The organism is Sulfitobacter sp. G5_S2_6_S6 (genome assembly GCF_054968505.1).
Window position 1 is genome coordinate 1 of sequence record NZ_JBQKUI010000013.1, and the last position, 56798, is coordinate 56798.

Genomic DNA, 56798 nt, shown 5'->3' on the forward strand with positions numbered 1-56798 from the left:
TCGTGATTGGCGGGCCTTCACCGCGGCCCAGTTTGTTGACGAGGTTGACGCCTACATCCGCTGGTATAACGAAACACGCATCAAGATGTCCCTTGGTGGCAGAAGCCCCATCGAATATCGTAAAAGCCTCGGCCTTATGCCGTGAAAACAGTCCAAGTTTTTGTCCGCACCCCCGCCGGGTCAGTTCTCGGTGACAATCAACATACAAATCGTTACTCAGTGGCGCACGGCAAGTATTGAGATTGAACCAAATTCTCTCGTACTGAAGTACGACGCCGTGATGCACGAAGTGCGAAATCACCGTGCGACAGTGCGATTTCTCATGCAGAATAGAGACGCGCGCCAAATTGCGGAGTTTGGTTTTTTCGATGCCGAGAAAAGTATTCCCCTAGACCTGCGCGCAACTGGGCTCGAGTGATCCAGCCTTCCTTGCGCCGTTCACAAACGCCCAATCTGGCCCGCTAATGTAAATGTATCCCACACCAGCAACGTTCTGGGAGGTCAGCTCTCTACGCACAGCGGACCTCGGCTAAATACGCAGCGAACGTCTGGAACGCGCCTTCGTGTCGGATTTGTTGAACGGCTCAAAGCTGCTGCTGGCGCAGTGCTGCGATGTAGTATCGCCAAACCAGCCGTTCCACAGATCGCGCCAAAATGTTTTTCTTGAAGAGTTAATATCCAGTCATTGGGTGCCGCCCCCTTGCGGCGAATGCTCACAAGGGGGCGCTTTGACCTACAAAAGCCAGTTTGCTTCCGCTTTAGGTATACTTTCCGAAAAGGACATTTCGTGGATGATGTTGCCGGTTGCAACCTCGGTTCCGCCCGCTAGCGGCACCGTCACCCATATGTCGCCACCAAGACGGATATAGCCTGGCCATCCGGTTTCTGCTCGGAATTGAGCGCGTCGCTCAACAGGTGATTGCCTGAAATCTCGATACGGATCATGTCGCCATTGTAAGGCGCTTCGATCAGGAAGCCGTCAGGCCAGCCGTTGCCGGACTGCGGGCCGACATGGATTTCACCAACGAAACTGTCCTCGAATTCACCCGTGCTGAGCAGGATTTCACTATCCTTTGCCAACATGAACTTGCAGACGACCTTGTTGCCGTAATCCGCGTTGTGAAGGATATAGGAGAAGTTCAGCGTGAAATCGCCGCATTCCGCTCGGCCCCAGTGCCACGCCTTCAGAACACCTTCGATACCGGCATTGCCCCAATTGTGGTCGTGACAGCCGTGACCATCCTCGATAGCGATGGTTTCGCCCGCGATCTGAATGGTGCCGTTCACAACTGCGCGTGGTGCGGGCACGACATGCGCGTTAAACACCGTCAGCGCCACGTCGAAATACATCGCACCGGATCCGGCACGCCAGGATTCAACGGTCGCGACAAGTTCAAGGTCGACGACAAAAGGGATCTTCGGGAGATTTCCATGGTCTTTCCTTTTGGAAATTGGGTTCAGCCGCGTTCTGATCAGCTTTCAGGCCGGTTCAGCAACTTTGCGTATTTCTTGAGAAACAGGTCCGCCCCCTTCATCTTGCGGGTCAGGAAGTCTCCAGCGGTGAAGAAAACAAGGAAGGAATTCCCCTGTTTGGGACCAAGCGGAACGAGGATCGGCGCCTTGCTGCCCCATGGCTTATAGGGCTTCATGTCTTCGATCGCCTTGCCCGCTGCCAATCCGGATAGCGTCGCCTTGAGCCAAGGCAGTTGGCGGCTTGTGGCCACGATTGTCATGGCGTCGCCGACATCCGCAACATCGCCCGCCGCAAACACGTTCGGCAGTGATGATGGGCGCATCCATGGGTCGACCTTAATCCGGTTTGCCGTCGTTTTCTGAACACCGGCAAGCGTTTCAAGCACCTCGGAATTCGCGCGCGATCCGATAACCGGAAAGATCAGGTCGAAGTCGTGCTGTGACCCATCGGCAAGTTGCAGGGTGCCCACATTCGGCTCGGTCAAGCTTTTCAGGTTCTCCGCCCGCTGACCGAGAATGAGCGTGACACCGGCCTTTCGCAATTTTGCCGTGAGAGAGGTGCCCAGCTTTGACGGCATCGTCGGGAATAATGCCTCGTCGCCTGAGATCAACGTCACCTTCTTGTCCGGCATGGCATAGGCGATTTCGCCCGCAAGCTCGGTGCCAACGGCACCAGCCCCGACAACGCCGATGCGCCGCGCCGCTTTGAGTTGCTGATGAATGCGCTGGTTGTCGCACCTAAGGCTCGCAATATCGGCACCTTGAGGCTTGAAGGGCATCGCATTGCTGGACCCGGTGGCAACAACGATTTGATCCGCCTCTACCCGAGTGCCGTCCTCCAACGTGACACCTTCCGCGTCGATAACCGTCGCCTTGGACGCGATGACCCTGCCGTTCGCGAGCAGCCGATCATAGGGGATGAGAGCGCGATCCAGCAGCGAAGGGTCGACAACCGCGCGGATCATGGCCGGCGCGTGAACGAAGTGACTGCGCGGCTCGATCAATGTGACGTCCGCTGTGTCGTCGAGAGACTTCGCGAGTTCGGCGCCTATGTAGCCGCCGCCGACAATGGCAATTTTCTGTGACATGATTTCTAACCTTCTTGGTCGCCTTACGGCGTTATTCTATGATTTGTGGGCAGCGTGATCGGCGGGATAGGTGATCTGTCCGAATTTCCCGGCGCGATACGCGCGGAACGCCGCGGTCAGCTCGCCGTCGCTGTTCATGACAAACGGGCCGCGCATGGCGATGGGGTCGGTGATCGCTTCACCGCCAAACAGCAGCAGATCAAGCGGTTCAACAGCCGGGTTGGTGATCTCCAACGTCCCATCCGGGGCGTCCAATCCGATGATGGTATGAGCGTCGATCTTGGCATCACCGACCACGGCCCCATGCGTCGGCAGGAATCCCGCGACTGGCAGATCGGCGTGCAAGGCGATATCGACCGTCCCAAGCGGCTCGATCCTGACGTGCCAGATGAATTCGCCCGCATAGGTGGGGATGGGCGAGGATTGTCCATCATACTGGCCAAGCAGAACTTTGACCTCCCCACGCCCACCCGCGAGCATTGCTACGGGCAGGTCCGGGGATGAGACGGGCATGTATTGAGCAGGCTCGCGCTTGTTTGCCGCGGGCAGGTTGATCCAGAATTGAAAGGAATGCAGCACCCCGCCATCCCGGCGCAGGGGCGTCGCGAGCATTTCGTCGTGGACAATGCCATTGCCCGCGTTCATCCATTGCACGCCTTCCGCCGTGACGGAGCTGTTGTTTCCCAGGCTGTCAAAATGGGTCATGGCACCTTCCATGACATAGGTGAAGGTCACGATACCCGCATGGGGATGGGCAAAGCTGCCGTCCGGCTCAGGTAACTCACCGGCAGAAATTTCGCGCTTGGGAAGATGATCAAGAATCAGGAAAGGGCCGACCGCATTCACAGCCCGGTTCGGAAGGGCACGTCCGATGGTAAATGTACCGACCTGATCGGGCTGCGCTGGCTCTTGAAAAGAAACTTGTTTCATTGAGTTGCTCCGGTTGTTGATCCGACGATAAGAGAAACGAAACTTGATTGATATTTATACTTATTTCGCATCTATATAATCTAATCTTAACTTCTGGTGCCTGATGAAACTCGATCAACTGAATGTTTTGCGTGCTGTTGTTGAAACGGGCTCGGTCAAAACGGCTGCCGAACGTCTCAACCGGACACAGCCGGCGATCAGCCAGGCATTGAAGGCTCTGGAATTCCAGACTGGGACCGAATTGTTTGACCGGTCAGGGTATCGGCTTGAACTCACACCCGTCGGCAAACGGGTCTATCTTCAATCCTTGCGCGTTTTGACGGAGGCAGAGGATCTGGGTCAACTGATCCATCATTTCGAAAAAGGGCAGGAAGAGACGATCACGATCGCGGTGGATGCCATCACTAACCTCAACGCACTGACCCCCGTCTTATGCAAACTGCAAACAGGTTTTCCCGAGACCCGTGTGGTCTTGCGCCCCGAGGTACTGTCCGGTGCCATCGAGGCCGTAAAAACAGGAACCGCGGCAATCGCTGTTTCGCCAATGTCCTCGGTCATGCTCGAGGAAGAGGGTTTCGACTATATCCCCCTCGGTACATCGACGCTGCGCAACGTTACGTCACCCTCCCTTTGGGCCGAGATGGACAATCCCAAGCGCCTCGCGGACTTGCGGCGCTTCCATCAGGTCATCGCAAGCGACAGCGGGCAAGCCGGAGGACTGTTCGACCGCGAAATCGGCGTCCAGAAAGGCCAACGCCGTTGGTACGTCAGCGACCTTCAGACAAAAAAGCACCTTTTGATCGCAGGCCTTGGTTGGGGCCGCCTGCCAGAGCACATGATTGCGGAAGAGTTGAAACAAGGGCGGCTGTGCGAGATAGATTTGCCACACACGCATCTTGCGTTCGACGTCACCATCTATGCGTTTCGCCAGTCCAAGCCAATCGTCCGCGCGGTAGCGGCATTGCTGTGGAAAGAATTTGAAGCCCATGCGATGTAAGACATGTGTATCGTAAAGGCCGGCTTTGATGGCCGATTTTCCGACGCATTTCTGCGGCTAATCTTTTATGAAAGTAATGCTCCGGTTATCCCCGTGATACTGACAAGGGTATCATTGAAATCCCTGCCAGTCTAATCGCAGCTTCGGCGACAGCGTCCGAAATGCCCGCCATAGCTATGCCGCCCTGCCCTTTGCCCTAGTCTTTGATGCGGACACGACCCTGCGGCGGATCACGGGCAGTATCCTTGCGGCGCTCGGCGTTGCCGCCGCACTTTGGGTAGCATTCAACAGCGACGTGCTCGGGGACCAATATGGCTTCATTGAAAGCGACTTTCAGCTCGCGGTCGCGGTGACGCTGCTCTTGGTGGTGCTCGAAACGGCCCGGCGCGGGGTCGGCTGGCCGCTGCCGCTGGTGGCGGGACTTGCGCTGCTCTACGGGTTGTTTGGACAGTATATTCCGGGTGAGTTCGGACATTCCGGCACGCCGGTTGAAAGTTTCTTCGGGACGCTGACCATTGCCGAGGGCGGCATCTGGGGCACGCTGACCGGGGCTTCGGTGTCGGTCGTGGCGATCTTTGTAATCTTTGGCGCGGTCCTGAACCTTGGTGAAGCGGGTCAGGGTTTCATGAACGTTGCGGCAGCAGCAGCGGGTCGGCTGAAGGGCGGTGCCGCCAAGGTTTTGGTGTTGTCGTCAGCCCTGTTCGGCTCCATCTCGGGCTCTGCCTCGGCGAATGTCGCCTCCACCGGCGCGATCACCCTGCCCGCGATGACGAAGCTTGGCTATCCCGCGCCTTGCCGCCGCGGTCGAGGCCGTAGCCTCCTCCGGCGGGCAGATCATGCCACCCCTGATGGGTGCCGGTGTCTTTGTCGTGGTCGAGCTTACCAGCGTTCTCTATACCGACACTATGCCCGCCGCAGCCCTGCCAGCGCTGCTGTATTTCGTCGCGGTCTGGATGGGCATCAACACCTATGATCGGCGAGAACTGGTTGAAGGTCGCGCTGACAGCAATGGCACTTGGCATTGGGCTTTATATCATTCCGTTGGGCATGGTCGCCAACCCCGACATGCTGCGGCTCTCGGACGCTCCACTGGCCGCTCTCTTGGCGGCGGCGCGCGTGGACTTGGGGCTGAGGTTACTCTCGTCCGGTCTGATCGGAGCGCGCCGACCCATACCGACGATCGCGCTCTGTGCGGCCGGGCTGATAGTTGTATTCTCAGGACTATGGTTTTGACCAATTTAGTGTAGTTGCTGCTGGCTTTGACAGATACAGGCATTGCCAATTTGTTCAGCTTGCATGATCCGGCTATTTCAACGTCATGAAACCCCAATCAGTGTCCTGCGCCTGAGGGGCTTCAAGTTCCCTCGCGCAATCATCGCATACGTTGTTTGGTCTTACCATCGCGTCGCAATGAGCACGGCTGACGTTGAAGACCTGGTGGCCGAACGCGGTGTGATTGTAAGCCGGGAAGCAGTCCGGTTGTGGGTTACTCGCTTTGGTCCACAATTCGCATATTGCGGCCGGCGCGTTCGTCCTCGACATTCTCGTGCAAACACGACGAAACACGAAAGCAGCCAAGCGGTTTCTCCAAATGTTGATCAATCAGTTCGGCGAGCAGAGGGCCATGATCACCGACAAGCTGTGCAGCTGTGTCAAGCCGATCAAAACATTGGCACCGGAGGCTGACCACCGCGCCCACGAGGGATTGGACAACACCATCGACGGATCACACAGGCCGACCCGCAAGCGAGAGAAGATATTCGGCCGGTTTAAGTCACATCAGCAGACTCAGAGGTTGCTATCCGCTTACGATCAGACCAACCTGATTTTCCGTCCCGCCGATTTCAACGCGCCGCAAACTCATATCGCCATGCCCGAGATGACGCGTTCAGCCTCTGGGCAGAATACACCATCGAGATGGTGGCGTAATTTACAGACCAGCAACACCCTACGACACGCGGCCAACAACTTGGCACTGCCGAAACAGCAAACGGGTATGATCATGTCTCTTTACACGAAATCTTTCACCATATGGCTTCTCGCCACTCATTCTGCCTTGGCGCATGAATTTTGGATTGAACCTCGGGCCTACACTTTCCCGTCGCAGGCGACGATTGAGGCGGATCTATTGGTCGGATCCGAGTTTGTCGGGCAGGATTATATTTTCATTCCGAAGGGATACAGCTCGGCCCTGTTTTCCAGAGGTGACGTTGAAACAGAGCTGGCGTTTACCGGACAAGATAACCCGTCGTTGAGCCTCCAGTCGGGCGAAAACGGGCTGCACGCTATTGTACTTGTTTCAAATGCAAGCAGCCTAAAGCATGACACGCTGGCCGACTTTCGTGAATTTGCTGAAACCGTAGGGCGTGGTACCGAAGTATTTAGCACTCGGCCGGGTCAGCCTATCAGAGAAGCCTATTTCCGTTACGCGAAAACCTTGGTGGGGGTGGGCGACAAGCGCGGGCAGGATCGTGCATATGGCGCAATTTACGAGTGGGTAGCGCTGGATAATCCTTATGTTACTTTGGACGGGCCGGTCCGCTTTCAGCTGCTCTTGAATGGCGAAGCAAACGCCAATCAACCGGTTCAGGTATTTGCGCGGCCTGTTGGGTCCGAAGCCGAGACAGGACCGCAGCATATGATGACGGATGCGAATGGCATATTGACGCTTTCGGATGACATTCGTGGAGAGATCATGATCAACAGCGTAAAATTGCTGCCGGTAAAGCATAATGACTTTGATTGGGTGAGCTATTGGGCGTCGCTGACTTTTGAACGGTAGCAGCGTCTTGGGGGCAAGTGCCACTGGCTTGGGTCAATACAAACCCTGAATTTCCAAAGGCAACTGCTGTACTTCTTGTTTTTTAAGGATCGTTCTAGGCTGCTGTGTGGCGTCGGCTGCTTTCAGGCGGTTGAACCGGCGCGAAGAAGCCTCGGTGATATCTTCACGGCTGCGCAGGATCGTGGGTCTTAGAAAGACAAAAAGTGTACGCTGGGTATTGCGGGCATTACGCGATTTGAAAAGCTCTCCGACCACCGGTAGATCGCCAAGACCGGGCACCTTGCTGCTGCCGTTGATGCGGTCGTCGGTTATCAGCCCACCAAGCACAACTGTTCCGCGGTTGTCGGCCATTACGGTTGTATTAATCACCCGCCGGTTGGTCACTAGATCCGCGGCACCTTCAACATTGGCATTTGTTAGGCTCGATATTTCCTGTTCGATGACCAGCTGCACCACACCTCCGGCCGTGATCCGGGGCACGACATTCATCGTGATGCCGACATCGCGTCGTTCAATCGTGGTAAAGGGGGTCGCCGTATTCCCATCGGTGGCGAAGCTACCCGTCCGGAAGGGAACGTTCTGGCCGACGACGATGGTCGCGGGTTCATTGTCCAGCGTCGTGACCGATGGCGTCGACAAAAGCCGTGCGCTCGTAGACTGCGACAGGGCCTGCACCAAAATACCAAAGTCATTGCCACCGGCACCAAGCGTCAGTCCCGTAGACAAGGCCGAGCCGGCGGGGACACCAACAGCAGCAAGCACGGACCCCAGCGATACCCCTCCCCCATTAGAGAAGTTCGAGGCGGCGATTGCTCCGTTCGGCACATTCGGGCCAAGCCCCAGTTGGACCCCAAGCCGCTCTGCGACCTCGCCGGACACTTCGACAATAGCTGCCTCGATCATCACCTGCGGGCGACGCACATCAAGGGCATGAACGAGTTGCCCGACTTCTTGAACCTGCGCCGCAGTGCCGCGAACAACGATAGAATTCGTTTCGACAGAGGCGGTGATATTGACAGCATCCGGGGCGACGACGCGGTTTAGCGGCACAAATTGTCCGTCCGACGTGGCTTCGGCTGACTGTGCGCCCACATCGGCGGCAACTGCGTTGGTAATGTCAGTGGCATCCCCCACCGTACCTTTGATGATGTCTGCAATGATCTGTGCGTCGCCATACTGGAGGTTGAAAACTGTGGTAGCGACGGCCTCGCGGGGGTCTTTACGTGGCGCAACGTCCATGGCGATCGCAAGGCTGCGAATTTCTGCAATGTCTTCGGGCGTGCCGCGGACGAGCAGTAAATTGGACCCTGCATCAACGGACAGGCGCGCGCCTGTGCCCGCTTGACCAAGTACCTCTAGGATAGCACTGCCGACGGTGACCGCATCGGCACTGCGAAAGCGCAGCACCTCAGAGCGGACAAGGGCATCTCCGTCAAAGCTGCGCGCGATGGCCATGATCCGGTCCACATTGGCGCGGGTATCGGTAATGACAACGCCATTAGGATCTTCGACGGCTTCGATATATCCCGATTCCGCGACAAGCGGGCGCAGGACGCGCACGGCTTCGGCAGAGGGCAGCCGGTTCAGGCGCAACATCTCGGTTACGAAGTCTTGACTGCCAGCGATGACTTCTTCGCCAACATTAGGTCCGCTCGCAGTGCGCGCTTCGGCCTCGGGGATCACTTGCCAGATTGATCCGGCCTGAACGGCAACAAATCCGCGTACCCGCAGAATGGATTGGAACAACGACCAGACGCCTTCTTTGTCCAGCGCCTCGGCAGAGACGACAGTCACCTCTCCCACCAACCCCGGATCAAGCACCAAGGTGCGGCCGGTTATTTCGGAAATCTGTTCAACGAGCAAAGAGATGTCTGCGTCTCGCAGATTGATGACAAAGGTTTCCTGAGCGCGCACAGGGGCGGGCAGCATCAGTAAAACTGCGAGGGCAAAGGCTGCTATATGGCGAAGCGAAAGGGTCACTGCAGCGGAAATGACATAACGATCGTTCGGCCATTCCTTTCGACTTCGATACGGGCCAAGCCAGACGCCGCGATCACGTCATACAGTTCCCGATCCTGATCGACATTGCCGACGCTTTCACCATTTACACTTGTCACGATGTCACCTGCTCTCAGACCGGCGCGGTTTACGCCTACGTCGTGCTTTTCAGCGATGGTATATCCTTTTTCCCCTGGCACCAAGCCAATCGTATCCAGAACCTCAGCGGGGTTGGCGATGATGCGGTCGCGCCACATGTCGATGTAATCCTGTGTTGTCACGGGCTGAGCGCGTGCAGCTGCATCCACCTGTTCACTGATGGAACTGCCCTGCCCAGAGGTCATAAGCGCCAGCAGCCGTTCCGCGCCTGTCGGGACTTGCGGACCATCGGCGACCAGATCCGCACCGGCAAAATAAAGACGGCTCTCGGTGTCTTTTGTCAGCACGGTGACATGGTTTTGTGAAATAGAGGTGAGCGTCGTACCGGGGACGACCTCATCGCCGATGCGATAGTTGCCTTCAGTCGTGTCCGATCGCAGCAATGCCAGCGAGCGGTTCGGATCATCGCGGACGATGACCCCGAGCAAAATCAGGGTCTGCGGAATTGCGGCCGTCTGAGCATCTGCCACCGCGACTTCCGCAGCGCCGAACGGCGCAAGAGCCAACGCAGGCGCAAGGTCGGGCAGTGCCTCGGGCTCTTGTGCGGGGGGGCGAAGCTTCGCAATAGGGGGGATAACGCGATCATGGCCCAGCACACGCCAAGTCGCTTCGGCACCCGCCGCGGCCACGCTGGAAACGGCCGTCAGGATCACGCCCAATCGAAGCCATTTCGCCGCATGATCAAAGCGCGTCATGATGGGTCTCCTGATGCGACATATCCATCCAGAATATACAAAACCCGATCCGTCCCTGAAAGGGCGCTGCCGACAGAGACGGCCTGCACGTCGGGGTCGCTGGTCGGCCGGCGCGTCACGTCGAGATCGAATTCAATGCCGTATACCTCAAGCGGCTCTGCGCCGATTGCCACCCCTGCCCGGACTTCTGAAAGGCGGTATTCGGCGGCCCACCGTGCCGCGACCCGATCCGAGAGATCGGCGATGCGTTTACTGTGCCCCTGCGTGGCCGACAGCAGCGATACGGCGCCCAAGGCAAGGACGGCCATCGCCACCAGCGCTTCGATCAACGTGAACCCTGCATCGTCGTGACGTGTCATTCTACCTCCTGAAGATGCGCCGCGCTGACGCCGTCGAACCGAACATACTCCGCCGCGCCGTCACCCGCACGCAGTTCAAGCGACAAGGGGCTGTCCCCCGTCGGGCGCGACTCCGTGGAAACGACGATCGCGCCAGCGCTGCCAACGATCCGCGTGCGACCGCCCAGCAGATGGGGTTCTTTCAGGACCGGTAAAGGATGCGGCACCCAGATTTCCCCATTATAGACATCGAACCTATAGCCCTCCGCGCCCCAGACGAAGCCCATTGGCACCCCCGTCAGGATCACATCGTCCGCTGCCCGATTTAGCCTGGCGACAAGAAGGTCGGCCTCTTGCTTGGCAATATCACCACGTGACCCGCTGCCGATGCTAAGCCCGACGATCCCGGCCATTATTCCCACCAACACCAGTACCACAAGCACCTCAACAAGCGTCACGCCCGCGTCTTGGTGTCGGTCAGGGGCGGCCGTGGTTTTCACTTGCTGGCCTGCAGCTGCCCATGTGCCAGATCTGCCGCGACCCCTTCGCCGCCGGGCGCCCCATCTGCCCCAAGCGACATCAGATCGAACCCGCCATTCGCACCCGGAGAGACGTAGATGTAATCATTCCCCCAAGGATCGATCGGCACAGCCGTCAGATACCCACCCGCGACCCAGTTGCGGGGTTCGGGCGGCGCGGTGGGACGCACGGCCAAGGCCTGCAATCCCTGTGCGGTCGTGGGATAGGTGCGGTTATCCAAGCGGTAAAGTTCGAGCGCCGAGCCGACTGCGCGGATGTCGGACTGCGCAACGGTCACCCGTGCTTCGTCTGGGCGCCCGATAACGTTGGGCACGATGATCGCCGCCACCAGCGCGATAATGACCAGCACCACCATCATCTCGATCAGAGTTACGCCCGCTTCACCGTCGCGGCGGCTGCGGTCGGACGCGGTGCGGCCCCCCAGCATTTTCCAGTGACGCATGAAACTGTTTCCCTATCTGTTACGTGGCTTTCCGTATACTATGGCAACAACGGGACGATTGAAAAGGTAATTTTTCGTGATAAGTCAAGGCATTACGCCAGATTTAAACGCCTCGGAGCGCCCTGTACGGCTGCCCGCGTCTGACGCTTTAAAAGTGCCTTTGACCACGAGAAATTCGGCCATGGTTGCACGGGCCGAACTTTATTGCCCGCAGGTTGATGGGCTGGCCGCCCGTCCGGTCAGTGCAGAACACGTCAGTAGTTTTATCGTTCATGTACCCAGATCCAATGCGCGGCAACGGCAGGCGTTGATCACCTTTGCTGTCGAAGAGCGGATTGCCGCACCGCTGCAGTCCGTCCAGATCATCCAAGGCCCGCTTGCCGATGCGTCGCCCGGGGATCACCTGGCGTTTGTCCTGTCCAATGACGTGATGACGCAGGTGACACAGAAAGATGCGCCGCACCTCCCCGAATATCTATTAATCCCCCGTCCACCGTCCGACAATGGTCCCGCGTGGGCCGTCTGGAAAGAAGGCAATCGTGCGGTTGTGCGCTGTTCTGACGGGACGGGTTTTGCCGCCAATGTGAATATGCTGCCGCTTTTATGGCAGCGCGCTGGCCGGCCGTCGCTGCGCGCGCTTGGCGAACCGTTGGGAGCGGATCTTCCGGCCGAAAATCTGTCAGCCACACCACCCCCTCCGGACCCGATAGACGTGGCCTTCAGCTTTGCTCAGCCGCGCAAGGCTGCAGCACGGGGGTTGGCTGCGTGGAAGTGGGCTGCCGTCGCTGTGGGGGCTGCGTTAGCACTGCATATGGTCATCGCGGCTTTGAACCTGCGCGCCCTCTCTCAGATCGCTCAGACAGAGCGCCGCGCTGCAGAGCTGGCCATTTCGGACATCCTGCCCGGCATGACCCTAACCCAAGAGGTTGGCCCCGTTCTCGCACGCCTGACCCCCGCGCAGGTGGTTGGAACGGAAAGCAGCTTTTTGCCCCTGCTCAGCGATGTCTCACGCGTGCTGACGGACGCGCCGGTTGGTTTCAGGCGCATGGCATGGGGCGCGTCAGAGAATACATTGGTGGTGCTCATGCAGAGCCCTGGCCTGGACGACCTGCAAGGCATCGAGCAGACGCTAGAGGCATCGGGCTTTGCCGTGCGCAGCGGTGCAGCCACAGCGGGCGATGGCGGTGCAGAGGTCGAAATGCGGATCGCGCGGGGTGATGGCGGATGAAAGCTTTTGCCGCGCTTAACCCGCGTGAAAAGCGTCTGGTGAGCATTGTGCTACCGCTCGCCATCGTGGTTGTGGGCTATCAATTCCTATGGGCTCCTCTGCATCGGGCGCAGGCCGAAGCGCGCGCAGACATTCGAGCATTTCGCCTTGTTCAGGACACAGCTGCGCTGGCGTCCGTCGACACGATCGTGTCATTGCAACCGCTCAACGAGACGCCTCTTGCCACGCGGATCACCACCTCGGCATCCGCGGCAAACCTGACCCTGCGGCGCATTGAGCCTGAAAACGACAGCATCCGGGTCACTTTGGACGATACGCCCTTTGCGACCATATTGCTGTGGCTCTCTGATCTGGAAGAGCAGCACGACGTGAGGGTAGAGGCGCTCGAGGTGGATCGGCGCCCGGCACCGGGCCGTGTTTCGGCGCGTTTGCTTTTAGGATCGTTGCAATGACCCATGCCAGCACCCAGACCCGCCTTTCCTATGGTTTCGCGCAAAGCCAAGGGGTCATTCTATTACCTGCCTCTGAAGACCGTGCGGAGCCACGCTGCCAATACCGCCATGATGCCTCTTTCGAAGCCCTGATCGAAGCACAGCGCGTGTCTGGCGCCGCTGTGACATTCGAGGAAATATCGGCTGCCGATTTTGAAGCGGCTCTTGGCACGATCTACCGCGATTCCGCTTCCGAGGCCGCGCAGGTGGCCGCAGATGCAGACGATGATCTGGCCTCATTGGCTGACACCGCCGCTTCGATCGACGATCTGCTGGCCCAAAATGACGATGCGCCCGTGGTGCGGCTGATCAATGCCCTGCTGCTGGAGGCGGTCAAGGAAGGCGCGTCTGACGTGCATATCGAGACGGAGGAGCGGCGACTTTTGGTGCGCTTTCGGGTCGACGGCATTCTACGCGAGGTAATCAGCCCGAAACGCGCACTCGCGCCGCTGCTTGTCAGCCGGATCAAGGTGATGGGCAAACTCGACATCGCTGAAAAACGCCTTCCGCAGGACGGCCGTGTTTCGTTGCGGGTCGGAGGCTATGACCTTGACGTGCGCATCTCGACGATCCCCTCTCAATTTGGCGAGCGTGTGGTGCTGCGACTTTTGGACCGGGGGCAGACATTGCGCGGGATTGACCATCTTGGCCTGTCGGATCGCGATAATACGGTGCTGAAACGGATCCTGTCCTTGCCCGATGGGATGGTGCTGGTGACTGGCCCGACCGGTTCGGGCAAGACCACGACGCTTTATGCTGGTCTGGATATGCTGAACGACCGGCAACGCAACATCATGACCGTCGAGGACCCGATCGAATATACGATGGACGGTGTTGGCCAGATGCAGGTCAACGCCAAGACCGATCTCAGCTTTGCCAGAGGGTTGCGCGCCATTCTACGGCAAGATCCGGATGTGATTATGGTCGGCGAGATCCGGGACCGCGAGACGGCACAGATCGCCGTGGAATCCGCCATGACCGGGCATCTGGTCATCTCGACCTTGCACACCAACACGGCCATCGGTGCTGTGTCTCGACTGGTCGAAATGGGTGTCGAACGATTTTTGCTGGCCCCTATGCTGCGCGGGCTGATCGCACAGCGGCTGGTGCGGCGCAATTGCACCCAATGTCTGGGCGACCACGAGGTCACGCAGGCGGAAAGCGATCTTTTGGGGCAAAAGATAAAGCCCGGAGAGATTGTGAAGAAGGGGCTTGGCTGCGATACCTGTCAAGCCAGCGGCTTTCGCGGACGTCTGCCGCTGTATGAAATTATCGAGGTCGACGGCGCGCTTGAACGCAAAATGCACGAAGGGCAATCCGAAGCCGAGCTGATCGCCGCGGCGCGGGATCGCGGCCCGAGCATTCTGGACGACGGCATCGCCAAGATGCGTTTGGGGCTCACCACTGCACAGGAAGTCGCGCGCGCCATCCACGACGGTGCCCCACCGCAACCCAGCATATCGCTTGCCGCATCACAAGAGGATGAATAATGCCAGCCTATGCCTATGAAGCGATGACGCCCGCAGGCAAGTCGACCAAGGGGATCATAGAGGCCGCAAGTGCCGCCGCCGCGCGCAGCAGTCTGCGCCAGCGCAACCTCGCGCCGCTGTCGGTTGAACCAACCGTCGCAAAAAAGGGGAAAGCGACGAAGGGGGCGGGATTTGGCAGGGCCAAGATTTCGCGCCGCGCGCTGACCCTACTGACCCGACAGCTTGCCACGCTGATCGGTTCGGGGATCGGTGTGGAGCAAGCGCTCAAGACAGTGGCAGACCAGCAGAACAAGCCTGCTGTTACATCACTGTTGTTGAACCTGCGCGCCTCAGTGCTCGACGGGCGTAGCTTTGCGCAGGCGCTTGGCGAGTATCCTCAGGTGTTCGGCGACTTTTACCGTGCGTCGGTCGCTGCGGGGGAAACCTCGGGGCAGCTTGGCCAAGTGATGGAACATCTGTCCGGCTTCGTGGAAACCCGCGCAAAGAACCGGCAGACGGTGCAGCTTGCGTTGCTGTATCCCGCGATCCTTGCCGTCGTTTCGCTTGCGGTAATCGTAGCACTGTTGACCTTTGTGGTGCCTGACATCGTGCGCGTTTTCACCTCTCGCGGGGCGGAGCTGCCGTTCCTGACCCGTTCGTTGATTACGGTAAGTGATTTTATCAATGCGTGGGGTATTGCAATGCTCGGCGTGCTCGCGGCCATTATCCTTGGCGGGGCCAGCCTGCTGCGACAACCGGCGATGCGGCTGCGCTGGCATCGATTTCTATCGCGTTCGGTGCTGACGCGGGGGTTCTCTCTCAAGACGAACTCGGTGCAGTTTGCGGGTACCTTGGCAACCTTGACCGTCAGCCGCGTGCCGCTTGTAGATGCCTTGACCGCTGCTACGCAGACCGTGCCAAATTTGCACGTCCGCGAAAAAGTCGCCCAAGCCACGGCACGCGTACGCGAAGGGACGGCGCTTTCACGGGCGCTGGACGATGCCAAAGTCTTCCCCCCGATGCTGATCGCGATGATCGCAAGTGGCGAAGCGGGGGGCGTGCTGGGGACAACGCTGACCCGCGCGGCCGACGATCAAGAGCGCGATCTGAATGCATTGGTAGCCGCATTGGTGGCACTGGTCGAACCTGCCGTACTGCTGATCATGGGTGGGATCGTGATGCTTTTGGTGCTCTCGATCCTGCTGCCGATCGTTAACCTCAACAATCTGGTGAATTAGAATGGCATTTCTATGATCATCGGTCCGCTCGTCGGCATGCCCGGCACAAGCACGGCGCCTTCGGGCTCGATACGCGCGATCAGCCGCCGTTCCCCTGCAACCGTGACCTTGGCCAGCGTGCTGTCACGATCCGTCAATATTGCTATGGCGTCGCGGCCTTGGGTTGTCAGGTCCAACGTCATCTGCGGCACTGTTGTGTCGCGCCCCAATAGATCTTTGCACCGCCCTTCGCTGATCAGAACCGCGCCCGCAGCAGCAGCGGCCCCCTTGCGCCAGCTCAGCCGTTGCACATCAACGACGGCCTGCGACGTGCAGTTTTTCAATGCGGCCCCGGGGATCAGGTCGACCAAACCGGGCCCGATACGCCCCACAATGTCCGTCGCGCTCATGGATGCCGGGGTAAAGGTCGCAACGCCTGTCAATTGGGTGTCGGGCCCTTGCAAGGTCCAGTCCGCGACCCCGCGAGCAGCGAACAAAGGCCAGCCGCGCAAGTCCCAATCCAGCGAATATCCACCGTCCAACACAGCACGCCCTTCCCACAGGCCGCCATACAGGTCAGTAATCGGAGCAGGGATGACGGCAATACGGCGCAAGGCCGATGCCGGGAGGGTGACAATCAATGTCGTCACGTAAACGAGGAATGCAAAAGATGCCAAAAGCACAGCCGATAGAATCCATCGAAACCGTGGCTTCCGGTGCCTTTTCCCCTCTGTCGCGGCGGCGGGTATTGTTGGGTCTTGGTGGGTCATCGGCGCTCATTGGTTTATCGGGCTGCGGCGGGTTGTCTTTGACAGGTGACACTGAACTGCCGCCTGAAAATGCGGTAGGACAGGCCGTTTTGCTGGCCCCGCTTACCGGCCCGCGTGCGTCATTAGGACAGATCATGCTGGCAGCCGCAAGCCTTGGCGGCAACGCGACGGGGCCATGGGCCGAGGTCGAGGTGGTCGATGCTGGCGATAGCCCCGAAACAGCCGTTGCTGCCGCGCAAAAAGCGATGGACGGCGGGGCGAAGATGTTACTTGGTCCGCTTTTCTCAGGCCAGAGCCGCGCAGTCGCCGAAGCTGTCGGGCGCGGTACGCCCGTTGTTTCACTGTCGAACGACAGCTCTATCGCCGGAGATAACCTGTTTGTATTCGGCATCACACCGCAGCAATCAGCGAAATCGATCCTCGGCTTCGCGGCAACCCGCGGCAAGCGCAACGTTGTTACTGTTGTTCCTCCGGGGCCATTTGGTGCCTTGTCCGCGCAGGCAGCGCAATCCGTCGTCGCGGCGACAGGGGGTACCGCTCCGCCAGCGATTGTTGCCGCATCCGCCGCTGGCCTGATCGACAAGATCCGGGCCGCGAACGGCGGTGCGCTGCCAGATGCGGTTTATCTGCCCGTTGTGGGTGGTCCCTTTGAAGAACAGGCCGCGGCGATCAAGAGCGCTGGCGTGCAGCTGCTTGGCTCGGAACAATGGGCCTCGATCACGCCTTACCGGATCGACGCATTGCAGGATGGTTGGTTTGCCGCACCCGACCCTGTTCGTTTCGAGGCCTTTGCTACGGCCTTTACCGCGTTCAGTGAAACCGAGGCGGGTGTGCTTGGCGGGTTGGCCTTTGATGCCGTCGAAATGGCGCGAATTCTTGGTCGCATCGGCCAGCAGAACCGTAAAGGGCTGCTGCGCGACGCCGGTTTCGACGGTGTCGTCGGCCCCTACCGTTTCCAAAAGGACGGACAATGCGCACGCGGGCTGGCTATCCTGAGCGTGACAACCGGTGCGAATAACCTGATTGGCTCTACCGGCGCATGACCCTTATCCGCGACCAAGAGGCTGGCGTGACCCTGATCGAGATGCTGGTCGCTCTTAGTCTTTTCGCTTTGGTGGGTATTGCCTCGTTTACCACGCTGGACACGATCTTGCGCGTCCGCGAACGCACCGATGGCCGGCTCGAGCATCTGGCACAATTGGACCGGGCGTTGCTGGTCTTCGGGCGCGATATCGTGCAGGCGGACCCCGGTACGGTGATGCTTCGGGATGGGGTCCTGTCCACTCTCGGACATGATGGCCAGACCAGACGCCAGTATCTGCACGATGCAAATACGCTTAGCCGCGAGATAGGCCCCCGAAATGCGGATGACCTGTTGCGGCAAACCCTGATACTGGATGTCAGCGCGCTGACGTTTCGCGTGCTTGATAGGGATCGTAACTGGCATTCAACGTGGCCCCTCCCCGACAGCGAGAGCGAAGCGCTGGCCGTGGATATGCGCGTGGACATTGATGGAATTGGCAGTCTGAGGCGGCTTTCGTCTTTGACCCGCCCTGCGCCCCCATGAGCCGCGCCGGTATACGATATCCGGACGGCGGCGTCGTGTTGATCAACGTGTTGGTGGCGCTCGCGTTGGGGTCTGCGATCGTTGTCTTGATGTTCACCTCGCAAGAATCCCTGATGGAACGCACCCAGCGAGCAGCCGCAGCGACCCAGGCCGAGGCGCTGGCCTTGGGCGCGGAGACCTCGATTATCATGGCGTTGCGCCGGGATATGGACGTCGCACCCGAGACGGACCATATGGCCGAACCATGGGCGTTGGCAGCACAAGAAGAAGTGCAACTAGAGACGGGTAGCTTTGCGATCAGCGTATCAGATGCCCAAGCGCGGTTTGATTTGAACGGGCTTGCAGCGGGGCGTCTCTCGCAACAGCAGATCCTTGCGCGGCTGGTCAAATCTCTGGACCTGCCCGACAGCGTGGCCTTGGACATCAACGACCGAATTTCCCGCCGCGGCCCCATACGCGCGTTGTCCGAGGTCGAGCTTTTGGACGCGCCGACGCGTGCGATACTGGCCCCCCACGTCAGCCTGCTACCGCAACCCGGCGATGTGAACATCAACACCGCAAGTGAAGCGGTCATCGCGGCAGTGCTGGGATCGCCAACCGCCGCAAGACAACTGGTCAAGCGGCGCGAACAAAACGGTTTCCTCACGCGCGGGGACGTGACCGACGCCGGCATTGTCGCGCTGAACGGCATTGGTTTCACGTCAGACGTATATGACGTGGAAAGCCGCGCAGAAGTGGATGGCACGACGGTTATCCTGACGTCCCGGCTGCTGCGCGAAGACAAGCTGGGGCGAAAAGACACCTATGCGATCGAGCGCAGCTTTTCAAAGCATCTGGGATCGAAGGGGAGCTTGCCTACCCCAAAGCCCTTCCGTCCCTAAGGGTAAAATGCGAAACGCGGCCACTCTTTGGAGCGGCCGCGCCTCTTTCTTGTTCTCACACCCCCGAAAAGGAGCCAATCAACCTAGGGGTTGAAAGGTTCGCTCGTCGGGAACCGTGGCACTGTGACCCCCGCGAGGGAGATCGGCTGGGCATTGCGATCCTGGTTGAAGGCGCGCACAAAATCGGCCCCCAATTTGGAAATGCCGTTTAGTCCGCCGCTGCTACCACAAGCGACTAGAACGCCGGCCACAACCACAAGAACTGAGATACTCTTCAACATCGGAATTCTCCTATTCTATGGGTTTAGTTGTTCGGCGAGCCAGCAATCGGTGTGTTCAAGTAGGGGAACACGGTTTGCAACTCGGTGGCGCGCAAAGGTGCCCCATCGGTCAACGGCACTAGGCCCGCAGGCGCGGTGTCGTTGGGATCGCCTTTGCCACAAAGACCCAGATTTACATTGTCTTCGGCACTTGGGTCTCCGCTAAGCTCTTGCCCGAGAGGCACGTCATGGCACAACCGGCCCATCATCACGCGCAGCGCAAGATCGACAGTGTCATCCGCCGGACGGCGACCGTTGGGAAAGCCCGCGAGGTCTTCAGCCAAAAGGCCAAAGGTATGCTGCTCGGACGCGGGTGTCGCCGGGAACGCTGTATTCAAACGCAGCATTTCAGACAGGTCTGTCTTCGTATCGAAGCCAGCAGGCTGGTTTACGCCCTGAAAACCGCTGAGGAACGCGGTAACTAGGTCGTTCCGGGGGAAGTTCGACGGAGCGATATTGTCCGATGCACCCAACGCATCGCGGAACAGGATATCCAGTAGCGCTGGCAGGGTCGGATTGGTCACATAGACAGCCAGTGCCTCGTCAATTGTAGGCTCTGCTGCGTTAAACAGATCCTTGTCGGAAAGGCCGATGACCACCTCGTTGACCAGCGGGTTGGACAAGCGCGACTGCTGTACCCAAGCGCCACCATAAATCGAGGTCTTCTCGTAGGTGGGCGACGGGTCTTCCAACTCGCCTTGTGGCAGGCTGGCAGTCGTCCATGCCCCGATGACCGGCTCATCCCCTTGGGTCAGACAGGAGATTGGAACTTCCAAAGCCAGGGTTGTGACATTGGCTTTACCAATCAGGTCGTCATTGGCGCGGTCCTGCACGATCCCGTTCGCATTGAAATTGGGATCGTTATACTGGGACCACATCGGGTTATCTGGTCCCTGCACTGGAACGAGGTTCACCAGATCAAAGATTTCGCCAAGGTTCACCGCGAAGGCCTCTGCGCGCTGGCCAGCAAAAACCCGGCCCGTTCCGCAGCCCGGAATTTTTACATCGTCATAGATATAGGCGTTCGCGTATTCGGCATAGTCAGGCAGGGTCTTGTTGCCAACGTTGTCGAGCGGCTTGGTAAAGGTCGTGCCGCCGCCATGTGAAAGAGACGTTCTTTTGCCGCTGCGACGGTCCCCCGTGATCATGGTCACGCTATAGCTTTCGGTTTCACCCAGAGCGGCAGTCGGGCTGCTGGCTGTGATCTGGCCTGCAGCGCGCAGCGGAATGCCCACTTTCTCGCCGCCGATGTCCAGCTGGATACCAGTGCCGTCTTTCAGATTATTGTCGAATTGGAACTGAAAGGTGATCTCTTCTTCGGCATCGGCGTCATTGCTGACATGGATCTCATAGATCGCATCAGGGTCCATGGTGAAATAGTTGGGTCCACCATAGGGGGCCTGCAAAGGCTGGTAATTTGCAATGAGGGTCACGTAGTCGCCGCGGTTTGCCTCGTAGCTTTTGAACATGTAGAAATCTGTCGCGTCGATCTTTGGCTGCTCGGTAATGCCCGGCGCCTCACGGTGCGATGATGCAGTTGCAATGCTTGCTGTCAGGCAAAGCGCTGTAGCGCAGCTTCCCTGCAACAAGGTACGAATGGTAAATGTCATTTTTCACTCCCAAGTTGGCTTATTTTATGTGCCGAGACCAATGGCCATCGGATCGCCCTGCGAGTGCTGAAAAATTTCTATTCACTACCCGCATTGAATGAGACACGTGCTGCCGCCGAGAAAGTTTCACAGTTTATGATAGAATATCTCATTTAGATGGAACCTAGGCACACTGGCGTTTTTGATGCTTGCCGTGTTTTATACGTGAATGCCTCTGTTCATCTTATCCTCGATCATTCTGATTCCGATTTTGGGTCAGCTTGTTCGTATTGATCTGCGCCAACACCGCCTGCCGGATCGCTATACGCTTCCGCTGATCTGCGTCGGACTGGCAACGAATGCCCTCGCGCAGCGTGCCCTCCCGACAGAGGCGATCTGGGGCGCTATCATTGGATATGTGGTATTCTGGCTGATCGGAGCGGTCTATTTCCGCAGCCGCGGGCAAGAAGGGTTGGGCTTGGGCGATGCAAAGCTGCTGTCGGCAGCGGGTGCATGGGTTGGGGTTTTCGCCTTGCCTTGGGTCGTGCTCCTGTCGGCTCTGGGTGCTCTTGGGTACGCAGTGCTCTCGGGCCACGGGCGCCAAGAGCGCCTCGCGTTTGGTCCATGGATTGCCGGGGCCCTTCTTCTTATTTGGTTGGGAAAAGGGCTTTTTTCAGAGATATAGAAATGCGTATTACCCCTGTGTACGGCATTTTACGCCGCCATCTCGCGGAGTTTATAATCGAAGGACGTCAACCATATGTCCGGTCAGCGTTGAGGGTCTGCACGTTTACGTCTGAATAAGCTCGACAACCATGCTCTCCTCGGTCGTTCCGCTGGCGTCGCCTCGTCCCCTTGCAGGCTTCGCTTTTGTCCAAACATCAGCATGGCAGGTGTCAGGATGAGGGTCAGAAGGGTCGCGACAACCAGCCCCCCTACAATCGCGCTCGACAGTTCGGTCCAATATTGGGTCGATGGCGCGCCAAAGACGATTTCGCGCGTGAAAAAATTCAGGTTGGCCCCCAGCACCATCGGCATCAGGCCAAGCGCCGTGGTAATCGATGTCAGAAGAACAGGCCGCAAGCGTTGAGCGCCTGTGCGCAAGGCGGCCTCGCGCGGGTGCATGCCAGAGGATCGTAGATCATTGTAGGTATCAATCAGAACAATGTTGTTGTTCACCACGATGCCCGCCAACGCGATAATCCCGATGCCCCCCATCACAACGCCAAAGGGGCGCCCCGTGACGATCAAGCCAAGCAGAACACCCGCGACCGAGAAGATGATCGCGCTCATCACGACGAAGGCTTGGTAGAAGCTGTTGAACTGAAGAACGAGGATCACCAGCATCAAAACAATCGCGGACACGAAGGCACCAACAAGGAACACCATCGCTTCGGTCTGGTCCTGCGCCTCGCCGGCGAAGCTATAGCTGACCCCGTCGGGCAAATCTGCAGCGTCCAGGGCTTGTTGCAAAGCCGTCACCTGATCGTTGACCAACAAACCGGGTGCGACATTTGCCTCTATCGTCACGACGCGCTTTTCATCGACCCGTGTGATCGTGCCCGTCCGTTCAACCGGCTCGAAGGTGACAAAGTTGGAGATCGGCACCAATCCGGCAGAGGTGGGAACGCGCAGGTTTCCAAGCTCTGACAATGACCGTTCCTCGGCCGGGAAACGGACACGTATATCCAGCTCTCCGTCCGCGTCCTCGGGCCGGTAATCCGCGACGGCGATCCCTTGGGTCAGCAGCTGAACGGCCTGCCCCAAAAGACTGACATCAGCGCCATATCGCGCGGCTTCCGCCCGGTTCACGCGGATGGACACCTCTACCCCCGGCAGCGGCAGCGTGTCGGTCACATCCGTGAAGCCGCCGATCTGCTCCATGATGGACAAGACCTGCGCGACAGCATCACCCTGCACGGCCGGATTGCGCGCCGCGATCTGAAGGTTGATCGGCTTGCCAGCAGTGGGTCCGCCGCTTTCGGTCTGGACCTGAACATCAATGCCCGCAATGTCTGCGACATCCCGCCGGATATCGGTGCCGATGGCTTCTGCCGCGCGCCGCCTGTCCCATTCGGTGAGCTCAAGCTGTATCGTACCGATGGTTTCTTCGCTGCCCTGCCCTGCGCTCATCGTGGATCGGGCATAGACGGTGGCCACTTCATCATAGCCCATCAAACGCTGCTCGACTCTGCGCACCAACGCGTCACGCTCGTAGATAGAGAAGTTGTCACGGGCAAGCACCTGCACCTGCATGAACTCTGGCTCTACCGAGGGGAAGAACGACAGGCCGGTGCCGAACTGCCCGTATAGACCAAAGCTGCCAAGCAGCATGGCAAGCGCCAGCAACGCCGTCGCACCGGGTCTGAGGATTGCCCATTCCAACAGACGCACATAGGCCCCCGTCAGTCCGCCAATGCGCCGTGGGTCACCTTTTTCAGCTTCGCTGAGCGCACGTTTGGCCGCCGCATTTTGCGGCTGGCGTTTCCCGATGAGGCCACCCAGTACCGGGATGAAGATGAGCGCCATGAAAAGGGACGCGAAAAGGGTCAGGATCACGGTAATGGGCAGGAACTTCATGAACTCGCCGACCATGCCGGTCCAGAACAGCAGCGGAAAGAACACGCTTAAGGTCGTGGCGGTTGAGGCGATGATCGGCCAAGCCATGCGCTTGGCGGCATAGGCATAGGCTGTTTGCGCATCATCCCCCTCTTGCAGACGACGGTCCGCCAGCTCGACCGTTACGATGGCCCCATCGACCAGCATCCCGACAACCAAAATCAGCGAAAAGAGTACCACGATATTCATCGTGAACCCCATCGCCCAAAGCGCCGTTACCCCCACCAGAAACGCCCCCGGAATGGCAAGACCGACAAGGATAGCCGATCGAAGGCCAAGGGCAGCCACGATGACGATCATAACAAGCAAAACCGCTGCAATGACGTTTGCCTCCAGGTCGCTCAGCAAAGTCTCTACCTGCTCGGACTGATCTTGCAGGTAGGTTACCTCGATGCTTTCGGGCCAATCCTTGCGCAGCTCTTCCAGCGCAGCACGCGTGGCCGCGACTGTTTCGATGATATTCGCTCCGGACCGCTTTTTCACCTCAAGCGCAAGCGCCGGTTGCCCGTCGATGCGTGCGTAGCCCGTCGGATCTTGGAAGGTGCGGCGGACGGTTGCGACGTCTTCGAAAGTCACCACCGTATTTCCGCGCACCTTTACCGGAATTTCCATGACGTCTTGCAGGTCCTCGATCAGGCCCGGCACCTTGAGCACGATGCGCCCGCCCCCCGTCTCGATGGCCCCCGCCGCAATCAAACGGTTGTTCCGCTGAAGCTGGCCGATCAGCTCATCAAAGCTCAGGTTGTAGGTTTGGAAAACGGTCGGGTCGATCAGTACCTCAAGGAATTCGTCCCGCGCGCCGCCAATCTCGACCTCCAGAACGCCGGAGAGCCCTTCGATGGCTTCTTGCGCGTCATCGGCAATTGCGTTCAGCGTTCGCTCTGGCACCGGCCCCGAAATGAGCGCGGTGATAATCGGGAAGAGCGCCGTGTTGATCTCTGTCACCGTGAGGTCATAGGCGTCTTCGGGCAAATCTCCCTCGACCCTGTCTGCGGCTTCCCGGACTTTGCGCAGCGCTTCGTCGATGTCTCCGCCGGGGGTGAATTCAAGCTGGACGTTTGCATAGCCTTCGGATGCGTTGCTTTGGATCTTCTCAAGCCCGGCAATCGCGGCGAATTCGGATTCCATCGGCTCGATCAGCAGGCGTTCGGCATCAGACGGGCTGATCCCTTCAAGGCCCGTGGAGACGTAAACAAGCGGTAAAGGTACCTCGGGGTTGGCTTCTTTGGGGATGGCGACATAGGCGACCGCGCCTACGCCCAAGAGCATAAGAAGCACCATCAGAACGACCCGGCTACGCGAGAATGCGGCGTCAATAATCGTATTCATTCCCGCTGCCCTTTGTCGCTTGCCGCGTCACTATCGGGAATGGGAAGCGCGGGCTGCCCATCTTGAGGGGGGCTGTTTTCCTCACCGTCATCCGCGTTGGTCTGCAACGACGGTGCCACCTTTTCGCCCTCGTTCACGAAACCCTGACCGACAGTGATGATGCGCACCGCGTCCGACAGGCCGCTGACATACAGGCCATCGATCTCTGCCCGCACGATGCGAATGGGGGTGAACACAACCATATCATTGTCATCAACGGTTTTGACGCCCAAGCGCCCCTCTGGGCTCAGCGATATCGTCGAGGGCTGCACGAAATGCGCGCTTGTCGAACCGGTCGGGATCCGAATTTCGGCGGAAATACCGGCGGGAATGGCACCGTCTTCGTTCGGCACGGTGATCTTGGTGAGGAACGTGCGGGTTTCGGCATTTGCAGCCGTGCTGACAAAGCTCACCGTGCCTTCACGCTCTTCCCCAGTGATGAAATTCACCGTCGCCGTCTGGCCGCTTTTGATCTTACCAAGCGCCTGTTGTGGTACCTGCAACGCAACTGTCAGCGGCCGATTATCAACGATGCGCCCGACTTCGGCACCCGCCTGAATAAACTCACCCGCATCAAGTGACAGCTCTTCGACACGTCCGGTAAACGGGGCCGTGATAACAAGTGCCTCTATCGCCTCTTGCGCTGCGGTCACGGATGCTTCGGCGGCGGCAAGCGTGGCGCGTGCTTGGCTGACCCGATCGGCAGTCGCCACCCCTCTGTTCAATAGCTCAGTCGCGTTGTTGAACTCTCGGTCCGCACGGGCGAATTCTTCGCGGGCCCGCGCAAGATCTGCCTGAGCTCCCGTCGCAGAGAGCCGAGCAATCACCGCGCCGCCCTCGACCTCTTCCCCCTCCATCACCAAGACATCCACGACGTCGCCTGACGCCTCGGCGCGGATCGACGTATCGCGGTCAGGTTGAGCCTGTCCTTCCGCCTGAAAGGATATCGTGACCTGTTGAGGCGTCGACTTTTCAACCGCCACGGCAACCGGCTTGGCGGGGGCAGTTTCAGCTTGCCCTGCGTCTTCGTCACCCGAGGGCAGGATATACCCGCTGCCCATCCAGCCGACGATGGCGACAACCAAAGCTGCAGCAATCCACGCCGACCGCGACGCGCCTTTATCGTCCTCGAAAGACAATTGCTCTTTGTTTTCGCTGTCGCTCATTTCCAGTTGGCCTTCACTCTCACACACAGGGTTCCTTTTCAGACATGCATACCATGTAGGCCGCCGTTCAAAGAGGTCGCATCATATGACGCTTTTTAGAAACAGACCAGCAGTCTGTAAGCGGGAAATAGACGGTGCGCATGAAACGTCAATGTGACGTCGAGGCATCCAGCGATCCTACCGCTGAAACGAAGCGCAATCGCGATGGATCAAACGCGCTTTGCTGACCACGTACGACCTCATTCGGCATTTAGCTGCTCATGGGTCTTGAACAGTGAATGACACGGGCCTAGGTGTTTACCGACCAACGATCTGTATGGCTATGGAGACGTCGCATTGTCAGAGACCGGTACAAAAAGAGACAGCCGTGTGCGTATGGCGCCAGCGGTAAGGCGAGACCTTATCCTTGATGCGGCCCAAGCGCTGTTTATGGTGCGGGGCTGGGATGCCGTGACAATCGCGGATGTTCAGGAAGCGGCAGGCATTTCACGCGGCGGTTTCTACCACCACTTTGCTGCAAAAGAAGACCTGTTGAGCGGGCTTATCGCGCGCATGACTGAACAAGCGATGCAGACCACTGAAGCCGCGATGAGCCAGAACAACGGCGATGCATTGGTCCAGTTGAACGGTTTGCTGGATGGCGCGGCGCAATGGACGGCCGACAACGTCAACGAACTGCGCGGTTTGGTGCAAATCTTCTCACGGCCCGGCAACGAGATCCCCTACCGCCGGATCTGTGACGCCGAGGCGGCGGTCGTGATGCCGGTCCTTAAAGCCATCATTGAATCCGGTATTGCTGAGGGAACATTCAACCCCGTTGACGCAGGGCTGACCGCCGAGCTGATGCTAAGCCTTTCGCAGGGCCGTCGGGAGGTTCTCATCGAGGTGTTTGACCTGGCGAGCGCGAACGATCTGGACGCGGCAGTTGACGCACTTGACAGGCGTCTTCGATCTGAAGGTGAAATCTGCGACCGATTGCTCGGACTACCCGTAGGTAGCGTCGCCCTGTCAAACCGCACCGAATACCGCCGAATGCTGGCCGGCTTGGTCCAGTAGCGGCGGATGATATGCGCGAGTTTGCAACGCGACGCTCCGACTACATCCCAGGCAGCCACAGCGCCAGTTGCGGGAACAGGATCAACAAGAACACCAGCAGCACCGAGCATCCCATGTAGGGGAAGGCAGATCCGTAGATCTCGCGCATGGTTGTGCCCTTGGGGGCGACGCCCTTCATCACGAAAAGCAGCAGCCCGAAGGGCGGTGTGGTAAAGCTGATCTCGAGCGCCAGCAGGATTACCAGACCGAACCACACCGGATCAAATCCCAGCGTTGTGGCGAGCGGGAAAAAGATCGGTACGGTCAGCAACATCATTGATATCTGCTCCATGAACATACCCAGCAGCAGCAGTACCCCGAACATCACCAGCAGCATCGCCACAGGGGCCAGATCAAACGACGTCGCCCACCGGATCAACCCGCTGGAAGCACCGGAAAACGCCAGCAACTGGCTGAAGGTGGCCGACCCGAAGACGATGAGATAGGCCATCAGGGTCACCCGCATCGCGCCGATCACCGATTTCTTCATCGCTTCCCATGTGAGACAACGGAAGGCCACAGCCAAGATCAACACGCCAAGCGCCCCGAATGCCGCGGCCTCGGACGGGGTGATCAGCCCGCCCACCATGCCAATCACGATCACGACCATGACTGACAACATGGGCACCACATCGCCGAAAAACAGGCGCATCTTTTGGCCAAAGCGCAGGTCTTCAACCTCGTAAGCGGGGGCGGCGTCGGGATCGATACGGGTCTGAATATAGATTGTCGCGATATAGAGGCTGGCAAGGATGAGCCCCGGAATGATCCCCGCGATCAACAATGCGCCCACATCGATCCGCGCTAAGGTTGCCAACAACACGGCCAGCGCTGAGGGCGGGATGATAATCGCCAGACCACCCGTGCCAAGGATCGGACCGATGGACATATGCTTTTTATACCCGCGTTCCGTCATCTCGGGCACCATCAGGCTGCCCAGCAACGCGGTGGAGCCCATGGACGACCCAGACAGCGTTGAAAATGCCGTGCCGCCCAGAACCGTGACATAGGACAGCCGCCCCGGCAGCTTGCCCAGCAAACGGTCAATGGCATTGAACATGCGCTTGCCCAAACCGGTGTAGAAAAAGATTTCGCCCATCAGCAAGAACAACGGGATCGGCACCAGCGCATAGTTGGTCAGCCCGCCGAAACCATTGTTCAACAGCAGCGTGACCCCTTTGGCTCCGCCCATAAAGAACCACGCCCCAACGATATTGGCTGCGAGAAAAGCCAAGGCAACCGGCATCCCGATGGCCATCAGCACCAGAATAGAGCCCAGCAAAAGGGCCAGCGATTCAAACCATTCCATTATTCATGTACCCCTGCTTCGCCGGAGTGCATCAGGTCATCGCCAAAAACAAATCGGGAAAATTCAATCGCCATCAGGCCAAAGCTGACCGGAAAGGCCAGCGTCAGTATCCATTTCGGAAAGTAATACGCCCGCACATCCAGATCATTGCGCGCGATGTTGTTCAGGCACAGCTCTGCCCCTTTCCACGCCAGTATCAAGGACACGACAACACAAAGCACCGCGACCAGCCGGCTGACAAAGCGCCGTGCCGCTTCGGGCAGCGCCGCGGTCACCAGTTCGATATGCACATGCCCTTTCTCGCGTACCAGCCAAGGTGCGCCGAGCATGGTCATATACAGGATCGCATATTCAGACGAGGTAAAAAGCCACGCAAAGGGCTGCATCCCGCTGTTGCGCATCACCACTGACAGAATGACCGAAATCATCAGCCACACCAGCATGGCCCCGGCAATCCCCGCCATCGCGTAAAGGAAACCTCTGTAAATTTGTCCGACACGCGCCATGGCTGCCCCTTTTGAACGAAAGCAGGCGCGCCCCATCAGAGCGCGCCAGATTTGGCTTACTGATTTTTCTGCGCGTCGTAGAACAGCTCGATCAGTTTGTCGTAGTTCCCGTCGCCTTGGGGGCTTTCGGCCATCAGGCCCTTCATCCGGTTCCACGTATTCTCTGTCGCCGCTCCCAGATATTTTTGCGCCGCTTCGCCTTCCAGCGTCACAACGGTCATGCCTGCCTCTTCGAGCTTGGCGAAGTCTTCATCACGCACCGCGCCCAGCTTCTCGGCCGAGGCTTTCTCGTGCTCGATCGCCACGTCTTGCAGGATTTTGCGTGCCTCGTCCGAGAGGGAGTTCCACTTGTCGAGGTTCACAATCGTGCCAAGATCGGTCGAGAAGAAGCACGGTTCGATCCGGTAGTTCAGGAACTCGTTCCACTTCAGGTCAATCAGGCCGATCTGTGTCCAGCCTGTTGCATCGACCACGCCACGTTCCAGCGCAGAATAAACCTCGGTTGTGGGCAGATCGATCACCTGCGCGCCCAGATAGTCGGTGAAGAAGGCGTTATAAACCGCGTTGCCGCGCAGCTTGAGGCCCGACACATCCAGGTTCCCCTCTGCGTCAAGGCTGGGCTCATTACGGGTCCACAGGTTGTAGCATACACCGGAATCGAACCAGCCAAGGTATTTGACGCCCATCTTCTCTTGGTGGATCTGGTCGATCAGGTCCAACCCGCCATTGGCGCGGGTTTCGACCGCGGTCAGGTTGGATGTGACCAGCGCGTCTTTTTCTGGCAAAGCCCCTGCGTAAAAGCTGCCCGGCGTATAGACCATATCGACCACACCCGACCGGACGGCGTCGGGCTGCTGGAACATGCCGATGGCTTCGGGGCCACCGCGCACTTCGATTTGCACAACGCCTTCACCGGCGGTGTTCACCTTGTCGACGAATTCAAGGAACGACTTGGTATAGATCAGGGATTCAGGAAAGGCGTGCACTGCGGTCAGCGTCTCTTGCGCAAAAGCCGCCGTGGTCAGCGCCGTCGAGGCGAGGATACCGCCAAGGATTGTCTGTTTCATCGTATATACTCCCGGTTGGTGGGGCTGTTGGACCCCGTTATGTTGCCGTCCTGTCCCTCTTGCGGGGATCAGCACGTCTTAGGATGCGGGCACTGCCCACGGATGCGCGGCAAACCGTGCCGTGCGAAAATCTTTGATGCGGTCGTTATGCTGGGCGGTCAGGTCGATATCATCCCAACCGTTCACCAGTTTCTCTTGCCAGACGGGATCCAGTTCGAAGGTCAGGGTATGCCCCGCGATCACCGCTGCACATTTTTCCAAATCCACTGTCGCGCTGACAGCATCGGTGCCGATCGCGTCCAGCAGGGCGTCAATCTCTGCATCGCTCACACGGGCGGGCAGCAGTCCATTGTTGACGGCATTGCTTTGAAAGATGTCGCCAAAGCTCGGGGCAAAGACGGCCCTGATCCCGAAATCAACCAGCGCATAGACCGCCGCCTCGCGGCTTGAGCCGCTGCCGAAGTTGCGCCGCGTGATCAACACATCTGCCCCCGCATGGCGATCAAGCACATGATCCGCCGCATCCTGACGCAAGTCATGCAACAGGAACTTGCCATAGCCGTCAGCCCGCGGTGCCGACATAAAGCGCGCCGGTATAAGCTGATCGGTATCGACGTTTTCCTGCGGCAGCGCGACGGCGGTGCCATTGATCTGTGTCCAGCCGGTCATGCGCGTCCCTCCAGCAGCGGGCGCACATCGGCGAGGTGCCCGGTCACTGCGGCGGCGGCGACCATGGCGGGGCTCATCAGATGGGTCCGCGCCCCGCGTCCCTGACGGCCCTTGAAGTTACGATTGGTCGAGGACGCGCAGCGTTTCCCCGCCTCGACCCGATCGCCATTCATGCCGACACACATCGAGCAGCCCGATGCGGCCCATTCAAGCCCCGCTTGGGCAAACACGTCGGCCAGCCCTTCGGCTTCGGCCTGCTTCTTGACCTGCGCCGATCCGGGCGACACCAACCCCGGCACGACGGCCTTGCGCCCTGCCAATACTTTGGCGGCAAGACGAAGGTCTTCGATCCGGCCATTGGTGCACGATCCGATAAACACCTGATCCACTGTAATCTGGTCCAGCGCCATTCCCGGTTCCAGCGCCATATACTCCAGCGCCGCGCGCGCCTGCGCCTGTTTGCTGCCCGACAGCCGTGCCGGATCAGGTACATGTCCGGTGATGGGCAGCGCCTCTTCGGGGGAGGTGCCCCAGGTCACGGTTGGCGCGATATCGCTGGCGTTGATTTCAACCTCTCGGTCGAAACGGGCATCTTTGTCAGTCGCAAGCTGAGACCAGTCCCGCAGGGCCGTGTCCCAATCCGCGCCTTTCGGGGCAAAGTTGCGCCCTTTGATGTAATCGAATGTCACCTGATCCGGCGCCACCAGCCCCAACCGCGCACCCCCTTCGATGCTAAGATTGCACAGCGTCAGGCGCCCCTCCATGCTTAACGCGCGGACAGCGGGGCCGGCATATTCAATCGCGTGGCCGCGTGCCCCATCGGCCCCCAGCTCTGCGATCCAGTGCAGCGCCAGATCTTTGGCCGTGACACCGGCGCCCAACGCGCCGTCCACGGTGATCCGCATCGTTTTGGGGCGTTGTTGCCAGATTGTCTGCGTCGCCAGAATATGCGCCACCTCTGTCGCACCGACGCCAAAGGCCAGCGCACCAAAGGCCCCATGAGTAGAGGTATGGCTATCGCCGCAATTGATCAGCAGCCCCGGCAAGGTCAGCCCCTGTTCGGGACCGATCACATGCACAATGCCCTGCCCCGGATCGCGCAGATCGAAGAGCCGGATGCCCTGCGCCTTGGCGTTGCGCCCCAATGTGTCGATCATCCGCCGGATATCCGCCGCCATCTCGCCGGCGCGGGTGGGGGCATAGTGATCGACGACTCCGAAGGTCAGATCAGGGGCGGCGACCTTCATGCCGCGGCTCTCCAGTTTCACAAATGCGTGGTGCGATCCTTCGTGCACCAGATGTCGATCGACCCATAGCAGTGACGTGCCATCATCGCGTCGCATCACCTCATGTGCGGCCCAAAGCTTGCCAAAGAGGGTCTGCGGCGCGGTCATTCTGCAGCCCCCTTCCGGCCCGGTTTCACCACCGGTTCCCAATGGCGCGCCTCGCCTGCGCCGACACGGCTCAGCGCCATTTCAAGGCGGAACATATCGGGGCGGTAGAGCGCAGACAGGTATTCAACCCCGCGTCCATCCTCATCCTTCACCACACGGTCCAACGACAGCAGCGGCGCGCCGACACTGACCCCCAAAGCATCCGCCACATCGGGCGATGCGAGGGTCGCGCTTACCGTTTGATGGGCTGAAGCAACCTTGACGCCAGACCGCTCCAGCAAGCGGAAAAGCGGCGTCGTCGCCAGCTCTGCCTCTGTATAGTTATGTGCGATATCTTCGGGCACCCAAGTGGTCAGGTGGGAAAACGGCTCCCCTTCCACCAACCTCAGACGCACCGCAACCTGTACACGCGCTTGCGCATCCAGCCCCATCGCGGTGGCCACACTGCCCGGCGCGGCACCATAGCTAAAGGATAAAAGCCGCGCGGTGGTGTTCTGCCCCATCTCGACCAACTGCGGCATCAACGTATTGAAATCCGCGGCAAGTGCCGGCTGCACCTTGGGCGCGCAAACAGTCGTCCCCGATCCGGCACGGCGCGAGATCAGCCCGTCCCCTTCGAGCGCGTCCAGCGCACGGCGCACGGTCACCCGCGATACATCAAGCGTCACCGCCAGCTTTTGCTCACCCGGCAAAACCGCACCGGCAGCGTAGACGCCGCGCATGATCTCTTCGTGCAGATGCAGGTAAACGCGCCGCGCCTTCCCCCCTTCGGGAAGCCCCCTGCCCTTCGAAGATGTGCTTTGAAGTGTCATTTGAATCCTTCCAATCCCTTCCAACCCTACAAAGAGTTTTTTCAAAAGCAAGAAATCTATCTGACAAAAATCAAATTATTTGATCTATGCACATTTAATTATCTGTATTACAAAAAATACAGATCTGACGCAGGAGGCTTTATGCCGATCATCGAGATTCATGTGCTGCAAGGGTATGACGCAGCCCAGAAAACAAGGCTGTGCAAGGCGCTGACCAATGCCGCCCGCACGGTGATTCCCGCGACACCGGATGCGGTGACAGTGATGATCAAGGAAATGCCCGCCACCGATTATATGCGCGGCGGCCAGCACCGGTCGCCCGCCCCCGCCCTGCCGGATGCCCCGTCGATGGTGGCGCGGTACCTGCGCGCGATGGAGCAGCGCGACATCGTTACCGCCCGCACACTTTTAGGCGACGGGTTCACCATGCACTTCCCCGGTGCCGCGCCTATGACAGAGCTTGATGATCTGCTGGAGTGGGCCGCGCCGCGCTATCGCTTCGTCAAGAAAACCATTCGCTCGATCGACCTTGCGCCCGGCGACGGGCCGGCCACGGTCGTCTATTGCCACGGCACGCTGTCAGGCGAATGGCCCGACGGGACCGCCTTTTCCGATATTCGCTTTATCGACCGCTTCGAAGTCACCGACGGCTTCATCACCCGCCAAGACGTCTGGAATGACATCGCAGAAACAAAGGCCCAACCATGACCCAAGACATCGACCCGATTACATTGGCCGTTCTGGCCGGACGGATGGAACAGATTGCCGACGAAATGGACGCAACCCTGTTCCGCGCCGCCTTTAACCCGATCATCGCCGAAGCACATGATGCCTCGCACGGGCTGTATCATGCGGTGTCGGGCGACACGCTGGTGCAAGGCAAGTCCGGGCTGCCGATCTTTGTCGGGGTGATGTCATTTGCCGTGAAGGCGGTGATCGACAAAGCGGCCGAGAATGGGGATCTGGAAGACGGCGACATCTATATCTTCAACGATGCCCATCTGGGCGGCACGCACCTGTCCGACATGCGGTTGGTGCGCCCCTATTTTCACGACGGCAAACTGTTTTGCTATCTCGCCTCGGTCGGGCATTGGCATGATGTGGGCGGCGCGGTGCCGGGCAACTACAACCCCGCCGCCACCGACGCCTTCCAGGAAGCCTTCGTCCTGCCCCCTGTGCGTCTTGCCAAAGCGGGCCAGGTCCAGACCGACATTATCGACATCCTGATGCGCAACACCCGCCTGCCGCAATCGGCCCAAGGCGATCTGAACGGCCAGCTCGGCGCGCTTGATCTGGGCAAGAAACGTCTGGACGAACTGCTGGCGGAATACGGTGCCGACACTGTGCGCGCGGCATTGGATGCGCTGCAGGACCGCGCCGAAACCCTGATGCGGACAGAACTGACAGACCTGCCAGATGGACGCTGGGAGGCAGAGGATTTTCTGGATAACGACGGCATCACCGATACGCCGCTGCCGATCAAGGTCGCGCTCGAGATCAAGGGCGATCAGATGCTGCTGGATTTCACCGGCACGGCAGACCGCTGTGCAGGGCCGGTCAATATCGCGCTCCCCACGGCGGTGGCCACGGCCTATGTCGCGATCAAACATATCTTTCCCAGCCTGCCCGCCAACGCCGGTGTGATGCGCCCGATCGAGGTGAAGATCCCCGAAGGGTCGCTGCTGTCCGCCCCCTTCCCGGCACCGGTCGGCGGCTATACCGAAACGATCCTGCGGATGGTCGATGTGATCTTTTCCGCCGCGTCGCAGGCGGCACCGGACCGCGTGGTTGCCAACGCGTATGGCACGATCAACGCGCTGTCGATTTCGGGCAAACGCGCGAATGGTCAACCTTGGGTGATGTTCAGCTTTTACGGCGGCGGGCATGGGGGCTCTCCCGAAGGGGACGGGCTGAACCACGGCAATGCGCCGATCTCCACCGCGACCATCCCCCCGATGGAGATCCTCGAATCCGCCTATCCGGTGATGTTCAAACAATGGGCGCTGCGCCCCGACAGTGCCGGTGCGGGTCAGCATCGCGGCGGCATGGGGGCCACCTACGAGATCGAAGTGCTTGAGGAATCCGCCACCGCCTTTCTGTTCGGCGAACGCGGGCGCTTTGCGCCGAAAGGGGTCGCAGGCGGGGGCGACGCGGCGCTGAACCGGTTTGAGTACGAACAAGACGACGGCTGGCACGCCCCGCCGATGGCCTCGAAAATGGTGGGCATCAAGCTGCAACGCGGCCAGTCCGTACGGCTCGATACCCCCGGCGGTGGCGGCTATGGCGCGCCCGCAAACCGTGCTGCGGCCGATGTGGCCCGCGACGTGGCGGGTGGCCTGCTGACACCCGACTACGCGACACAGACCTATGGCCCAGACTGGAAAGAGGTGACCCAATGACCAGCGCAAACCGCATGATCGGCGTCGATGTCGGCGGCACCTTCACCGATATTTTCGTTCTGGACGAGGCAACAGGCAGCGCGCAGGTTGCCAAGGTTCCCACCTCGCGCCCCGACCAATCGGCGGGCTTTTTGTCGGGCATCGGATCGCGGGTCGATGATCTGTCGACTGTCTCTGTCGTCGTGCATGGCACCACTGCCGGCACCAATGCGCTGCTGGAACGCAAAGGTGCCAAGATCGGCGTGATCACCACGATGGGCCTGCGCGACGTGCTGGAAATGCGCCGCCGTGACCGGCCGCGCACTTGGGGCCTGCGAGGGGATTTCACGCCCGTTGTCGATCGCGCCTTGCGCCTTGAAGTACCGGAACGCACGCTTGCCGATGGCACGATCCGTCAGGCGGTGGACCTCGAGGCGGTGCAAGCCGCCGCGCAAGAGCTGCTGGATCAGGGCTGTCTTGCCTGTGCGATCCTCTTTGCCAACAGCTATGCCAATGCCGAAAACGAAAGACTGGCGGTCGAAGCCGTGCGCGCCATGTGGCCGAATGCCCATGTCTCGGCCTCAAGCGAAATCCTGCCCGAGATCCGCGAGTTCGAACGGTTCTCTACCACCGCGTTGAACGCCTATCTGCAACCCGAAGTCTCTGGCTACCTCGCGCGGCTTGAAACCGCGCTGAAACAGGACGGGTTTGCGGGCGAGTTCATGATCGTGCAGTCCAATGGCGGGGTGATGGACGCGGCGACCGCGGCGCGTCTCCCCGTGCGCACGGCGCTGTCGGGTCCGGCAGCGGGGGTCATCGCCGCGGGGTACATCGCCGAAGCCGCCGGTTTTCCCGATATCATCACCGGCGACATGGGCGGCACCTCTTTCGATGTGAGCCTGATCGCCAAGGGCCAGTCGATGCTGTCGCAACAGACGTCGATCGACTTCGGGATGGTGGTCCGGTCCCCCATGATCGAGATTACGACAATCGGCGCGGGCGGTGGCTCTATCGCTTGGGTCGATAAGGGCGGCTTGCTGAACATCGGGCCGGAAAGCGCCGGATCCACGCCCGGCCCTGTCGCCTATGGTCAGGGAAACACGCGCCCCACCGTGACCGACGCAAATGTCGTTCTGGGCCGTATTGATCCAGACAACCCCATCGGCGGCAAGCTGGAGAGACTGGATGTGGAGGCGGCAAAAGCCGCGATCCTTGAACATGTGGGCACGCCCCTTGGGCTGGACGCCCTGCAAGCCGCCGAGGCGATCTTGCGCGTGGCCAACAGCCGCATGGCCGGCGCGCTGCGTCTTGTCTCTATCGAGCGCGGGTTTGATCCAAAACGCTTTGCGTTCATGCCCTTTGGTGGAGGTGGTGCCTTGCATTCCGGTGCCATGATGGCAGAGGTCGGGCTAGCGCGGTCCATCGTGCCGCGTTACCCGGGGGTAACATCTGCCATGGGCTGCGTCATCGCGGATATGCGGCAGGATTTCGTGCAAACCATCAACGCCACCCTGTCGGGCATCGACCTTGGGGCGCTGACCGGTTTCATGCAAACCCACGTTGATGACGGGCTTGCCACGCTTGAAGCCGCGCGCACCCATTTTGAACGGCGCGATACGGAGTTCACGCTTGATATGGCCTATCTCGGCCAGACGCATACGGTATCGGTGACGCTGCCGGTGACCGTGACCGATGGCACAGTGACACCCCCGACAGAGGACGATATCTCGGCGGCATTCGACAGCGCCTACCGCGCCACCTATGGGCGGCTGCTTGAGAATGGCACGCGACGGGTGATCAACCTGCGCTCTGCCATCACCGGACGGCGCCCGCGCTTTGATCTGTCCACGCTCGCCCCCGTCGGTGGCAGCGTTGAAGACGCGCTGAAAGGCACGCGGCAGGTCCACTTTGACGGTCAATGGCACGAGACGAAGCTCTATCACCGTCTTTCCTTGCCGGTCGGTGCCGAAGTCCCCGGCCCCGCAATCCTTGAACAACCTGACACAACCGTGTTGATCGAACCCGGACTGGTCGGCAAAGTCGACGCCTACGGCAACACTCTGATCGAAAGGGCCACCGCATGACCCCTGCCACGACCGCTTTGCTGACCATCGACCTGCAAAATGATTTCCTGCATCCGGAAGGCGCCTATGGCCGTGCGGGTCAGGCGGCCGAGAGCATCCTCGCCCTGCCCGACCGGATCGCGCCGCTCAAGTCCGCGCTGACCAAGGCGGGCGGCACCTATATCTCGGCGCAGTTCACGCTGGTACCGGGACGCGATGACGAACCGCTGATCGCCGCGCATCTCAAGAAACTGCGCCCCTTCCTGACCAAGGGCGACTTTACCCCGGGCGGCTTCGGCCACGCGCTGGTAGATACGCTCGCCCCGGCGGATTTCACGATCGAGAAAGTCGCCTACTCCGCCTTTTACCAGACACGGCTTGAATATGTGCTGCGCGCGATGAAGATCGACACGCTGATCATCGGCGGCATCGTCACCAACGGCGGTGTCGCCAGTACCGTGCGGGATGCCCATCTGCGCGACATCCATACGGTGCTGCTGTCGGACGGTTGCGCCGCGTTCAAACAGGACGTGCACGAGGCGACGCTGACCTCGCTGGGGTCGGTGACGCAGGTGATGACCTGCGCCGAAGCCACCGCCGCTGTCGGAGGTGCCCAATGACCCTGCGCCAACGCCTGACCGCCCCCGATATTCTGATCGCCCCCGGTGTCTATGACGGGCTGACCGCCGCCCTTGCCACCGACGCGGGGTTCGAGGCGCTGTATCTTTCCGGTGCAGCGGTTGCCTATACCCGTTTGGGCCGCCCCGACATCGGGCTCAGCACCGCGTCCGAGATGACCGATACGATGGCGTTGATTGCCGATCGCACCGACCTGCCGGTGATCATGGATGCCGACACCGGTTTCGGCAATGCGCTGAACGCGCGACGTACGATGCAAAGCTATGAACGCGCGGGGGCCTCTGCTTTGCAGGTGGAGGACCAGACCTACCCCAAAAAATGTGGTCATCTGTCTGATAAGTCGCTGATTCCGAAAGAGGAAATGGCCGGCAAGATCGCCGCCATGGCCGATGCGCGCCGCCACGATACGCTGATCATCGCCCGCACCGACGCCATCGCGGTAGAAGGCTTTGACGCGGCGATTGATCGCGCGGGCAGCTATATCGACGCCGGTGCCGATGTATTGTTCATCGAGGCCCCTCGCGACAGCGGAGAGCTTTCGCGCATCGCCGATACCTTCAAGGGGCGTGTCCCGCTGCTGGCCAATATGGTGGAAGGCGGCGCGACCCCGATCTCATCGGCGACCACGCTAGAGGATATGGGCTTCGATATCGTGATTTTCCCCGGCGGCATCGTGCGCGCTTTGGCGAAATCGGCGCAGGACTATTACGCGAGCCTGAAAGCAACCGGCTCTAACAAAGCGTTTTCCGACCGAATGCATGATTTCGACGGGTTGAATGCAGCGATTGGCACCCCCGAGATGCTGGCCCTTGGAAAGCGGTTCGATGGCAAATCCTGATGTCGCCGCCCCGCCGTCGGCTTTCGATCTAGAGGTCGAAACCCTGATCATCGGCGCGGGGGCCTGCGGCATGGTCGCGGCGCTGGCGGCGCATGAGGCGGGTCAGGATGTGCTGCTGCTAGAGGCCGACCCGATGCCCACAGGCTCTACCGCGCTGAGCGCCGGGTTGATCCCCGCGGCAGGGACGCGCCTGCAAAAGGACGCGGGGATCTGCGACAGCCCCGACGTTTTTGCCACCGACATTCAGGCCAAGGCGCACCACGAAAACGACGATGCGCTGGTCACCGCGATGGCCCGCACCGCCCCTCAGGTCATCGACTGGCTTGTCGAAACCCACGGGCTGCCGTTTTCCCTCGTGCGTGACTTTGATTACCCCGGTCACAGCCAGCGGCGGATGCACGGGCTGCCCTCACGGTCGGGGCGCGAGCTGATCGACGCCCTGCGCGCGCGGATCGAGGCGCTTGATATCCCGCTGATCTGCAACCGCCGCGCCACCCGGCTTTATGCGGCAGGCGCAACGATCGCAGGGGCGCGGGTGTCGCTGCCTGACCAAAGCGGCGAGGATATCGGCTGCGACCGGCTGATCCTTGCGTGCAACGGGTTCGGCGGCAACCGCGCCATGGTCGCCCACCACATGCCGGATATCGCGGACGCGATCTGGTTCGGCCATGACGGCAACCGAGGAGAGGCGATCAGCTGGGGCGAGGCGCTTGGCGCCCGCCGCCGTCATCTGGGTGCCTATCAGGGGCACGGCAATGTCGCCCACCCTCATGGCATCCTGATCACATGGGCCACAATCACCGAAGGCGGCGTTCAGGTAAATACCAGCGGCACGCGGTTCTGGAACGAGGCGCAAGGCTACTCCGAAGCGGCGCGGGCAGTGCTGGCGCAGCCTGACGGCGTGGCATGGACCATATTCGACGCCCGCATCACCGAGATTGCCCGCCAGTTCGAGGATTTCAAGAACGCCGAGGCCCAAGGGGCGGTGACCTCAGCGAGCACAGTCGAAACACTGGCTGAAAAGGCCGGATTGCCCGCAGATGTTTTGGCGAAAACGATTACTGATATTCCGGCGGGCGGGCGGGATGCCTTTGGCCGCACATGGGGTGCGGCGTCCCTTTCTCCCCCGTTCTGCGCGGTGAAGGTGACCGGCGCGCTGTTTCATACGCAAGGCGGGCTTGAGGTTGACCCGACGACGGCCAAGGTGCGCAGGGCAGAGGGTGGCACATTCGACAATCTATATGCCGCTGGCGGCGCCGCTTGCGGCGTATCGGGCAAGGGCGACAGCGGCTATCTGTCGGGCAACGGCTTGCTCGCAGCTGTCACGCTTGGGTACATCGCGGGGCGCGGATAGGGTTTTGCCGCCATCCTGCGTCTCCCGTGTTCGTTGACCGCTTTGTCCCTTACTCGGCTGTCCAACCGCCATCGACCATCAAGGCTGTGCCCGTCACCATGGCAGACGCATCGCTCGCGAGGTAGACGATCGGGCCCATGATATCCTCGATCTCACCGACGCGGCCCAGTTTGATCTTTTCTTCAATCCAAGCCAGACGCGCGGGATCGGATAAGGTTTGCTCTCCCAAAGGCGTGCGGATAAAGGTCGGGCATAGCGTGTTGATGCGCACCGCCTTTGGGCCCCATTCGATTGCCATCGCTTTTACCATCCCTTCCAAAGCGTGCTTCGATGCGCAGTAGACCCCCCGATCGATGCCCCCGACATGTCCCATCTGACTGCTTACATGGATGATGGAGCCGGGACGGCCTGCTGCGATCATTTGGTCGGCGGCGGCTGTGGAAAGGAAATAGGCTGCCCGAAGGTTAACATTCATGACGGCGTCGAAATCCTCGGGCGTGGTGTCGAGCGCAGGCCCGTGGCGGGCCATGCCGGCGGAATTGACCACGATGTCAACCGCCCCAAGACCGGAGAATGCCGCGCGGGTCGCATCCAAATCGGTGATGTCGAGCTCTTGCGTCTCGCAGCTCAGACCCTCGGCCTTCATCGCCGCGTGCAACTCTCCCAACGGCCCGGCCCTGCGCGCGGCGCAGACGACATGCGCCCCCGCCCTGGCCAAGGCCGTCGCGGCCCCCAGACCGATGCCAGAGGTGGCACCGGTCACAAACGCGCGTTTCCCCGAAAGGTCAAACCCGGCAAAGGACGGAAGTTGCATCGCGATCTCCTAAGTTAACAGCGGTCTATTCGGCCGCTTCGCGGTAGCTTGCGGCTTCGCCATAGGGCACGTTCTCACCGCCATAGCGCCGCACGCGGACATTGCATTGTTCGGCGTGCCCAACAAAGCCTTCCAACATGCATAGACGCGAACCATAGGCCCCGACCATTGCTGCAGCCTCATCCGTCATAATCTTCTGATAGGAATGGGTCTTGAGGAATTTACCAACCCAAAGGCCCCCTGTATAGCGCCCCGCCTTATGCGTGGGCAGCGTGTGGTTGGTCCCGATCACCTTATCGCCATTGGCGACATTCGTACGCGGGCCCAAAAACAGCGCGCCATAGCAGGTCATGTTTTCCAAGAACCAGTCATCACGGTCCGTCATGACCTGCACATGCTCCGACGCGATATCATCGGCCACCTGCAACATCTCGTCGTAGGTATCACAGACGATCACCTCGCCGTATTCCTCCCAGCTTGTCCGGGCTGTGGCCGCAGTCGGGAGAATTTGGAGCAGCCGGTCAATCTCGGCCAAAGTATCCTCGGCCAACTGGTGCGAATTGGTCAGCAGAACGGCAGGAGAGTTATAGCCGTGTTCCGCCTGCCCCAAGAGATCGGTCGCGCAGAGCTCGGCATCCGCTGCTGTCTCATCCGCGATAACCATCGTTTCGGTCGGGCCGGCGAAGAGATCAATACCCACCCGTCCGTAAAGCTGGCGCTTGGCCTCGGCGACGAAGGCATTGCCGGGGCCAACCAGCATGTGTACCGGATCGATCGTCTCTGTGCCAAGCGCCATAGCCCCGACCGCCTGGATCCCGCCCATGACATAGATCTCATCCGCACCGCCCAAATGCATGGCCGCAATAACAGCCGGGTTTGGCTTTCCGTTAAAGGGCGGCGTGCAGGCCACGATGCGCGGTACTTCGGCAACCTTGGCCGTGGCGACGGACATATGCGCGCTGGCGACCATGGGGAATTTCCCACCCGGGATGTAGCAGCCGACGGATTGAACCGGGATATTCTTGTGCCCCAGAATAACCCCCGGAAGCGTCTCTACTTCGATGTCGGTCATGGAAGCGCGTTGCGCGCGGGCAAAATTCACGACCTGCTCTTGCGCAAACTGAATGTCCTGCAATTCCCGTGCGCTGAGTTGACCGATCAGGTCATCAATCTCTTGCTGGCTTAGCCGGAACGTTTCCGGGCTGTAGCTGTCGAACTTTTCGCTCAATTCGCGTACCGCTGTGTCGCCGCGCGTTTCGATGTCCTGCAAGGTCTGCTCGACGACCGCACGGGTCTTGGCGTCGTCATCGGCACGGGCAGCATCGGATTTGCCCTTCTTGAGGTAGGTAATTGTCATGGTTCGGTCCTTTGGTCAGGCGCTGGCAGTGATAGGTCATTTCTAGGTTGACCAATCCGAGTTGCAATATTTTCTGAATATGCTGCAATTATTTCATAGTCATGTCAGCGCGCGTCTCTCTTTTTGAAATCTTCCACAAGCGCTGCACCGCCCAATTGCATGAGCGTGTGTTCGGACCCCACGACAAAGAAGCTCCCGCCGGCGTCGCGGTGCGCGTCTAGGGGCTCTGTCGGGGCGCAATAGAGTCCCGTGGCCGCCCCTGTCGCGGAAAGGATGTCCCGCGTCATCTTTGCCACTTCAGGCGCAAAGAAATCGGACAGACCATGAGAAACGGCCAGATCAGCGCGCCCGATAAAGAGCGCATCTACGCCGTCTACATCCGCAATTTCACTGTGGTTGACCACGCCGTCGGGGTCTTCAATCTGGCAGATCAAGGCGACTTCACTTCGCGCCACGGACAGATGCTCTTTCAGGCTGCGGCCTGCATAGTCGGCCGCCCGCGACGTGCCGGCAAAACCACGCCCGCCGGGGCCGTAAGTCACGGCGCGCGCCAGTTCTTTGGCCTGCGCTGCGGTTTCGACATGAGGCACCATGATACCGGCCGCGCCGCCGTCCAGCACATTGAGCACCCAATCCGCTGTTGCCACTGGCACGCGCACCACGATGGGGCACCCTTCGGCACGTCCGGCCATTGTCATGGCGTCAACGGTGCCCCGATCAAAGGGCGCGTGTTCGGCATCGACGACGAGGAAATCGAACCCTGCCCGGGCCATGATTTCGATCACGATCGGATGGGGCGTTTTGATGAAAGCCCCGAGCATGGGCTCTCGTGCGACCAGCCGCGCCTTGAATTCAGCATTCGTCATCATTTCCAGTACCCTCCTTGGCCCTCAAGCCGTTTGCATTTCGATATTTTCCGCAGCGCCCATGGCTTTGCGAGAGAAGACCACCAAGACCGCGAACACGACCGCGGCTGCCGCCGTCGCCGGCCAAGGCGGCATCAGCGCAAGCCCAATCGGCACGACCCAAAGCAGCCGCGACAAACCGCCCCAAGGCAGCCGTGCGCCGCCCAGAAGATGCGCAACGCCCAAGGCGAAAACGCCCCCTGACAGGATGGCACGCAAGATGTCTCCGGCTTCGCCACCGCCCAACATGCCGGGATAGGCGAGGAACAGCATTGGCAAGGCATATGCGGTCGCCCCAAGGCGCAACGTCTCGCCCGCGACCTTCATCCACGGCGCCTGCGCAATGGTCGCCGCAACGAAAACACCAAGGCAGACAGGCGGCGTGATGACCGACAGCGCCGCGTAGTAGAGCACAAACATGTGCACCACGAGCGGATCAATACCCTGTTGGATCAGCGCCGGTGCGAAAACAGCCGCGACCATGACGTAGGCTGCCGAGGTCGGCAGGCCCATGCCCGCGATCAGGCAGACAATGGCCATGAGCCCGGCAATGAGCCAGATTTGCCCCTGCCCGATCAACAACACCGCTGCTGTTACGGCGACACCAAACCCGGTGAGGTTGATCATGGCGACAAACACCTGTGCCCCGACCAGAAGGATCCCGACAATGACAACACCTTTTCCGCCTGCTTCCAGCGCACGAATGATGATGCCGATGACGGCACGGGGATCCTCACCACTCGAGATCCGCGCGACAAGGACGGCCACCAACATGGCAATCATGCCGTAACAGGCCGTCAGCTCGACGGAATTGCCGTTAAGGACGCCAAATCCAAGCCCCAGCAGGGCGGCGACAATAGGGGCGAGCCGCGCAAAGGTCATGGCACCGCGCCAGTCGGGTAGGTCTTCGGAGGTCACCGGACGAAAGCCCTGACGGCGCGCGATGACGTGAACGGTTGAATAGATGCCAAGGTAGAACAACAGCGCAGGCACAACGCCCGCAAGCGCGATAGACCAGTAGTTCACGCCCACAAGCTCGGCCATGACAAAGGCGGCTGTCCCCATGATCGGGGGGGCGAGCTGCCCGCCGGTCGATGCAATCGCCTCTACCGCGCCGGCATAGGCAGGGGGGTATTTCAGCCGCTTCATCAGGGGAATGGTGAAGTTCCCCGTCGTTGCGACATTGGCGACGGTCGAGCCGTTGATCGCACCAAAGAAGCCCGATGCGAAGGTCGCGATTTTCGCCGCCCCACCGGGCCGGGAGCCACCCAAACGGGCCGAGAGGTCAAAGAATGTCTCGCCTGCGCCCGTGTGCAACAAGATCGCGCCGAACAGCACAAATGCCGCCAGCGTCGTCGAGGCCACATTGACCAGCATACCCCATAGGCCACGGTCGGACAGGAAGATGATCTCGGTGAGATAGCCCGCGTCAAAGCCACGGTGCCCGAATTGTCCGGGGATCAAATAGCCGAAGAATGCATAGGTAACAGCCGCGATGACGATCAGTGGAAAAACCCAGTTGGAGCTGCGCCTTGCCAGTTCAAGCACGCAGGCCAATGTGCCGAACCCCATGACCATATCCCAACCGTTCGCCCAAGGCAGATCGTTCATAATGGTTTCGTAGTTGGCTATGATATAGGCACCTGACACCGTCACCACGCCGACGATTACCGCATCGATCGCGATACCAAGCGGGCGCAGGCGACGGCCTTCGAAAAGCGGGTGCATCAGCACGGCCAGGGCGGTGATCATCATCACAAAGATCGCACGCTGCACGAGCGATTCAAACGGCCCGTTGAAAGAGGTGTAGAACACAAACACCCCCAGAAGCACTGCAAGAGCCGCGATGGCGGTCTGTCGAAAATGAGCGAAGATCGGAAGAGTATGCATCACGGCACCTTGGCGAAAATGGTAAATAGAGGGGCGACACGCGCCGCCCCTTTTGAGATCAGGTCTTTTACTTGAGGCGCGCGGGCACGGTCAGGCCGATTTCCTCGTAGTAGCGGATGGCACCAGGATGCAGCGGGCTGGTTGCGTATTGCAGGGTCAGCTCTGGCAGGTTCAAGCCCTTTACCGTCGGGAAAGCGGCGGATTGCTCTTCCATATTCTCCATCACGGCTTTGGTCAGGTCATAGGCCGTCTGGTCGTCCATATTGGGGCGCGCAGAGACACCGATCATGAATCCCCAGACCTTGTAAGGGCCTGTGTTCTCCATCTCGCCGCCCGGCATGTCCACGATGGAAAGCTCCGGCAGCGCTTCGCGGATCTTGGCTTCTTGCGCGTCGTCGATGCCAAGCGCTGTCAGCGGTGTGAAGGCCGCGATATCGGTGGTAAGCGCATCGAAAGACGTTCCCACGGCGCTTTTGACGAAGCCTTCGGACCGGCCGTCTTTGATGGCGTTGGCCTGTTCACTGTTGGTCCCGCGCACCCAATCAGGCGAGATTTCCAGCAGGTCGAATACAGCCAAGGCCGTGGCTTCGGTCGACGACCCACGCATGCCCGGTCCGAACTTCTTGCCGTCGATATCCGACAGTTTCTCGATACCGGAATCGCGGCGAACGACTGCGTTCTGAGGTGCCAGAGAATAGGCCCACAGGAGTTTGGATTCGATCGGCTTGCCGTCGAAGCTCTTGATGCCATTGTAGGCGTGATACAGCGTCGACGTCGTGATCAGCCCGATATCCAGCTGGTCGCGCGCCATGCGTTTGAGGTTATCGACCGTAGCACCCGTTTCCACGACCGACGCCTGATAGGCATCCGGATAGGCAGAGTTGATGATTTTCGCGAGCGAGGCGAAATAGGCATAATGCGCGCTTTGCGAATTGGTCGCACCGAAAGCGAGCCGCGTTTCAGCTTGAGCAGGCAATGCCACCCCAAGCCCGGCAAGAGACAGTGCAGCGGCGACAGCGAAGTTGCGTAGTTTCATGGGTATCCTCCAAATATCATGAAACGATCCCGATAGGGACGTTCGAATGGAGGTTAGCCACAGTGCATAGCCGCTATGCAATTCCTGTCTGCGTTAATGAAATAATTTCACTACCCGCTTTGACGTTCTTGGAGTTCACCGGCCAAAACACGGATATCACCGGTGCCGACATAGCTCTCGGCGCTTAATATGATATCTACAGCTTGATCCAGCATGCGGCGCAGTGGCTGGCGCATTGTGGTCAGCCGGTAGGATTCCCACGCCGCCATCGGAATGTCGTCGAACCCGATGACAGCCAGATCACCGGGGACCGAGATGCCTTTGTTTCGTGCAGCATCAAGCATGGCAATCGCCATGATGTCATTGGCGCAGAACACGGCGTCCGGCATCGGACGCTGGACCAACATTTCTTGCGCAGCGGCATAGGCTTGGCGGTAGCTGAACCCGCCGTCGAACTGGACAGCGATCTCGCGTCCGGCCTCTTCCAACTGGTCGCGAAACCCTCGCATGCGTTCCAGATGCGTCGACGTATCACGCCGCCCACCGATAAAGGCGATGCGCTGTCGGCCACCGTCCAGAAACCGCCGCGCTATCGTTCGCGCGCCCCCGTAATTGTCGCAGCACACCGCCATCATGGTACTGTCGGTCTGTACCCGATTCAGCAACACGGCAGGAATTCCGTTCTGACGACAGGCACGCGCGAGCCCGGAGGTGATTGTAGAGCTTGCCAGAATGACCCCCTGCGTGCGGAAGTCGATGACTTGACGGATCATCGTGTCCACATCTTCGGCCGCTGGCACCACATGCATAATCGCCTTGAGCCCGCGCCCTGGTAGCATTCGGGTCAATTCGTCCATCACAATGGGATAGAACGGGTTACGCATTTCGCTCACCACCATCGAGATCGTGTTGCTGGATTGTTTGGCCAACACCTGATCGACCTTGCTGACATAGCCAAGCGCCGTGGCAGCAGCAAAGATCGCTTTGCGCTTATCCTCGGCAATCGGGGCATTCCCCCGATACGCGCGCGACACGGCGGACACCGAAACCCCCGCGCGGGCGGCAACATCTTTGGCAGTGACCTTTTTCATATCGATTGCCTTACCCGATTGCAGCGCTTGCCCGAAATGGGGACCGACGGCTGACCTCGCGCATAGTTTGACGAAGCAATGGCATGGGTGCAATTGTGAAACGTACCCGCCATTGCGTTCAAATACTTGGATGAATGCTGCCGAAAAGTAACACGCTCAGAAAGCCCCCCATGCCAGACCGTACAGATTTTTCGACCATTGTTTTCGACGTAAACGAAACCCTTCTGGATATCGCGACGCTAGAGCCGTTCTTTGACCGCGTGTTCGGCAATGCCGCGGTCCTGCGCGAATGGTTTCCAGAGTTGATCTTGTATTCGCAAACAGTGACCTTGTCCGGGCTCTATACGCCCTTCGGCGATCTAGCCGGTGGTGTTCTGCGGATGGTTGGCGACAATAGAAACATCGCCATTCAGGACAGCGACGTATCCGAGCTGAAGTCACTGATTGGATCGATGCCCGCCCACGCCGATGTGGCCCCGGCATTGACCAAATTGCGCGACGCGGGGTTCACGCTTGTGACCCTGACGAACTCCGCCCCATCCCCCGCGCCGACACCCCTTGAAAAAGCCGGCATCGCAGCGCTTTTTGACCACCACTTTAGCGTGGCCGAGGTTGGTCACTTCAAACCTCATCCGTCGACATATCAGATGGTTGCCGACCGTCTGGGCGTCGATGTCTCGAGCCTGTGCATGGTCGCATGTCATATCTGGGACACCATCGGCGCGCAGTCCGTGGGGTGCCGCGGTGCCTTTATCGCGCGGCCACACAACAGCATCCTGCACGTGCCCGGCGTACCGGAACCTGACTTTACCTCACATGATCTCGCCAAGCTTGCCGAGCAGATCATTCAGGCACAGAAGTTGGCCGGGTAAGCAGCAAAAAGCCCTGTTCGCCGTCGCGGCGCCGCAGGGCGCGGCCGTGTCGTAACGTCACCATTGTCTGTGACGCGGTACATATTGTCGGGTGCATTTAATTCATATACGAACAAACTAGTTCACATGCGAATTGATTTATGGCCAATACATTCAAGGTTTTCCACAAGCTCCAGATCGCACATTCAGCGCTCTTTCGCGCGGCCGACCGTCGGACGCGCAACAAGATAGGGCTTACCACGTCACAGCTTGCGGTGCTGTTGATCCTGTCGCGAAGGGACGGGCAGCCCATCAGTGACCTCTCTTCGACCCTTGCAATGGGCAAGTCGAGCTTGACCGGTCTTGTGGATCGCATGTGCGCAAAGGGTCTGGTGCGGCGGTCGCCGTCGCCGGTGGATGGCCGTGTCATACACATCTACCTTGAACAGTCGGGCCGCGCGGTGCTTGAACAGGGCGCGGGCGAAATCAGCCAGTTCAACGCGGCGCTGCTTGCGCCTTTTCCTGCTGAGGAACAGGCCATTATTGAACGGTTTCTGACGCATCTGGCAGACAATGCGGACGGCATTGTGAACGGCCCTACCCCGCCGAAGAAAGGGCCAGCCGATGACTGAAGACATTACCCAAACGACGATCCGCTTCGCCGCCACCGATGGATGGAAGCTGGAGGCGGACATCTATACCTCACCCTCGCCCAAAATTGCGGTATTGATCTCGGCCGGCACGGGGTTCCCGCGTCAGTTTTATACCGGCCTCGCGATGTATCTGGCCCGCCAAGGTGCCGTTGTCCTGACCTACGACTATCGGGGGATTGGGGGATCAAAGGGCAAGGATCTGGCCGGATCCGGGATCGACTACCCTGACTGGGGACGGCTTGACGCTCCCGCCGCCCTAAATGCGTTGGAGGAGGCGGCACCGGGCCTGCCGCTTACACATCTGTGTCACAGTGTCGGCGGGCATTTTGTCGGCCTCATGCCGAACCAGTCCAAGATCACCAGACATGCGTTTGTTTCTGTCGGGACCGGTTATTTCGGCGGCCACCATCTGCGCAATATCCCGTCGGAGCTTTATTTCTGGTGGGTGTTGGGCCCCTATTTGCTGCTGCGCTACGGCTATATCAAACCGGCGGGCGGCTGGCGGGGCGAAGCGCTGCCGCCGAAACTGTTCAAGACATGGCGCCGGTGGAGCCAGCGCCGCAGCTATTTTCAACCGGACCTCGCAACGAAACTGGCACCGCATCACTACGACGAGGTCACAGCCCCTATCCGGTCTTGGATCTTTCCCGATGACCCGATTGCGACGCCGTCAACCGCATCCGACCTTTTAAAGTGTTATCCAGCCGCGCCGCACGAGGTGATCATCCGCACACCATCGCAGGTCGGTGTAACGCGGATCGGGCACGAAGGCGCATTGCGCAAAGGCCGCGACGCTTTATGGGCCGAATTCAGCGATTGGCTCATGGGCGCCCCTTGAACCGCAACCGATTTCCACCGCCATTCAAATCAACAGGATCAAACATGACCGAAAACATCAAGCTACACACCGACCAGCGGGTCACGACCATGACCATCGCGCGACCCGAAAAGCGCAATGCCATCACGCAGGATATGTATGCCGCCATGGCCGACGCGCTGGAAGACTATGCCCAGTCCGACGCGGTACGCGCCTTCGTGATCACAGGTGCGGAAGACTACTTTACGTCCGGGAATGACTTGCAGGATTTTGCCAAGGGAACCCGCAGCGACGGTGTGCCGCCCGTTATCCGGTTTCTGACCGCAATCTCCACCTGCCCCAAACCCCTGATTGCGGCCGTAAACGGCCCGGCCATTGGTGTCGGGGTGACGATGCTACTGCATTGCGATCTTATTATCGCCGCCGACACGGCCACATTCAGCACGCCATTCGTCCAACTGGGACTGGTGCCAGAGGCCGCCTCGTCGCTTTTGCTGCCCGCCACCGTCGGCATGGCCGTGGCGAACGATATGCTGCTGGCCAATCGCGTTCTTGATGCGGCAGAGGCGCTGCGCTTTGGATTGGTGTCGCGTGTCGCTCCCTCGTCCGGTTGTGCCACCGAAGTTGCGTCGCTTGCAGCTGGTTTGGCCCAGGCGGCACCAAGCTCGGTTATCAAAACCAAGGCGCTGATCCGTCATGGCAAAGACCAGATGACCGCCCAGATGGAGCGTGAGTCAGTACTGTTCGCCGAGCAGCTGAAATCATCGGAATTCGCAGAGGTCGTCGCCGCCAAGATGCAAAAGCGTCAGCCGGTCTTCAAATAACGCGCCGCTTTGCCCTAAGGCACCCGGCGGGCAAACCTGACGGTTCAACCCGGTTTTCCGGGTCGGCCGCAGGTTCGCTTGCCGGGTTGCGTCGCGGCGCGTCAACTCGCCAGCAGATGCATCGGCCGGCTGACCTTTTCGGCATAGCGCACAGCCGCGATCTGCGCGATGACGGCAAGTCCGCTTGGTGGTCATGGCGTGAATGCAGCGTTTTTCTTACCCTTGCGCATCGGCGTAGAGCTTTGGGAGAAAGCCTGCCAGAATGGTCATCTCATCAAAACAGTGGTTTAACAAAGCAGTTGCCGACGCCTCTTTCACGGTCAGCAGACGTGCCATATAGGTGTTCCCAAGCGTTCCGATGACAGAGGGCACCGCCTCGTTTCCCTCACGCGCGGCCACTATCCCAAGCCAAAAACGGCTACGCATTTCGGCACCGCCTTCGACATTGCGAACAATGTGGCACATTTCGCCGCCATAGATGGGCTCTTCCAGCAGGCCAACGCGGGCGCATACGGCGACGTCGCCGTCAGCCAAGTTTACCTCCCCCAAAACCTCCTCAGGTTCAACAAACTGAATTCTCAGCTTATTCAAGTCTTCACCGATGTATTCATGCACCAGATGGCTCGCCCCGATGAACTGCCCATCAACCTTGTTTTCCCAATCCATCCAAAGATGCGCGTCCGGGAACCAACGTCGGTAGTGTTCGGTCGTTTCCATGTAATCGCCAAACCACCAACCAACCATTTCGGGTGAAACGCCCGGCATCGGGGTCCGTACAGAAACCTCATAAATACCGTTGGGTAGGCGTTTCACCCCGGTCTCAAATCCAGGTTCACCTTCCGCAAACCCAGCGGTGGGCTGACCGCTAAAGGGCGGGAGGCCGAATATCCCGACACCAAGCGCAAAGACAACTGCGCCCCCTACAATCCATCTCATCATGTACTGACATCCTATCGTGCTTGTGCGCCCAGCTATTCTACGTTCGTGGAATATGTCAATATTATTCTTCGATCGTAGAATAGCGTGTTGTAAGAGATCACGCTGGAAAGCTAAGCTGACCCGGGCTAAGCGAGACGGAGTTCTCGCGGCTCAAACATGGAGATGTCATTCAAATGTCCAAGCAACGTACGAGGACCGAGGTCAAAACCGCCATCGACGTTTCTGAGACAGCCGAAAGAAAACGCGGCCGTCCGCAGGCCGCACAGGGTACAGATTTGAAGCTGGCTTTGCTTCGCTCTGCGATTGATCTGTTTGCGGAGCGCGGTTTCGACGGCGTTTCACTGAGCAACGTTGCTGAAAAAGCCGGGGCCGACAAAGGCCTTTCACGGTATTACTTTGGATCAAAAGAGGCGCTTTGGATCGCAGCGATGGAACATCTTGCCGACTGTTTTGCAAGCGACCTTAACAAAGCTCTTGTCGTCAATACCGCGACCCAAACGGAAGCACTGAAAGCGCTCATTCGCGCTTTCATCACCGCATCCGCCCGCTGGCCGCAAGTGAGCCGTGTTATCGTTCATGACGGGGCAAAACACAGTGATCGCAGTGATTTTTTGCAAAGGCACCTCGTTGTGCCTTTTTTCACGGCACTGAAAGATCTGATCGCAGGTGCAAAATCAGAAGGCACCCTTCCGAACGTCTCGGACCGGACTATCTTTTTCATGATCACCCATGGTGGATCATTTCCAATGGCCCTGCCCATTCTCACTAACGCGATCGAGGGTGGGGATATTCGATCATCCGACGCATTGGAACATCATTCCGAAGCGATCATCGAACTGCTATTTTCCAAGGCATGAAGATGAAATGGGGCTGTCGCAGTTCCCACCCTATCGTTGGTGCGTGCGCAGGGGGCAACCGGCGTCGGCACGCGCTGCGTAGTAACGACCAAGCACGACCGAAACCTATGCAAGCAGCCAGCGACTTAGGGCCGAATTTCTTCAAAACGATCGTGTCAGGCCGATGCTGGCAGTGGCGTTGCGAAACCTGTTGATCGAGATGGTGGAGCGTTGCTCTTCAAACCCGAGCCTCAGAACCTGGGTAAATCCCTTGTAGCTCCAGTTCTGGTTGGACAGGTTCAGCATGACGCTTGATTTCTTATCGACGCGGGCAACGCCGAAGATGGGATGCACGCCGTCAAATTCGTTCCGGTCAAACGACAGATCCAGCCCGACCCGAAGACCGCCGGCAAAGGAATAATCGCCGCCGATGGTGACGCCCGCCGCATGGCCCGCGACGGGGCTGTAAGAGCTGGTACGGCTTTCCGCGCGCAAGCCTACGCGAAACACAAGCTGCGAGGATGCCGCGTAGGCGAATTGCGCAGCGCCTGCTGTTCGGTCCACGCCGACACCGCTGCCATCATAGGTGATGCGTTCGCGCTGAAGCACCGCCGTGGCGCGGGCGCGGGTGCCGAGGTTGCGCGTATAGGACAGGCCAAGGCCGTAGGTATGCGCATAGGCCGCGTCATCAATCCAGCGCTGCGATCCATAGATCTCGGCCGAGACAAGACGCCCCTCATCGGCGAAATGCAGCAGGGATGCACTGGTCCGAAGGGTCACTTCATCGGGCGCACGCCCGTCGAAAAGCCGGGCATCCAGATCCAGCGCGAACCTAGCGCGTAAGGCGTCCGTAAGGCGCGGCACGGTCGCGACGCCCGTGCCAATCTCGAACGCCGTGGCGGATTGGGCGCGGGAATTCGGGTCCAGCCGCAGCACAAAGCCGCTGAGGTTCACCGTCTCTGCAGAGGTCCGGCGGGCGGCATTGCTTTCGGGCACAATGGCAAAACGGAAATAGCCCTGCCATTTTTTCGGTTTGGCCAAACGGTCAAGCTCCGCCTGCACTTTTGCCTGGACAGAGGGCGACAAACCCGCACCTTTGGCCAGTTCAAGGTGATATCGCGCCCGTTCGATCTGGTCGCTTTTCACCAATGCGTTCGCCAGTTCAAGCCGGAACGTGGGATCGTCTGGCCGCAAGATCACAAGCCGCGCCAGCGGGGCAACGGCTTGGTGTGATTTTCCCGAACGGTTGTAGGCGACCCCTAGAATCCACATCCGGCGCAGGGTCTCTGTCTCGGTCTTGGGTGAATACCCCTCAAGCAATGGAATAACCTCTGCGGCTTTTCCCTTGAGGATGCTTTGTTCTGCATCATCAAGGGAAAAGGCCGCTAATGGCGAGGCCAGTAAGATTAAAAATAGATTGTATAAAATTCGCCGCATCAAAGACCTCGGCTGCCGCGGGGAAAGCGGGTTTTTGCGGCCGGTAATTGACCGCATCCAAGAGACCCGCTTATCCGTCGCTTCTATTTCTTGTTGGCGTAGAATGTACCACCGACGCCCGCGTCGAAAATCTGCGGCGAGGGATTGTTCACATCGTTGATACCGCCAGATACCGGTCCAAGCATCGATTCCGCACCCGGCCCCATGAAGTTGCCGCCGAACTGCAAGGTGGCGTCCCCTTCATTCTCGCCATTGCTCAGCCGACCGGACATATGGAACAGCATCGCACCGGTGTTTTGCTCGGGGACATTGACGCCCGCGACGACCTGCGCCGGAATGGTGGTGCGGCTGAGCGAGGCTGGCAAGCCTTGATCGACCGTCAGCGTCCCGTCCAGTTTGACGGAGTTCGAGGTGCCCGCCTCTGTCGCGACGATGTTGGAGGCCGTTCCGGTGAACGGATTGGTGGTCTGCCCGTCGGTCCAATCCACATCGACTGCCAGATCGCCAATGATTTCCGCGCTATTCGCATCGATATCGGTGCCGAAAATCTGGGCCGATCCGCTGTTCACGCCGACCTTCATCTGACCTTCGTAGCTGGCTTTCAGCGACGTGGGCATATCCGAAGTGGGGGCCTTTTGACTGACAGCGTTAAAGGCTGTTTCAAAATCCTGCCCGCCGCCTGCGACGCCGCCCACAAGCCCGCCGGTGGAGCTGCTTCCATTGCAACCAGACAAGACCGTTGCCGCCCCAAGGCTTGCAATAACAATACTAAGACGTGCGTGTTTCATGAAATTCCCCTTGCTTGATTTAAAAAATTCTTCTTCACTTTTTAGATACCTACTTCATGAAATCGTCTCCCCCCTGTTCAGGGGGTGTCTTCGGGCAAGAGTATTTTGAGAAGATGAGCCGTATAGAATGATTAAATTTGCAATTATAAATTCCGCTGTGTGGTCCATAAGATGACACGTCCACATGTCGCCCCCGGAGCCGCTTTCGCGCTTTGCGTCGTGCTCTATCTGGCCGCCGCCGCTGCCCTGACGTGGGTGGCGACGGCCCAGCCATGGCTCGGGCTCAGGCTTGGCGTGGTGGGGCAAAGCGTTGTCGTCACTGACATCGCGCAGGGCAGCGCCATGGATCGCGATATGATCGGCAAGCCGCTTCTTGACCTTTCAGCGGATAACCAGCCCGCAATCCCGGTGACACCCCTAGACCTGATAGAAGAGCCCGACGGGATCGGTGATCAAGAGACCCTGCGTCGCTTCTTTGACCGTCAGGATCGCTTGCATGACGCGTTGCTAAGCGGCGCAGTCACCCTAACCTTCGACCAAGCCGACGGCCCTGAAAGCGTCGCGGTAAGGGTCCAGGGAAGCCGTCCGGTTTCGGATCTGCCGATGAAATTCTGGACGCAAATTTTTGTCGCGTTCGTGGGCATGTTTATCGGGACTTGGGTCGTCTGCCTACGCCCTCATGAACACGCCGGATGGTGGTTTTTGCTTTCCGGGATCGGGTTGGCTTTGGCATCGTCGAGCGCCGCGATCTACAGCTCTCGCGAGCTCGCGCTTAGTCTGACGGCCTATTCGGTGGCCTGCCGGGTAAATCCCGGTGGATCGCTGCTGTTCGGGATTGGTATGGTGACATTGTTCCTCTCGTACCCGCGGCGCATTGTCCCGAAACCCGTGCTCTGGCTACCGACACTTCTGATCGGCGCCTGTATCCTCTTGGTGCTTGGCCCCGGCTGGCCGGACAACCTGAACAATGCCCCGGATTTCATCGCGATCATCATGGTGGCCCTGTTGCTGGTCATTGCCGCACAAGTCGCCGCCAATCGCCGCGACCCGGCTGCGCGGGCGATGCTGGGCTGGCTTGGCGTGTCGGTTGCAGTTGGTGCGGGTGGCTTTGTGCTAACGTCCATCCTGCCGACGCTTATTGGGTTGGCCCCGGTGATCGAACAAAGCACTGCGTTTTTGTTTTTCCTGATCATCTACGCCGGTATTGCCTTGGCGGTGACGCGCTACCGGCTGTTCGATCTGGCGAATTGGTCCTACGGCATCTTGTTTTATGGCCTTGGGGTGGCTTTGCTTCTGGGGCTTGATGCCGCGCTCATCTACGGGCTTTCGCTGGGGCGCGCCCCTGCTTTTGGCATCGCCCTCGCGGCGATCTGCACGGTTTACCTGCCCTTGCGCGACAAGGTCTGGGTGCTGCTCAAACGCAACCGCGAGATCCCGGCGGAAGAGCTCTATCGCAGAGTGACCCAGATCGCCCATGCGAGAGACCCCGAAGACAAGCAGAGGCTGCTGCGTAAATTCTGGTCCGATATTTTCAATCCGCTGCGCATCAAGGATCAACCGGCGTCTACCACGATCACTGAACTGCAAGACGATGGCCGTATCCTGACGCTCGCGTCTATCGGCAATCTGCCTGCACTGTCGCTTGAGCTGGCCGGGCAGGGATCGCGTCTTTTCTCGTCGCGCGATCTGGCGCGTGCCGATGCGATCCTGTCGTTGCTTGATGCCAGCCTGTCCCAGCACGAGACCTATCTTCAGGCCGTCAGCGCAGAGCGGCTGCGCATCAATCGCGACATGCATGACAACATAGGGGTGCTGCTGCTCAGCGCCCTGCACACCGGCCCTCGGGAACGCAAAGACCTTCTTATCCGCCAGACCCTCGCCGATCTACGAGAGTTGATTTCAAACCCGGATCAGACTGATTGGGATCTCCGCGATCTGCTCGCCGATTTGCGTGCCGAGATTATCACCCATTTCGAGGCCGCCCATATCACCGTCACCTGGCAGGCCGACGAGATCACCAAAGGCCGGATATCCCATCGGTTGGCGCATGCGCTGCGCGCCTTCCTGCGCGAGGGGACCAGCAATATCCTACGCCACTCTGGCGCGACAGAGGCGCAGGTCCGGATTGCCCTGCAAAGCGATGGGGTGCAGCTTACGCTCAGCGATAACGGCTCGGGCTTTGACAGCAGCGTCGCGTCGCTTGGCAATGGTTTCAGAAACCTGAGAAACCGCTTCACCCAGTTGCAAGGTGCCTTCAGCTACAGCACCGGTGCCAAGGGCACCACCTTGACCGCGTTTCTACCTCTTTT

General features: G+C 59.5%; 52 protein-coding genes and 2 pseudogenes (1 of these 54 running past the window's edge). 27 read left to right on the forward strand and 27 right to left on the reverse strand.

Translation table 11 applies throughout. The features are described 5' to 3' along the window. On the forward strand, positions 1-145 hold a 145-nt coding region (locus ACTRWK_RS16005; RefSeq protein ID WP_462844064.1), incomplete at its 5' end, for an IS3 family transposase. Positions 146-837: 692 nt separating this feature from the next. Here the strand turns inward: ACTRWK_RS16005 and ACTRWK_RS16010 are convergent. The 3 genes from ACTRWK_RS16010 to ACTRWK_RS16020 all read right to left on the reverse strand — a co-directional run bounded on the left by ACTRWK_RS16010 (position 838) and on the right by ACTRWK_RS16020 (position 3491). Next, positions 838-1350 (reverse strand): hypothetical protein, encoded by a 513-nt coding sequence (locus ACTRWK_RS16010; RefSeq protein ID WP_289081702.1) that lies wholly within the window; start codon positions 1348-1350, stop codon positions 838-840. A 122-nt stretch (positions 1351-1472) separates the two neighbouring features. Continuing rightward, the gene (locus tag ACTRWK_RS16015; protein WP_289081701.1) at positions 1473-2561 is read right to left on the reverse strand and encodes an NAD(P)/FAD-dependent oxidoreductase; all 1089 of its coding nucleotides are present in this window, start codon (positions 2559-2561) and stop codon (positions 1473-1475) included. A 36-nt stretch (positions 2562-2597) separates the two neighbouring features. Next, positions 2598-3491, reverse strand: a complete 894-nt coding sequence (locus ACTRWK_RS16020; RefSeq protein ID WP_462844051.1) for a pirin family protein — start codon at positions 3489-3491, stop codon at positions 2598-2600. Between the two features lie 103 nt (positions 3492-3594). Between ACTRWK_RS16020 and ACTRWK_RS16025 the strand changes: the two genes are divergently transcribed. From ACTRWK_RS16025 to ACTRWK_RS16045, 5 genes and pseudogenes are all read left to right on the forward strand, one after another. Then, a complete protein-coding gene (locus tag ACTRWK_RS16025) occupies positions 3595-4488 on the forward strand; it encodes a LysR family transcriptional regulator (protein WP_288960089.1) in 894 nt (297 codons plus the stop codon). Between the two features lie 412 nt (positions 4489-4900). Then, a pseudogene (locus ACTRWK_RS16030) lies at positions 4901-5423 on the forward strand (TRAP transporter large permease subunit); the annotation flags it as partial. Between the two features lie 73 nt (positions 5424-5496). Beyond that, positions 5497-5721 carry a hypothetical protein gene (locus ACTRWK_RS16035; RefSeq protein WP_462844066.1) on the forward strand — a complete coding sequence of 75 codons (225 nt, stop codon included), beginning with the start codon at positions 5497-5499 and terminating at the stop codon, positions 5719-5721. A 63-nt stretch (positions 5722-5784) separates the two neighbouring features. Next, positions 5785-6417 (forward strand): annotated as a pseudogene (locus ACTRWK_RS16040) (IS6 family transposase). Then, a complete protein-coding gene (locus ACTRWK_RS16045; RefSeq protein WP_462844065.1) occupies positions 6368-7270 on the forward strand; it encodes a DUF4198 domain-containing protein in 903 nt (300 codons plus the stop codon). Before ACTRWK_RS16040 ends, ACTRWK_RS16045 begins: the two are co-directional and overlap by 50 nt. A gap of 33 nt (positions 7271-7303) precedes the next feature. On the opposite strand, the gene gspD is transcribed toward ACTRWK_RS16045, so the two are convergent. The 5 genes from gspD to gspG are packed head-to-tail and all read right to left on the reverse strand — an operon-like array spanning position 7304 to position 11442. Then, positions 7304-9199, reverse strand: a complete 1896-nt coding sequence (gene gspD / locus ACTRWK_RS16050) for a type II secretion system secretin GspD (RefSeq protein ID WP_180829655.1) — start codon at positions 9197-9199, stop codon at positions 7304-7306. A gap of 47 nt (positions 9200-9246) precedes the next feature. Next, positions 9247-10122, reverse strand: coding sequence for a type II secretion system protein N (locus tag ACTRWK_RS16055; protein ID WP_462844052.1), 876 nt, complete (start codon positions 10120-10122; stop codon positions 9247-9249). Beyond that, positions 10119-10481 carry a type II secretion system minor pseudopilin GspI gene (gspI, locus tag ACTRWK_RS16060; protein ID WP_462844053.1) on the reverse strand — a complete coding sequence of 121 codons (363 nt, stop codon included), beginning with the start codon at positions 10479-10481 and terminating at the stop codon, positions 10119-10121. Before gspI ends, ACTRWK_RS16055 begins: the two co-directional genes overlap by 4 nt. Next, positions 10478-10960 (reverse strand): prepilin-type N-terminal cleavage/methylation domain-containing protein, encoded by a 483-nt coding sequence (locus tag ACTRWK_RS16065; protein ID WP_289081698.1) that lies wholly within the window; start codon positions 10958-10960, stop codon positions 10478-10480. Before ACTRWK_RS16065 ends, gspI begins: the two co-directional genes overlap by 4 nt. Next, positions 10957-11442, reverse strand: coding sequence for a type II secretion system major pseudopilin GspG (gspG, locus tag ACTRWK_RS16070; RefSeq protein WP_289081697.1), 486 nt, complete (start codon positions 11440-11442; stop codon positions 10957-10959). Before gspG ends, ACTRWK_RS16065 begins: the two co-directional genes overlap by 4 nt. 181 nt (positions 11443-11623) lie before the next feature. On the opposite strand from gspG, the gene gspL reads away from it, so the two are divergent. The 4 genes from gspL to gspF are packed head-to-tail and all read left to right on the forward strand — an operon-like array spanning position 11624 to position 15868. Beyond that, the gene (gene gspL / locus ACTRWK_RS16075; RefSeq protein WP_462844054.1) at positions 11624-12670 is read left to right on the forward strand and encodes a type II secretion system protein GspL; all 1047 of its coding nucleotides are present in this window, start codon (positions 11624-11626) and stop codon (positions 12668-12670) included. Further along, a complete protein-coding gene (gene gspM / locus ACTRWK_RS16080) occupies positions 12667-13122 on the forward strand; it encodes a type II secretion system protein GspM (protein WP_462844055.1) in 456 nt (151 codons plus the stop codon). The genes gspL and gspM overlap by 4 nt, the downstream gene beginning before the upstream one ends. Further along, entirely contained in the window at positions 13119-14651 is a 1533-nt protein-coding gene (locus ACTRWK_RS16085) for a GspE/PulE family protein (protein ID WP_462844056.1), read from the forward strand. The genes gspM and ACTRWK_RS16085 overlap by 4 nt, the downstream gene beginning before the upstream one ends. Further along, positions 14651-15868, forward strand: coding sequence for a type II secretion system inner membrane protein GspF (gene gspF, locus ACTRWK_RS16090; RefSeq protein WP_289081695.1), 1218 nt, complete (start codon positions 14651-14653; stop codon positions 15866-15868). The genes ACTRWK_RS16085 and gspF overlap by 1 nt, the downstream gene beginning before the upstream one ends. Here gspF and ACTRWK_RS16095 read toward each other — a convergent pair. Continuing rightward, the gene (locus tag ACTRWK_RS16095) at positions 15865-16524 is read right to left on the reverse strand and encodes a hypothetical protein (protein ID WP_289081694.1); all 660 of its coding nucleotides are present in this window, start codon (positions 16522-16524) and stop codon (positions 15865-15867) included. The genes gspF and ACTRWK_RS16095 overlap by 4 nt on opposite strands. On the opposite strand from ACTRWK_RS16095, the gene ACTRWK_RS16100 reads away from it, so the two are divergent. From ACTRWK_RS16100 to ACTRWK_RS16110, 3 genes are read left to right on the forward strand one after another with little or no spacing between them, the layout of a single operon-like run. Then, on the forward strand, positions 16518-17660 hold the full coding sequence (locus tag ACTRWK_RS16100) for a penicillin-binding protein activator (protein WP_289081693.1): 1143 nt from the start codon (positions 16518-16520) through the stop codon (positions 17658-17660). The two genes, ACTRWK_RS16095 and ACTRWK_RS16100, sit on opposite strands and share 7 nt — an antisense overlap. Beyond that, positions 17657-18184, forward strand: coding sequence for a type II secretion system protein GspJ (locus tag ACTRWK_RS16105; RefSeq protein ID WP_289081692.1), 528 nt, complete (start codon positions 17657-17659; stop codon positions 18182-18184). Before ACTRWK_RS16100 ends, ACTRWK_RS16105 begins: the two co-directional genes overlap by 4 nt. Beyond that, on the forward strand, positions 18181-19065 hold the full coding sequence (locus tag ACTRWK_RS16110; protein ID WP_462844057.1) for a type II secretion system minor pseudopilin: 885 nt from the start codon (positions 18181-18183) through the stop codon (positions 19063-19065). The genes ACTRWK_RS16105 and ACTRWK_RS16110 overlap by 4 nt, the downstream gene beginning before the upstream one ends. A 304-nt stretch (positions 19066-19369) precedes the next feature. Here the strand turns inward: ACTRWK_RS16110 and ACTRWK_RS16115 are convergent, their stop codons facing one another. Beyond that, entirely contained in the window at positions 19370-20995 is a 1626-nt protein-coding gene (locus ACTRWK_RS16115; RefSeq protein WP_289081690.1) for a DUF4331 domain-containing protein, read from the reverse strand. A 208-nt stretch (positions 20996-21203) separates the two neighbouring features. Between ACTRWK_RS16115 and ACTRWK_RS16120 the strand changes: the two genes are divergently transcribed. Then, entirely contained in the window at positions 21204-21659 is a 456-nt protein-coding gene (locus ACTRWK_RS16120; RefSeq protein WP_289081689.1) for a prepilin peptidase, read from the forward strand. Positions 21660-21742: 83 nt separating this feature from the next. On the opposite strand, the gene ACTRWK_RS16125 is transcribed toward ACTRWK_RS16120, so the two are convergent. Continuing rightward, positions 21743-24922 (reverse strand): efflux RND transporter permease subunit, encoded by a 3180-nt coding sequence (locus ACTRWK_RS16125; protein ID WP_289081688.1) that lies wholly within the window; start codon positions 24920-24922, stop codon positions 21743-21745. Next, positions 24919-26127, reverse strand: coding sequence for an efflux RND transporter periplasmic adaptor subunit (locus tag ACTRWK_RS16130; RefSeq protein WP_037941491.1), 1209 nt, complete (start codon positions 26125-26127; stop codon positions 24919-24921). Before ACTRWK_RS16130 ends, ACTRWK_RS16125 begins: the two co-directional genes overlap by 4 nt. A 336-nt stretch (positions 26128-26463) precedes the next feature. Here ACTRWK_RS16130 and ACTRWK_RS16135 point away from each other — a divergent pair, with 336 nt between their 5' ends. Then, positions 26464-27183: a TetR/AcrR family transcriptional regulator gene (locus ACTRWK_RS16135; protein ID WP_289081687.1), complete on the forward strand. Its 720-nt coding sequence runs from the start codon at positions 26464-26466 to the stop codon at positions 27181-27183. A 40-nt stretch (positions 27184-27223) separates the two neighbouring features. On the opposite strand, the gene ACTRWK_RS16140 is transcribed toward ACTRWK_RS16135, so the two are convergent. From ACTRWK_RS16140 to ACTRWK_RS16165, 6 genes are all read right to left on the reverse strand, one after another. Beyond that, a complete protein-coding gene (locus ACTRWK_RS16140) occupies positions 27224-28531 on the reverse strand; it encodes a TRAP transporter large permease (RefSeq protein ID WP_005848587.1) in 1308 nt (435 codons plus the stop codon). Further along, entirely contained in the window at positions 28531-29037 is a 507-nt protein-coding gene (locus tag ACTRWK_RS16145) for a TRAP transporter small permease (protein ID WP_005848588.1), read from the reverse strand. Before ACTRWK_RS16145 ends, ACTRWK_RS16140 begins: the two co-directional genes overlap by 1 nt. Positions 29038-29093: 56 nt before the next feature. Then, positions 29094-30104 (reverse strand): TRAP transporter substrate-binding protein DctP, encoded by a 1011-nt coding sequence (dctP, locus tag ACTRWK_RS16150; RefSeq protein WP_037941488.1) that lies wholly within the window; start codon positions 30102-30104, stop codon positions 29094-29096. Positions 30105-30182: 78 nt separating this feature from the next. After that, a complete protein-coding gene (gene leuD / locus ACTRWK_RS16155) occupies positions 30183-30773 on the reverse strand; it encodes a 3-isopropylmalate dehydratase small subunit (protein WP_180829687.1) in 591 nt (196 codons plus the stop codon). Next, complete coding sequence (gene leuC, locus ACTRWK_RS16160) at positions 30770-32167, reverse strand: 3-isopropylmalate dehydratase large subunit (RefSeq protein ID WP_289081686.1); 1398 nt, start codon at positions 32165-32167, stop codon at positions 30770-30772. Before leuC ends, leuD begins: the two co-directional genes overlap by 4 nt. Then, the gene (locus ACTRWK_RS16165; RefSeq protein ID WP_005848595.1) at positions 32164-32979 is read right to left on the reverse strand and encodes a GntR family transcriptional regulator; all 816 of its coding nucleotides are present in this window, start codon (positions 32977-32979) and stop codon (positions 32164-32166) included. Before ACTRWK_RS16165 ends, leuC begins: the two co-directional genes overlap by 4 nt. A gap of 141 nt (positions 32980-33120) precedes the next feature. On the opposite strand from ACTRWK_RS16165, the gene ACTRWK_RS16170 reads away from it, so the two are divergent. Genes ACTRWK_RS16170 through ACTRWK_RS16195 form a run of 6 tightly spaced genes read left to right on the forward strand, consistent with a single transcriptional unit; the run spans position 33121 to position 40251 of the window. Continuing rightward, a complete protein-coding gene (locus ACTRWK_RS16170) occupies positions 33121-33687 on the forward strand; it encodes a tautomerase family protein (protein ID WP_064215980.1) in 567 nt (188 codons plus the stop codon). Then, positions 33684-35378, forward strand: a complete 1695-nt coding sequence (locus ACTRWK_RS16175; RefSeq protein WP_289081685.1) for a hydantoinase B/oxoprolinase family protein — start codon at positions 33684-33686, stop codon at positions 35376-35378. The genes ACTRWK_RS16170 and ACTRWK_RS16175 overlap by 4 nt, the downstream gene beginning before the upstream one ends. Further along, positions 35375-37441, forward strand: a complete 2067-nt coding sequence (locus ACTRWK_RS16180; protein ID WP_184583979.1) for a hydantoinase/oxoprolinase family protein — start codon at positions 35375-35377, stop codon at positions 37439-37441. Before ACTRWK_RS16175 ends, ACTRWK_RS16180 begins: the two co-directional genes overlap by 4 nt. After that, complete coding sequence (locus ACTRWK_RS16185) at positions 37438-38040, forward strand: cysteine hydrolase family protein (RefSeq protein ID WP_037941481.1); 603 nt, start codon at positions 37438-37440, stop codon at positions 38038-38040. Before ACTRWK_RS16180 ends, ACTRWK_RS16185 begins: the two co-directional genes overlap by 4 nt. Then, positions 38037-38897, forward strand: coding sequence for an isocitrate lyase/PEP mutase family protein (locus ACTRWK_RS16190; RefSeq protein WP_009824166.1), 861 nt, complete (start codon positions 38037-38039; stop codon positions 38895-38897). Before ACTRWK_RS16185 ends, ACTRWK_RS16190 begins: the two co-directional genes overlap by 4 nt. Continuing rightward, on the forward strand, positions 38884-40251 hold the full coding sequence (locus ACTRWK_RS16195) for an FAD-dependent oxidoreductase (RefSeq protein ID WP_289081684.1): 1368 nt from the start codon (positions 38884-38886) through the stop codon (positions 40249-40251). The genes ACTRWK_RS16190 and ACTRWK_RS16195 overlap by 14 nt, the downstream gene beginning before the upstream one ends. Before the next feature lie 49 nt (positions 40252-40300). On the opposite strand, the gene ACTRWK_RS16200 is transcribed toward ACTRWK_RS16195, so the two are convergent. From ACTRWK_RS16200 to ACTRWK_RS16225, 6 genes are all read right to left on the reverse strand, one after another. Continuing rightward, positions 40301-41065, reverse strand: a complete 765-nt coding sequence (locus tag ACTRWK_RS16200; RefSeq protein WP_184583985.1) for an SDR family NAD(P)-dependent oxidoreductase — start codon at positions 41063-41065, stop codon at positions 40301-40303. 25 nt (positions 41066-41090) lie between these two features. Then, complete coding sequence (hisD, locus tag ACTRWK_RS16205) at positions 41091-42422, reverse strand: histidinol dehydrogenase (protein WP_289081683.1); 1332 nt, start codon at positions 42420-42422, stop codon at positions 41091-41093. Between the two features lie 104 nt (positions 42423-42526). Next, positions 42527-43291 carry an HpcH/HpaI aldolase family protein gene (locus ACTRWK_RS16210; RefSeq protein ID WP_289081682.1) on the reverse strand — a complete coding sequence of 255 codons (765 nt, stop codon included), beginning with the start codon at positions 43289-43291 and terminating at the stop codon, positions 42527-42529. Positions 43292-43312: 21 nt separating this feature from the next. Beyond that, positions 43313-45217: a TRAP transporter permease gene (locus tag ACTRWK_RS16215; RefSeq protein ID WP_462844058.1), complete on the reverse strand. Its 1905-nt coding sequence runs from the start codon at positions 45215-45217 to the stop codon at positions 43313-43315. 67 nt (positions 45218-45284) lie between these two features. Beyond that, positions 45285-46253, reverse strand: coding sequence for a TAXI family TRAP transporter solute-binding subunit (locus ACTRWK_RS16220; RefSeq protein WP_005848614.1), 969 nt, complete (start codon positions 46251-46253; stop codon positions 45285-45287). A gap of 110 nt (positions 46254-46363) precedes the next feature. Beyond that, on the reverse strand, positions 46364-47344 hold the full coding sequence (locus ACTRWK_RS16225; RefSeq protein WP_037941471.1) for a LacI family DNA-binding transcriptional regulator: 981 nt from the start codon (positions 47342-47344) through the stop codon (positions 46364-46366). 170 nt (positions 47345-47514) lie between these two features. Here ACTRWK_RS16225 and ACTRWK_RS16230 point away from each other — a divergent pair, with 170 nt between their 5' ends. From ACTRWK_RS16230 to ACTRWK_RS16245, 4 genes are all read left to right on the forward strand, one after another. Then, positions 47515-48216, forward strand: coding sequence for a haloacid dehalogenase type II (locus ACTRWK_RS16230; RefSeq protein WP_289081680.1), 702 nt, complete (start codon positions 47515-47517; stop codon positions 48214-48216). A 140-nt stretch (positions 48217-48356) separates the two neighbouring features. Beyond that, positions 48357-48827, forward strand: coding sequence for a MarR family winged helix-turn-helix transcriptional regulator (locus tag ACTRWK_RS16235; protein ID WP_289081679.1), 471 nt, complete (start codon positions 48357-48359; stop codon positions 48825-48827). Further along, on the forward strand, positions 48820-49686 hold the full coding sequence (locus ACTRWK_RS16240; RefSeq protein WP_289081678.1) for an alpha/beta hydrolase family protein: 867 nt from the start codon (positions 48820-48822) through the stop codon (positions 49684-49686). Before ACTRWK_RS16235 ends, ACTRWK_RS16240 begins: the two co-directional genes overlap by 8 nt. A gap of 44 nt (positions 49687-49730) precedes the next feature. After that, a complete protein-coding gene (locus tag ACTRWK_RS16245) occupies positions 49731-50489 on the forward strand; it encodes an enoyl-CoA hydratase (protein ID WP_289081677.1) in 759 nt (252 codons plus the stop codon). Between the two features lie 216 nt (positions 50490-50705). Here the strand turns inward: ACTRWK_RS16245 and ACTRWK_RS16250 are convergent, their stop codons facing one another. Beyond that, positions 50706-51428 carry a DAPG hydrolase family protein gene (locus ACTRWK_RS16250; protein WP_289081676.1) on the reverse strand — a complete coding sequence of 241 codons (723 nt, stop codon included), beginning with the start codon at positions 51426-51428 and terminating at the stop codon, positions 50706-50708. 173 nt (positions 51429-51601) lie between these two features. Between ACTRWK_RS16250 and ACTRWK_RS16255 the strand changes: the two genes are divergently transcribed. After that, complete coding sequence (locus ACTRWK_RS16255) at positions 51602-52285, forward strand: TetR/AcrR family transcriptional regulator (protein WP_180829713.1); 684 nt, start codon at positions 51602-51604, stop codon at positions 52283-52285. A 141-nt stretch (positions 52286-52426) separates the two neighbouring features. Here the strand turns inward: ACTRWK_RS16255 and ACTRWK_RS16260 are convergent, their stop codons facing one another. Both ACTRWK_RS16260 and ACTRWK_RS16265 read right to left on the reverse strand, forming a co-directional pair. Then, positions 52427-53701 (reverse strand): surface lipoprotein assembly modifier, encoded by a 1275-nt coding sequence (locus tag ACTRWK_RS16260; protein ID WP_462844059.1) that lies wholly within the window; start codon positions 53699-53701, stop codon positions 52427-52429. Positions 53702-53784: 83 nt separating this feature from the next. Beyond that, positions 53785-54489 carry a hypothetical protein gene (locus ACTRWK_RS16265; RefSeq protein ID WP_462844060.1) on the reverse strand — a complete coding sequence of 235 codons (705 nt, stop codon included), beginning with the start codon at positions 54487-54489 and terminating at the stop codon, positions 53785-53787. A gap of 171 nt (positions 54490-54660) precedes the next feature. Between ACTRWK_RS16265 and ACTRWK_RS16270 the strand changes: the two genes are divergently transcribed. Continuing rightward, positions 54661-56798, forward strand: the 5' portion of a protein-coding gene (locus ACTRWK_RS16270; RefSeq protein ID WP_462844061.1) for a sensor histidine kinase. The gene runs 31 nt beyond the window's last position; the window shows 2138 of its 2169 coding nt (coding positions 1-2138); the start codon lies at positions 54661-54663; its stop codon lies off the right edge, out of view.

Bases quoted from the DNA above. Each gene is read 5' to 3' on its own strand.
- ACTRWK_RS16195 (WP_289081684.1), top strand. From the start codon at position 38,884: ATGGCAAATCCTGATGTCGCCGCCCCGCCGTCGGCTTTCGATCTAGAG.
- gspL (WP_462844054.1), top strand. From the start codon at position 11,624: ATGGTTGCACGGGCCGAACTTTATTGCCCGCAGGTTGATGGGCTGGCC.
- ACTRWK_RS16100 (WP_289081693.1), top strand. From the start codon at position 16,518: ATGCCAAAAGCACAGCCGATAGAATCCATCGAAACCGTGGCTTCCGGT.
- ACTRWK_RS16235 (WP_289081679.1), top strand. From the start codon at position 48,357: ATGGCCAATACATTCAAGGTTTTCCACAAGCTCCAGATCGCACATTCA.
- ACTRWK_RS16265 (WP_462844060.1), bottom strand. From the start codon at position 54,489: ATGAAACACGCACGTCTTAGTATTGTTATTGCAAGCCTTGGGGCGGCA.
- ACTRWK_RS16165 (WP_005848595.1), bottom strand. From the start codon at position 32,979: ATGACACTTCAAAGCACATCTTCGAAGGGCAGGGGGCTTCCCGAAGGG.
- gspF (WP_289081695.1), top strand. From the start codon at position 14,651: ATGCCAGCCTATGCCTATGAAGCGATGACGCCCGCAGGCAAGTCGACC.
- ACTRWK_RS16255 (WP_180829713.1), top strand. From the start codon at position 51,602: ATGTCCAAGCAACGTACGAGGACCGAGGTCAAAACCGCCATCGACGTT.
- gspM (WP_462844055.1), top strand. From the start codon at position 12,667: ATGAAAGCTTTTGCCGCGCTTAACCCGCGTGAAAAGCGTCTGGTGAGC.
- ACTRWK_RS16130 (WP_037941491.1), bottom strand. From the start codon at position 26,127: ATGAGCGACAGCGAAAACAAAGAGCAATTGTCTTTCGAGGACGATAAA.
- gspG (WP_289081697.1), bottom strand. From the start codon at position 11,442: ATGCGTCACTGGAAAATGCTGGGGGGCCGCACCGCGTCCGACCGCAGC.
- ACTRWK_RS16125 (WP_289081688.1), bottom strand. From the start codon at position 24,922: ATGAATACGATTATTGACGCCGCATTCTCGCGTAGCCGGGTCGTTCTG.
- ACTRWK_RS16025 (WP_288960089.1), top strand. From the start codon at position 3,595: ATGAAACTCGATCAACTGAATGTTTTGCGTGCTGTTGTTGAAACGGGC.
- ACTRWK_RS16220 (WP_005848614.1), bottom strand. From the start codon at position 46,253: ATGAAACTACGCAACTTCGCTGTCGCCGCTGCACTGTCTCTTGCCGGG.
- dctP (WP_037941488.1), bottom strand. From the start codon at position 30,104: ATGAAACAGACAATCCTTGGCGGTATCCTCGCCTCGACGGCGCTGACC.
- ACTRWK_RS16170 (WP_064215980.1), top strand. From the start codon at position 33,121: ATGCCGATCATCGAGATTCATGTGCTGCAAGGGTATGACGCAGCCCAG.
- ACTRWK_RS16260 (WP_462844059.1), bottom strand. From the start codon at position 53,701: ATGCGGCGAATTTTATACAATCTATTTTTAATCTTACTGGCCTCGCCA.
- ACTRWK_RS16105 (WP_289081692.1), top strand. From the start codon at position 17,657: ATGACCCTTATCCGCGACCAAGAGGCTGGCGTGACCCTGATCGAGATG.
- ACTRWK_RS16190 (WP_009824166.1), top strand. From the start codon at position 38,037: ATGACCCTGCGCCAACGCCTGACCGCCCCCGATATTCTGATCGCCCCC.
- ACTRWK_RS16210 (WP_289081682.1), bottom strand. From the start codon at position 43,291: ATGATGACGAATGCTGAATTCAAGGCGCGGCTGGTCGCACGAGAGCCC.
- ACTRWK_RS16120 (WP_289081689.1), top strand. From the start codon at position 21,204: ATGCCTCTGTTCATCTTATCCTCGATCATTCTGATTCCGATTTTGGGT.
- ACTRWK_RS16200 (WP_184583985.1), bottom strand. From the start codon at position 41,065: ATGCAACTTCCGTCCTTTGCCGGGTTTGACCTTTCGGGGAAACGCGCG.
- ACTRWK_RS16230 (WP_289081680.1), top strand. From the start codon at position 47,515: ATGCCAGACCGTACAGATTTTTCGACCATTGTTTTCGACGTAAACGAA.
- ACTRWK_RS16180 (WP_184583979.1), top strand. From the start codon at position 35,375: ATGACCAGCGCAAACCGCATGATCGGCGTCGATGTCGGCGGCACCTTC.
- ACTRWK_RS16145 (WP_005848588.1), bottom strand. From the start codon at position 29,037: ATGGCGCGTGTCGGACAAATTTACAGAGGTTTCCTTTACGCGATGGCG.
- gspI (WP_462844053.1), bottom strand. From the start codon at position 10,481: ATGACACGTCACGACGATGCAGGGTTCACGTTGATCGAAGCGCTGGTG.
- gspD (WP_180829655.1), bottom strand. From the start codon at position 9,199: ATGCTGCCCGCCCCTGTGCGCGCTCAGGAAACCTTTGTCATCAATCTG.
- ACTRWK_RS16175 (WP_289081685.1), top strand. From the start codon at position 33,684: ATGACCCAAGACATCGACCCGATTACATTGGCCGTTCTGGCCGGACGG.
- leuC (WP_289081686.1), bottom strand. From the start codon at position 32,167: ATGACCGCGCCGCAGACCCTCTTTGGCAAGCTTTGGGCCGCACATGAG.
- ACTRWK_RS16010 (WP_289081702.1), bottom strand. From the start codon at position 1,350: ATGTATTTCGACGTGGCGCTGACGGTGTTTAACGCGCATGTCGTGCCC.
- ACTRWK_RS16055 (WP_462844052.1), bottom strand. From the start codon at position 10,122: ATGACGCGCTTTGATCATGCGGCGAAATGGCTTCGATTGGGCGTGATC.
- ACTRWK_RS16240 (WP_289081678.1), top strand. From the start codon at position 48,820: ATGACTGAAGACATTACCCAAACGACGATCCGCTTCGCCGCCACCGAT.
- ACTRWK_RS16045 (WP_462844065.1), top strand. From the start codon at position 6,368: ATGACGCGTTCAGCCTCTGGGCAGAATACACCATCGAGATGGTGGCGT.
- ACTRWK_RS16035 (WP_462844066.1), top strand. From the start codon at position 5,497: ATGGCACTTGGCATTGGGCTTTATATCATTCCGTTGGGCATGGTCGCC.
- ACTRWK_RS16020 (WP_462844051.1), bottom strand. From the start codon at position 3,491: ATGAAACAAGTTTCTTTTCAAGAGCCAGCGCAGCCCGATCAGGTCGGT.
- ACTRWK_RS16185 (WP_037941481.1), top strand. From the start codon at position 37,438: ATGACCCCTGCCACGACCGCTTTGCTGACCATCGACCTGCAAAATGAT.
- hisD (WP_289081683.1), bottom strand. From the start codon at position 42,422: ATGACAATTACCTACCTCAAGAAGGGCAAATCCGATGCTGCCCGTGCC.
- ACTRWK_RS16250 (WP_289081676.1), bottom strand. From the start codon at position 51,428: ATGATGAGATGGATTGTAGGGGGCGCAGTTGTCTTTGCGCTTGGTGTC.
- ACTRWK_RS16245 (WP_289081677.1), top strand. From the start codon at position 49,731: ATGACCGAAAACATCAAGCTACACACCGACCAGCGGGTCACGACCATG.
- ACTRWK_RS16115 (WP_289081690.1), bottom strand. From the start codon at position 20,995: ATGACATTTACCATTCGTACCTTGTTGCAGGGAAGCTGCGCTACAGCG.
- leuD (WP_180829687.1), bottom strand. From the start codon at position 30,773: ATGACCGGCTGGACACAGATCAATGGCACCGCCGTCGCGCTGCCGCAG.
- ACTRWK_RS16140 (WP_005848587.1), bottom strand. From the start codon at position 28,531: ATGGAATGGTTTGAATCGCTGGCCCTTTTGCTGGGCTCTATTCTGGTG.
- ACTRWK_RS16015 (WP_289081701.1), bottom strand. From the start codon at position 2,561: ATGTCACAGAAAATTGCCATTGTCGGCGGCGGCTACATAGGCGCCGAA.
- ACTRWK_RS16215 (WP_462844058.1), bottom strand. From the start codon at position 45,217: ATGCATACTCTTCCGATCTTCGCTCATTTTCGACAGACCGCCATCGCG.
- ACTRWK_RS16110 (WP_462844057.1), top strand. From the start codon at position 18,181: ATGAGCCGCGCCGGTATACGATATCCGGACGGCGGCGTCGTGTTGATC.
- ACTRWK_RS16085 (WP_462844056.1), top strand. From the start codon at position 13,119: ATGACCCATGCCAGCACCCAGACCCGCCTTTCCTATGGTTTCGCGCAA.
- ACTRWK_RS16225 (WP_037941471.1), bottom strand. From the start codon at position 47,344: ATGAAAAAGGTCACTGCCAAAGATGTTGCCGCCCGCGCGGGGGTTTCG.